This window comes from Providencia rettgeri (assembly GCF_023205015.1).
Taxonomy (GTDB): Bacteria; Pseudomonadota; Gammaproteobacteria; order Enterobacterales; family Enterobacteriaceae; genus Providencia; species Providencia rettgeri_E.
In genome coordinates, this window is sequence record NZ_CP096258.1 from 2018504 (window position 1) to 2076174 (window position 57671).

Sequence of the window (57671 nt, forward strand, 5' to 3'; positions counted from 1 at the left end):
CATCGAACCTGGAAGCGCAATGAGGTTACGATCCGGTTTTTGGTCTGCAATATATTGAACAATAATTGCACCTTCTGTGAGTTGTTCACCATTATCCAGCACTAAAGTGGGTACTTGTCCTTTCGGGTTTATTGCTAAAAAGTCTTCACCTTTCTCTGTTTTTTTCTCTTTTATATTCACTCGTTCAATGCTGAAATCTAAGCCAGTTTCACGCAGAATGATGTGGGGAGAAAGTGAACAAGCACCGGGAGCGTAATATAATTTCATCATAAAACTCCTAAATTGTTGGGTTGGCATTCATATGGCACATAAATACATATCACTTAAGTATATCATTACCTTTTGTTAACGAATTGCCATCAGGTGCGAGTTAAAAAATAAAACCCTAAATCGGACGGAAAGTATCGTTAATATGAATAGCAGTGTACAGCTAGTGTTTAAAACTATAAATGATAAAAATACATAAATCTAAGATAGTTACCTTATGTAGGGTCAGACTATTTTGCTAAACTCTTCGCCTTGTCTTATGAACGACAACAAACCGAATAATAAGCAACAGGTGAGCAAATAAATGACCAGTGTGTGTCAGAAATTGAATTTTTTAGGAAAACTAGACCAAATTTTAATGGCTCATCAGCCAAATAAGAGCCATGGGATTAAACGTTTTCTATTAGAGTTTTGGTTTTTCGGTTTAATTAATGCTCGTTCCTGTTTATTCGCTGGATTTTTCTTTTTAGCGCTATTCTTGGTACCTGCTAAAGGGCTAATTGGCATACCTCGCTATGATGTGTTACTAATTTTTGCGGTTATTTTTCAAGGATTGTTGGTTTGGTCAAAACTAGAAACTTGGGATGAGTTAAAAGCGATTTGTGTTTTTCATTTAGTCGGTTTTATGATGGAGCTGTTTAAAACATCAGCAACGATTGGTTCATGGCAATACCCAGATGAAGCCTACACGAAGCTTTGGGGAGTTCCTTTATTTACTGGCTTTATGTATGCGGCTGTAGGGAGTTATATCATTCAGTCTTGGCGGTTTTTTAAAGTAAGAATTGAACACTACCCACCTTACTGGATGGCAACAGTAGTCGCTCTAGCTATTTATATTAATTTTTTTAGCCACCATTATATTGATGATTATCGCTGGTATTTAGCGGCGTTTATTATGGGGTTGTATGCACGTAGTATGGTTTTTTATACTCCGCTTGATAAAGAACGAAAAATGCCATTATTGCTCGCATTTATGCTAATTGGCTTTTTTATTTGGCTGGCTGAAAATTTTGGGACATTTTTTGGTGTTTGGCAATATCCAAACCAAATTGGTGCTTGGTCAATGGTACATGCAGGTAAGTGGGGGGCATGGTCACTGTTGGTGATTGTTACCTTTACAATTGTTGTACATCTTAAACATATTAAAGCCAATGTGACGATAGCACGTTAATATTGGGGGCAGTTTTCTCGAATATAAATATCAAAACGGGTAAAGCCATCGATAGGTATTTGTATTTTGTCGCGTTTAAAATGATCACTTAGGATATCCATTACGCGGCGAACTTCCAGTTGAGGGTTTTGATCTAAAATAGCGTCGATGACGCCTTCACGTAACATTTGTATGCGTCTATCTGATAACTCATGAGTGATCAATGTCACTGCATTATGTAATCCCATAATTTGTAATGCACTGGCAATTTGTGAATTTCCAGATGTGACATTATAAATCCCTCGAATAGAGGGTTCTTTTCGTAGCACATCGCGTACCATTTCACCCGCCTTAATACTGTTTTCTTCGCTTTCTAAGCAGCGAGTTACGGAGCATTGAGGGAAACGTTCACGTAATACGTTGCGAAAACCAATCTCTCGTTCGCCTTGGCCAATAAACTCATTTAGGCCTAACACAATCACAACGTCACCCCCTTGTGAACCCATGAAGCGCCCCATTAACTCCCCTGCGGTGCGTCCCATTTGGCGGTTATCAGGACCAATATAGGCTATTCGTCCACAATTTGGTATATCTGTTGCTAGCGTTAAAATAGGGATCAAATTGGCAATTTTACGTAAGACATGAACAAGCGCGTCATATTGTGGACTAATAACCACGAGCGCATCATAAGACTTGGGAATTTGCATCACCTGTTCAACGGTTTTAGCCGTATCGTTGACATCTAAATAATGCAAGAAAAAATGTATTCGCCTTTCAGGTAGCTGAGTGCTGGCATCGGTAAAAGCATCGCATAAACCTTTATAAAAAGGGTTTTTAGGCGATTGCATTAGCACCGCAACACGTAAAATCGGCATGTAGCTACGAAACAACGTTCGGTCAATATTGAGTCGATGTGCCCATTCTAATACTTTTGCTTGTTTTTTGGGATTAACGCCACCGCGTTGGTTTAATACACGGTCAACAGTACTTAAACTTACACCAGCTGCCTCCGCGACCTGTTGTAAAGTTGTTTTCCTACTCATCTATCTCTCCTGTTGATGTGAAAACTTCAAAATTTGAAGGAAAACCTTCAATTATCCATTCGATTAACAAAACACCATCAATTAACTTATTAAGCAATCATTGATGGGGAGGAATGGGTGATGAATCACAAACAATTTTACGCGACAGGTCAAGCTCAGCTACAGATAGGGGTAAGCCCATTATCGTGGGTTAATGAGGTTTTACCTGAGTTTGGCATGGGAGTATCTGCAGAACAATGTTTGTCACAAGCGAGGCAGGCAGGTTATCAGGGAGTTGAAATGAGCCGAATTTTTCCGCGTGGACCCGCTCAGTTAACGCAACTATTGCAGAGATATCAACTCAGTTTAATTTCTGGTTGGTTCGATGGCTTTTTGACTGAAAGGAGCGTTGAAGATGAATTGAATGCCGTGGAGGCACACGCAAAGCTGTTACAGGCGTGCGGTTGTCAGGTCATGGTTTATGGTGAGTGTGGCTGGATGGCAGATAATGCTCTCGATATTCCATTTTCTAATAGACGTCTGTTACCTGTTGAACAGCGTAAAAGCTATGCGCAGAAACTCACTTCATTTTCCCAGCAACTGTATCAACGCTATGGCTTATACCTTGCTTATCACCACCATTTAATGATGGTCGCCGAAAGTTTTGATGAGATCCACAGCATTATTAGCCAATGTGGCGAAGAGGTCGGCTTATTGTTAGATACGGGGCATGCTGCCGCTGCCGGTTTTAATTATCAATATCTTATCAATGAGTTTGCTTCTCGGATTTGCCATATCCACTTGAAAGATGTGCGCAAGGAAGTCTTACAGAAAGTACAAACTGACCAACAAGGTTTCAATGATGGTGTGCGTAGAGGCATGTTTACTATCCCGGGAGATGGTTGTATTGACTACCAGCCTTTAGCGACATTTTTACACGGATCCGGTTACCAAGGCTGGATTGTAGTTGAAGCAGAACAAAACCCACAAATGGCACCGCCTTATGAAACGGTAGCGCGTGCTTATCAATACGTGACTCAACACATTTTAACTCGAAATTAAGGAATGATTATGGCGACGAAAACACTCAATGTAGGGTTAATTGGTTCAGGGTTTATGGGGCAAGCACATGCAGATGCATGGCGCCGTGCAGGCTTGTTATATGCAGACTTACCCTTAAAACCTGTACTACATACTTTGGCTGACGCAACAGCATCGATAGCAGAACAAGCCGCAAAACGTTTTGGATTTGCTCATTGGACCGCAGATTGGCGTGAAATGGTGCACCATCCAGAGATTGATATTGTTGACATTACAACGCCAAATAACATGCACTTTGATATGGCTCTAGCTGCTATTCATGCAGGTAAACATGTGTACTGCGAAAAACCACTCACTGTTAGCCTTGAAGAAGCACATATTTTAGTAGAAGAAGCACGTAAGGCAAATGTGAAGACGATCATGGCCTTCAACAATATCAAAACACCAGCCGCGCAATTAGCAAAACAAATGATTGAACGCGGTGAGATTGGTGAGCTGACCCGATTTCGTGGTTGGTTTGACCAAGGTTTTTTCAATGATCCCAATTTGCCTTGGAGCTGGCGTTGTTCACGAGAGTTGGCAGGTTCTGGTTCATTAGGTGATTTAGGCTCTCACGTGGTAAGTGTTGCCCAATATTTGATGGGGCCTGTCGCGAGTGTAATAGGGCAGGAGCAAACATTTATTAGCGAGCGGCCAGAAGCCGGGCAAGGCTCAGGTTATGGTGCCACCGCTAGCAGCCAGTCAGTGAAAAAACAGGTTGAAAATGATGACCAGTTTCAAGCATTAGTCCGTTTTACGAATCAAGCGGCGGGAGTGATTGAATCATCTCGTATCTCTGCGGGTAAAGTATTTGGTATTGCTTGGGAGGTATCTGGAACTGAAGGCACCATTATTATGGATGGTGAACGATTTAATGAGCTAAAAATTGCCCGTTATAGTGACTCTAATCATGATCGTGGTTTCAAAACTATTTATGCAGGTTCACAGGTTGATTCGTTCGCTGGGTTCTTTGGTTTTGACTTTGCGGGGGGGGGATTAGGCTATTTTGACATTAAAGTTATTGAAATTTATGACTTAATTAAAGGATTGGTGAGTAATCAGCCTTGTTTCCCTGATTTTACCTTTGGCTATGAAAATCAAAAAATCATTGATGCGATGATCCACTCATCGAACCGTGGGGGTGTGGTTTCGATTAAATAATCATCATGTTGATAGGATAAGGAGAATGATATGTCTGTATTATCATATAGACATAATGAAAGCGTGGCGTTGATAACCGGTGGGGCATAAGGTGTAGGGTTTTCCATTGCTAAACAGTTAGTTCATGAGGGCTGTCGGCGTATCATTCTCGCTGGTCGCGACGCGCAAAAGGGTGAGAAGGCGGTGGAAGAGTTACATGCTTTGGACTGTGAAACTTTGTTTATCTCAATTGACTTACAGTGTGCTGATGAATGTCTGGCATTAGTCGATATATATGTTAAGTGATGACGCGGGTGTGCTTACGGGAAGTTTAGTGGATTACGATCAAAATATCGCGGGAGCTTATTCTGAATAAGTTTATTACCAGATAAAAAAATAAAGAGGGCAGATTAGTACGCTGTTCCTCTTTATCTTCTGAATAATATAACTAATGCCAGTAACGAATTACAAGTCTTGTCGCCAAGCATCAATCGACAAGGGTTCACCGAAGTGACTTTCAATTAACCGGCGGGTAACGTCGTGAAGAGGAGCGGCTAAAACCTCTGCGGTATTACCACGCTCAACGACTTCGCCTTTATCCATGACAAGCATTTTATCGCTGACGTGCTTCATCATCCCTAAGTGCTGGGTAACATAGATAAATGCAATATCTTGTTTTGCTTGTAAATCTAACATTAAATTGATGATTTGCGAGCGCATAGACATGTCTAACGAAGCCAATGCTTCATCCGCAATAATAATCTCGGGTTGTAGGATAAGTGCTCTTGCCAGTGCAATACGTTGTTTTTGCCCTGATGCTAACATATGCGGATAGTATTCAGCATGGTCGGCAAGTAACCCGACTTGGCGAAGCGTTTGGATAATGCGCCTTTCTCGTTCTATACCCGTTAAGTCAGTGTTTAGTTTTAAAGGGAGTTCAAGTGTTTGACCAATACGTTGCCTTGGGTTTAGGGACGTACTCGGATCTTGGAAAATCATACGAATGCGCTGGCAACGGTAGCTATAATCGCCAAAGTTAAGCCGTTGTCCGCGAATAAAAATATCACCGCTGGTGGGTTCTACAACCCCTGATAACATCCGCGCAAGCGTTGATTTCCCTGAGCCATTGGCACCAATAATGGCTAATGTTTGGCCTGCCTGTAAGTTAAAGCTAACGGGTTTGACGGCTTGCAATTCGTGCCGATGAAATAACCCTTCACGAAAGCGGAAAGTTTTTGTGAGATTACGGACTTCAAGTAAGGTTTCCATTTAGGGTTGCTCCTCGGTGTTTAGCGGATAGTGGCAAGCAACGAGGTGGCCTTTAATATTGCGCAATTGTGGCGCGTTGATGCAAGTGCGTTGTGCGTAAGGGCAACGAGGGCCAAGGCGGCAACCAATGGGTAAATGTTCAAGAGAAGGAATTGCACCAGGTAACGTATTTAGCCGCCCTTTATGGGGAAGAGGGCTTTCAAAATCAGGGATTGAGCGGATTAACGCTTGGGTATAAGGGTGGCGTGGCCGTTGCAGAATATCTTCAGGTGTTGCACTCTCAACCGTTTGGCCACAATAGAGTACGTTGATGCGATCAACAAGTTTTGACATCATTTCCATATCATGGCTAATGAGCAAAATTCCCATGTTATTGTTTTGGTTTAGTTTATCCAATAAACGGAAAATTTGAGCCTGAGTGGTAGACTCCATCGCATTGGTCGGTTCGTCAGCGATCAATAAACGCGGTTGGTTAGCGATCGCAATCGCTATCATGACTTTCTGGCATTCGCCATCGGTGAGCTCATAAGGATAACTGCGCATAATATCTTTATGATCTTTAATACCCACTCGGTGTAATAGCTCTATAGCACGGCGTTTACGCCAATTAAAACGCTGCCACCAGCGGCCTTTATAAGTCCAACCTGGGATTGATTGGATAAGCTGTTTACCGATATCAGCGGCAGGGTCGAGGCAAGATTGGGGTTCTTGAAATATCATCGAGATATTATGACCAATTAACCGGCGACGTTTACGTGGACTGAGTTTCAGTAAGTCAATATCTTGAAATCGAAAGCGGTCGGCTTTTACACGAATGTTATCTTTAGTTACGCCACAAATCGCTTTTGCAATCAGGCTTTTCCCAGAGCCTGATTCGCCAACTAAACCTCGGATTTCCCCTTCAGATAATGTCATGGATACGCGATCAACAGCTTTGACTGGGCCATTTGCCGTCATAAATTCGATAGTTAAATTGCGGATGTCTAGTAGCGGCATTATTCAACTCCCGCGTTGATGGCACGATGTAGCCCATCACCTAAAAGGTTAACGAAAAGCACGCTTATCATGATAGCAACACCGGGTAAGATAACCGTCCAAGGAGCGACGTAGATAAGCTCTAAAGTGTCGCCTAACATGGCCCCCCATTCAGAAGATGGAAGTTGTGCGCCTAAATCAAGAAAACCTAAAGCAGCAATATCTAAAATAGCGATTGAAAGCGCGCGAGTTAGTTCAGTTACCAGAATAGGAGTGATGTTTGGCAGTACGGTATACCATAAAATAAAAATGTTTGAAGCGCCATCAAGGCGTGCGGCAACAATGTACTCTTTATCTAACTCATCATGGACAGCGACGTAAATGGTTCTTACCATCCGTGGAATTAATGCAAGGCAAATGGCGAGCATCGCATTTTGTAGGCTAGCGCCCATAAATGCGACGACAATAATCGCCAGTAATAAGGATGGAATTGAAAGTAGTGTATCGAGTATATGGTTAAAAATTGCAGATTTTAATCCACGAGTCATCCCTGCTAAGCAGCCGAGAACTAACCCTATCAATGTCGCTACCAATGTGACTAGAATAGCCGCACCAAATGTTGATTTAGTGCCAATTAATAGCCGACTCAGAATATCGCGCCCAAGGTCATCTGTCCCAAAAAAGAAAGCAACGTCGCCATAGTGTGACCAAGATGGGGGGGTTAATTGGTAACCTAAAAATTGTTGATCTAGTGCATAAGGTGCTAGGTAATCGCCAACAAAGCATAAAATTAATAAAACTAACACACCAACAAATCCCACCATAGAAACCACATCTGATGAGAAGATATTCCATACCACACGTGTTGGGGATGGCATTTTTTGTTCACGATAAAAATTATCTGAGGACATACCAATCCTTATGTTTTAATGGGTCCATCATGGCGCCTAAAATATCAGACAACACATTTACAGTAATCACTAATGCGCCAATTAGCATCACGCCAGCAGAAATTGCGGAGTAGTCTTCTTGGCGGATTGCTGTAACCAACCAACGGCCCAGCCCTGGCCAGTTAAAAACGAGTTCGGTTACCATCGTCAGTGTCAACATGGTGGAAAACTGTAACCCAAGTTTAGGAATGATTGGGGGGATGGCATTATGAAAAATATGGCGACGAATGATTTTAATTCGTGAGAGCCCTCGAATAGCGGCCGCTTTAATATAATTTTCACTGGCGATTTCTTCGGTGCTATTGCGTACTAACCGAATAACCTCTGTTGTTGGCGCCAGTGCTAATGTAAGAACAGGTAGCACCATGTGTTCAAGTACATTGATAATCATATCGTTACGATAGAGCGAATCAGAAAGCCATGCATCAACCAAGGCAAAGCCAGTGACTGTTTTCAAATTGTATAATAAGTCAATTCGGCCAGATACAGGTAGCCACCCTAGATGTAATGAGAAAAAGAGGGTTAAGACTAGGGCGAGTACAAATACAGGGACAGAAAATCCTAATAAAGCAAAAACACTGATAGCAATATCCGCGGGTTTGTTACGCCAAAAAGCAGCAATGATGCCGAGGGGAATGCCTGTCGTTAAAGCAAAAATAAACGCTAAAATACACAATTCCATTGTTGCAGGGAATGTATCTCTTAACTGTTCACTGATGGGTTCCCCGTTGATACTTGAAACACCGAAATCAAAATGGAGTAAGCCTTCAAAATAAAAAATATAGGCATCGATAAGTGAAGCGCCACTCAATGGGGCATTGGGCGTAAAATAGCTTAAGCTAAAGCTGACTAGCGACAAGAAGAACACCGTGACTAATAAAAGTAAAAAACGACGCAGTGAATAGATAATCATGGTTGCTGCCTCTGTTTTTTCGGAGAAACTTTTTCAGTCTGTTCCATTTCCCGATACACACCCGCAAATGAGGTATTACCAAATGCGCTGATCATTAGCCCTTTTATATCATAGCGGTAGGCTTGTAAACGTAAAGAATAGGCAAGCGGTAAGACGGGTAAATCTTCCCCTAAAATTTGCTGTGCTTGGTGGTAGTAGTCTATACGTGCGGCTAATTGTTGCGTTAAGAGTGCCTTATGTAAGATTTCATCAAAAGCGGGATTACACCAATGGCTTAAATTGGTTTGTGAACCAATTGCCGCACAACTTAGTAGCGGGCGGAAAAAACTGTCTGGGTCATTGCTGTCAGTCGTCCAGCCTGCTAATGTCATATCATGGTTTCGATCCATTAACTGGTTTTCTTGGAAACGACCTTCGACAGAACGGATATTCATGACAATACCCACTTGCGCTAAGTCAGCCTGAATAAGCTCAGCCATTTTTAATGGGCTAGGGTTATATGATTGTGAGGCAATTGGTACCCATAAATCTAATTTTAGATTTTCTAGTCCCATCTCTTTGAGCATTTGTTTGGAAAGTTCGGGGTTATAATCGGTGATCTTTGCTTGGTTGTCATAAGCCCATGATGCTCTGGGTAAAATAGATGCGGCTGTTTCTGCTGTGCCATAGTAAATTGATTGCATAAGACGCTCATTATTAATTGCGTAAGCAATGGCTTGGCGTACTTTTAGTTTATCTAACGGGGGCTTACTCGTATTAAATGCGAGATAAGCAATATTCATTCCCGAGCGCATAGCGATCCGCAAGCGCGGGTCATCACGTAATACTTTAAGCTGACTTGCGGCTGGGTAAGCTAAAACATCACACTCCCCTGTGAGTAATTTCGAAATACGGCCAGTTCCTCCCGCTCCCATATCAACAACCACTTCCTCCATACGAGGTAACCCTTTCCAGTAATTGTCGTTTCTGAGAAGTCTAACAAATTGCCCGGCTTGGTAGTCATCTAGGTGAAATGGCCCCGTACCAACTGGCCGCCAATCGATCAGCTCTTGGCGATTTATACTTGAGAGGTAATCGGCATATTCGGATGAAAGTACAGGTGCATAGTGAGTCGCCAAGTGCCATAAAAAAGACGCATCAGGTGAATTCAAACGGAACTCCACTGTATGGTTATTTATTTTACGTATGCTTTGGACACTGTTGGCAAATTGTAAGCTATCGAAATAAGGATAACGGCCCCCATTAATATAGTGATAAGGGTGGTTTACCTCAAACATGCGGGAAAAGCTAAACACAACATCATCGGCATTCATATTACGCGTCGGTGTAAACCAAGCGGTATTTTGGAATTTAACATCTTTGCGCAGGTATAAACGATAAGTCGCGCCATTATCGAGAACTTCCCATTTCGCAGCCAGTTCTGGAACCAAACGATAGGTAAACGGGTCAACATCTAACAGGCGATCATAAATTTGGGCCCCCAGAGGGTCGACAATCAGCCCGCTACTGACTAGCTGCGGATTGAAAGTGGTCACGATCCCATTTACACAGTAAATAAACCCTTTTTGGCGTATGTCTGCAGGGACTTCGTTAGCCACAATATCGGTAAAGCGCTCTTGGTTATCAAGCGCTTGTGCGGATACCGAAATGATAAATAAAAACCAAAGAGTTAATAGGCGCATACCACTGACATCGTTAACGAGAATTCACCTATTGTAGCGTAAAAATGGGGATACAGGGTATAAGCAAAATTCAGTCTAAAAAAGATTAAAAATCAAGCTAAAAAGGAAGGTGTTAATATAATAATTAACCTAAATTATTATATTAATCATTGAAGTATGTCTTAATGAGAAAAAATCTCATTAAAAAGCTTTACAAATGGCACTGATAACGATTATCATTCGTTTTGTCACTTAAGCCAAGTGCTTATGTAGACAAGGCATGACATTGCTCACATTGCTTCCAGTGTTTTATTTAATAGCCAGCTTGGGTGCTGGCTTTTTTTTATGTGAAATTTTCTATGCAAAATAGTGGGAGCCTGTTTTACTTCATTTCTCGTTATTACTCTAAACCCACATAGTGTAGGTCTTCATCTGTCACTTTACCTTGGAGAGTACACAAGAAACGAACAACGCCTCTTTGCTCATCTTTTTCAATAACCAGCATTTTTTCAGCAGCATTCGGGTCTAAGTTGTAGTCTTGCGTTGCGTATTCGTTAAACACCCATTTGCTTTGCAAATTATGGCGGATCATCGGTGAATAGATGTAAGTATTTCCCACCTTTATAATAGCAATCTTTGATGAAGTATAACGGACAACCTCTTCAAGGCTTTGAGTGGTTTCAAATCCCCAAAAATAGTATTGGCCGCGTAATCCTAAATAAGTGAAGTCATCATATTTGTCAAAATTACTATGGCTAATAAAAAAACGGTTAAAAGTAACAAGACCTGTTGGTGAAAAATTGAGATTAATAGAAACTTGTTCGCTGTCACTTAACTGTCTATTTTTCAGTGTATTAGATACATCTTTTAAAACAGGGTAATCTTTTATTTTTTCGAAAAAAGCCGAGTCACAGTAAGAAAAAGTTCTCATTAATGATTCCGCGCTGACTGCAGGAGATAACCCTAGAAGAAAAAAAGTGATAGCGAGTATATTTATATTCTTCATAATCGGCTCCTCATATAATAAAAATCATATTAATAGAGATATCATATAAATATATTTCGTGCAGTAGTTAAATATGACAAGGTGTAAAAATAGTTTAATAAGATAACATTAGTATTAATTGAATATAGCTTAAGTATGGATATTTAATTAACTAAATGTGCTGAATATCAATGATGTTTATATGTAATGGTCAGTAAAAATTACTATCCACCATTATTTTACTATTTTTAACTCATTGGGTGTGTAAATTGAACTAGTGGTTGTTTATTTTTTTTAATTAAATTAAATCGTTGAAATAAATCAATTTATTTTATTTTTTCTATATTCCTTGTCGGGTTTAATTAGTTAGGGGTAATAAATAACTCTTGAAACTAAAATATGGAATTGGAAATATTTAGTAATAAAAAAGGAGATGTTTAATTTTATTTTTACGTATTAAGTATAATACAGTAGTCCAAACAATAAATTTTTATTTTTTGGACTACCAGTTATTAAATTTCAATATTTATTTGATGTTTTTTTATTAGCCCCCGAAGTTGGTCATAACTTAATGATAACCGTTGTGCGGCTTTACGTTGATTAAAATGGCAATCTTTTAATGCTCTTTCTAATAGCGCTTTTTCAGACTGCTGTTGCCACTGACGTAAATCACAAGGTAATGAAGGCAATGTTGTTTTTTGTTGCTGGGTAGGTTGTGAGGACAGAGTATTTTGTAATTCATGTAACTCTGCGAGTTTTTCGCCAAATGGGTTAAAAATAATATTATCGACAGGTTCCGCACGGTTTCCATGTCGGTATATTGAGCGTTCAATAACATTTTTTAATTCGCGCACGTTACCTGGCCATGGGTAGTGTTGTAGGGCTTGCTGAGCATGCAAGGTAAAACCTGTAAAATGTGAACACCTTAATTCACCACACATTAAAATGGCAAAATGTTCTGCGAGTAATAATATATCGGGCTGCCGTTCACGCAATGGGGGGAGGCGAATAACATCAAAAGCTAGTCTATCTAGGAGGTCAGCTCGAAAACGGCCTTGTTTGGCAAGCTCGGGCAAATTGGCATTTGTGGCACAGATTAGACGCACATCTACGTGTAAAGCTTGGCTTCCACCGACACGTTCAAGTTCGCCATATTCAATGACACGCAGGAGTTTTTCTTGAACTGACATAGGTGCAGTGGCTAGTTCGTCAAGAAAAAGAGAACCCTTGTCAGCCCGTTCAAAGCGCCCTTGATGGCGTTTTTGGGCTCCCGTAAAAGACCCCGCTTCATGTCCAAATAATTCAGAATCCAGCAAATTCTCATTGAGTCCGCTGCAATTGAGAGAGATAAAAGCTTCTTGCCAGCGTGGGGAAAGGTAATGGAGTCTATCTGCGATAAGCTCTTTACCCGTGCCGCGTTCACCGATAACTAGAACAGGTTTATTGAGCTGTGCGAGTTCAGAGGCTTGTTCGAGCACATCGAGAAAATTACTTGAAACGCCAAGAATAGGTTCATTGGATTCTTTCATGGTTATTTTCACCAATAGTTGGTTTAAAATGCCGATGCTTGAACTATAGACTAAAATGATTTCTAGGGAAAGCTTATAATTATTCTCTTTAAAATCATATTGATATAAGTTTATTTAAAAGTTGGCATGCAAATTGCTATTTTTAATATGTGAATAGCAATAGCTAAATACAGCAACATGCGAATTGTTGTTAGACTTACGGAGCGTCAGGTATGGGTTGGAAGCCAAATCAGTCGAGGCGCTACAGAATGATTAAATCCATCAAGGGGATATAAATAATGGGTATTTTTTCACGTTTTGCCGATATCATTAATGCAAACATCGCTTCTTTGTTAGACAAAGCAGAAGATCCGCAAAAAATGATCCGTCTGATGATCCAAGAAATGGAAGACATGTTAGTTGAAATCCGTTCAACATCAGCACGTACTTTAGCAGAAAAGAAAGGTTTAGAACGTCGCATTGAAATGGGCGAAAAACAAGTTGCTGATTGGCAAGAAAAAGCAGAATTAGCGCTGGTGAAAGATAAAGAAGATTTAGCGCGCGCAGCACTGATTGAAAAGCAAAAAGTGAGTGCGATGGTTGATACCTTAAAACACGAGCTGATTATTGTTGATGAAACCTTGACTCGCTTGAAAGGTGAAATCACAGAATTAGAGAACAAACTGCAAGAAACTCGTGCAAAGCAACAATCAATGGTTGTTCGTATGGAAGCTGCACAGTCTAGTCGTAATGTACGTCGCCAACTGGATAGCGGCAAACTAGATGAAGCAATGGCGCGTTTTGAACAGTTTGAACGCCGTATAGACCATATGGAAGGCGAAGCTCAAAGTTATGGTATTGGTAAACAAAAATCACTGGACCAACAGTTTGCAGAGTTAAAAGCAGACGATGAAATAAGCGCGCAATTAGCAGCGCTTAAAGCTAAAATCAATAAAGATCAGTAACAGTTATTTTGATGCACTGGTACGTTAGCCATATCGTATCAGTGCCATAGATAGGTTAACCATATGTATAAGGATATGTGATGGGCTACGTTTTTCTGTCTCTCGTATTAATTATTTTTCTCATTTTTATTCTGCCTATTTGGCTGTGGTTACACTACAGCAAAAAAAATAGTGGGCAGGGGAGTCAGCTAACTGAAAATGAAGTACAACGTTTAATGCAATTAGCAGAGCAAGCATCACAGATGCAGCAACGCATTAAAACGCTTGAAGATATTTTGGATGCAGAACACCCAAATTGGAGGCAAAAATAATGACTCAATTTCGCAACCGCAAACTTTATCGTTTAACGGATAGACGTGTGTTCGGTGGTGTGTGTTCAGGTATTGCTGAATACTTAGAACTTCCGGTTGCTTTGGTTAGAGCATTAGCCGTATTGGCCTTATTTGTAAGCTTTGGAATTACATTGATTTTATATATCGTGATGTGCTTTGTCGTAGAAACGGCGCCAAGTGGCTACCGTTCACAGCAAGATATTGGCCCTGAAGTTAGCAGTTTGATTAACCAAATCGATACACAATTAAAATCGGGTGAAATGAAGCTACGCCAGATTGAAAGATATGTCACATCAGATACTTATACAGTGAACAGTAAATTTCGAAATCTATAACAAATCGTATCGCCATCACATGATAAGGGATTAGGTTTTAAAACCAAATCCCTTTTGTTTTTTATCAAAAAGTGAGTGAATTATGGCAAATAACGTTCTTTATCGAATCAAAAAATTTGTAAAAAAACGTCTTCTGCAAAAAGGCATTCGACTTGCGGCCGTGTTGCTTATCTCTTATAGCCCTGCTGGGATTATAGGCAGAATAATTAAATTATTGGCAAGTAAATGGTTGCTTAATGTACTCATTAAACGGTTAACCTAATACAATTTGTTTTATGCTAAATTATAGAACTCAGTATGACGTAACATGAGTTTAAATTGAAAGGATAAGTCTTGGGAGGAGCATGAAACGACTGCACAGTGAGTTAACTGATTTGATGAATAGAAGTGTTGATCGTCATGTTAGGCTCGCAGTAACAGGGCTTAGCCGCAGTGGAAAAACCGCATTTATTACTTCACTAGTGAATCAATTATTGAATGTGAATGCGGGTGCGCGGCTGCCTTTATTTTCTGCCGCGCGTGATAAGCGGTTGTTAGGGGTGAAACGGATACCTCACCGTGATTTGTCAGTGCCACGCTTCGCGTATGATGATGGGATTGCATCACTCTATGGGGAACCGCCACAATGGCCAACACCAACACGAGGTGTTAGTGAAATACGCCTTAAATTACATTACCGCTCAGAAGACTCTTTTTTGCGTCACTTTGTTGATAATTCATCATTATATTTAGAGATTGTCGATTACCCCGGCGAATGGTTGCTGGATTTACCCATGCTAGATTTAAATTATTTAGCGTGGTCTGAACAAATGAACAGCTTAATCAAGGGGGAACGCGCACATTTAGCCCAATCGTGGCTGGCATTGTGTGAAAAATGTGACCCGTTAGCACCAGTTGATGAAAATTTGCTTGCTGAAATTGCAGCTGCCTACACTCAATATTTAGTGGAATGCAAGGCTCAAGGCCAACATTTTATTCAACCGGGACGTTTCGTTTTACCCGCTGAATTAGCAGGAGCGCCCGCTCTGCAATTTTTCCCATGGCCGAATGTGGCCAAGTATGGCGATAAAAAGCTCGCACAGGCAGGTAAAAACACCAATATTGGCGCATTACAGCAACGTTATCAATATTACTGTGAGCATGTTGTAAAGGGCTTTTATCGTGATTATTTCCAACGTTTCGACCGACAAATTGTGTTAGTTGATTGCTTACAACCGCTAAATAGCGGTGTTGACGCTTTTAATGATATGAGAATGGCATTAAGCCAATTAATGCGTAGCTTTCACTATGGAAAACGCACACTGTTGAGACGTTTATTTTCACCTTGTATTGATAAATTGCTCTTTGCAGCGAGCAAGTCAGACCATGTAACCCCAGACCAACATGCTAATTTAGTGGCTTTATTGCAACAGTTAGTGCAAGAGGCATGGCAGCATGCGGCATTTGAAGGGATCAGCATGGATTGTGTTGGTCTAGCATCAATACAAGCCACCGAAAGTGGTCTTGTGGATTATAAAGGTGAAAAACTCCCTGCGTTAAAAGGGAATCGGCTAAGTGATGGACAACCGTTAATGTTTTATCCAGGGGAAGTACCAAAACGCTTACCAAATGAGCAATTCTGGCAAACTCAAGGTTTTCAATTTGAAGATTTCAGACCAAGGCCAACGCCGATGGATCAACCATTGCCTCATATTCGAATGGACAGTGCGCTTGAATTTTTGTTGGGAGATAAACTGAAATGAATGAACCCTTAAAGCAGCGTTTAGATTTCGCTGAGAGTAGTGAAAATAATGCGAAAGAATCGCTAAAAAAAGCCCAAGTTTTTGATGAAGGAGAACTTGAGAAATTTACTCCAGTGTCTTTGGAAGCCGAACAAGACAGCCAAGAGGGTGATGTTGAAAGCCTGATTAACGAAGCGTTAAAACCAAAACGGAGTTTTTGGCGGAAATTAGTTGGCACGGCCGCGGGGATTTTTGGGGTTAGTGTTGTTGCTCAGCTCGGTGTTTGGATCCATCAATCTTGGGTAACGCAAGATTGGACTGCACTAGGTGTTGCAGCGGCGGGTGGCTTAATCGTTGTGGCAGGGGTTGGGTCGGTTATTGGCGAATGGCGGCGGTTGTATCGTTTAAGAGAACGCGCGGAGGAGCGGGACTTTGCTCGCGAATTATTGCATAGCCATGGTATGGGGCAAGGAAAGGCTTTTTGTGAAAAACTGGCTAAACAATCTGCGTTATCAATGCAGCATCCGGCGATTGTTAATTGGCAAACCACTCTTCATGACTCTCATAATGATAGGGAAGTTGTTGAATTGTATAGTCGAATGGTACAGCCTATCCTTGATGAACAAGCACGTAAAGAAATTAGTCGCTGTTCCGCTGAATCGGCCATTATGATTGCTGTGAGCCCGTTAGCGCTGGTGGATATGGCATTTATTGCTTGGCGAAATATTCGTTTAATTAATCGGATCGCGGCAATCTATGGCATTGAGCTCGGTTATTACAGCCGAATTCGGCTTTTTCGTATGGTGTTGATAAATATTGCCTTTGCTGGGGCATCTGAACTAATTCGTGAAGTGGGGATGGATTGGCTATCCCAAGACATTACCGCAAGGTTATCAACACGAGCAGCACAAGGTATTGGTGCAGGTTTGCTAACTGCGCGTTTAGGTATTAAGGCCATGGAGTTATGTCGACCGCTACCTTGGATTGAAAATAAGCCACGTTTAGCCGATTTTCGCCATCAGTTAATTGGCCAATTGAAGAATGTGATTCCGAGTAAAAAAGAAAAAGTATAGAGAAACCTTGTTGGCAGGGGGAGTTGACAGTTTTAACTCACCCTACAGCATCATTTGTTGATTAATGTTTTTATTCTCATTTCAAGTCACAAAAAATTGAGAAAAGCAGTGATTTTATATGTTGATAACTACAAAGCTTACAGGCTGTCAACAATTTGTGACACAAACACTGTATTCCCTTAATGTTTAAAGCTAAAATACCCTCATTCTCTCGGCTTTTTTGATAAAGGTTTCTATCCATGCGCCTCGAAGTGACCTGCCAAGACCGTATCGGTTTAACGCGTGAATTACTTGATTTGCTAGTCCTACAAAATATTGATTTGAAAGGTATTGAAATATCTCCCCAACGTAGGATTTACCTAAATTTTACTCCTGTGGATTTTCAGGTATTCAGCACATTGATGGCAGAAATCCGGCGTATTAATGGCGTTATCGATGTGCGACGGATTTATTTTATGCCATCAGAAAGAGAGCATAAAGCGGTTTGGGCGTTATTGAACTCATTTCCAGAACCTGTTTTGTCTATTGATAATAAGCTAAATATTGAGTTGGTTAATCCAATGACATTGCAATTATTTGGCTATGATGAGGCAAAAATTCGAGAAAAAACCTTTTCTCAATTAGTGGGTAACCAGGGGCTATCACGGTGGTTTGAACGAGAGTTACCAGAAGCTTATACAGAGAAAGTCGTCATTAAAGGCAAAGACTACCTGATGCAAGTGACGCCTATTATTTTGGCGGATGAAAATAGTAAATTCCATTGTACTGGAGCTGTATTATTATTGAAGTCAGCTGAAATTTTAGATAAGCAACGGCAACAAGTCGTTGAGGTGGATGGTAGTGGCTTTGAACAAATTATTGCAGTTAGTCCTGTTATGGCAAATGTGGTTGAACGCGCTAAACGCGTTGCTATGCTTGATGAACCATTGTTACTTGTCGGTGAAACGGGGACAGGGAAAGACATCCTAGCGAAAGCTTGTCATTTGCATAGTGCTCGAGGAAAAGAACCGTTTTTAGGTTTAAATTGTGCTTCGATGCCGGATGATGTTGTAGAAAGTGAATTATTTGGTTATGCAGCTGGAGCGTACCCAAATGCAGTAGAAGGCAAAAAAGGTTTTTTTGAACAGGCAAATGGCGGTACGGTGTTGCTCGACGAAATTGCTGAAATGTCACCACAAATGCAAATTAAGTTGTTACGTTTTTTAAATGATGGAACATTTAGGCGTGTTGGGGAAGAACGTGAAGTTAAGGTGAATGTCCGTGTAATTTGTGCGACCCAGAAAAATTTACCTGAATTAGTTGCAGAAAAAAAATTTAGAGAAGATCTTTATTATCGTTTAAATGTGCTCACATTAACCATCCCACCATTACGTGAACGCAAAGAAGATATTCTACCGCTAACCAAGACATTTGTAGCCAGTTTTTCCAAAGAGCTTCATATTGCAGAGCCTAAATTGGCGCCCTCACTAATCGAATTTTTAAGCGGTTATTATTGGCCGGGTAATGTAAGACAACTGAGAAATGCCCTTTATCAAGGGTTAACTCAGCTTAATGGCAATATATTGGATGCAGAGAATATCCAATTACCTGATGTAGTAAATCCTCCCGCGCTGGCTTTAGATTCGCTTAATGGTTCGCTAGATGAAATTACTAAACGCTATGAAGCGTCAGTATTAGCGCGTTTGTATCGTGATTATCCGAGTACTCGAAAATTAGCCAAACGCTTGGATATTTCTCATACGGCAATTGCCAATAAATTGAGAGAATATGGCCTTAATACGAAAAAAGAGCAAAACTAAGCTAAATGAACAAAAGCATAATTTGTGTATTAACAATAATAGGGTTGGTTTTTTAGTGGTTTTGACATAGCAATAACAATGCCTGAAGACGAGATGAATAAGTATTGCCAATATGTAGTGAGAACAATGGATGAAGCCTATGAAAATGGAACATTGGCTCAAAATTATTTTAAAGACGTATCTTTTTTATCTTGTGTTTAATATAGCAAAACCCTACTAATACTATTGCTAATTGGTGAATTTTCCTGCTATATAACAAAGACAGCTGCTGTTTTAGGGTACCGTAATCTCATCTGATGGGTTTTAGCCTACAAGGAGTTGCCATGGACCAATTCACGATTAATTTTGTTGTAAATCGTAAGCTACGCGAATACATGAGTCAGAGTCATTATAAAAATGATATGTTTGAGTCTGCTGCTTCTGCAGCCGAACTTTATCTAATGAATAAAGCTGCAGTAAAATACTTAACGAAAAAAAATCGGTTTACGTGGGAGGCATTGGTAAAAAATGGGCATAAGCCACGAGACCTTATTATTGATATTTTGACATCTTGTTGCCCTGTAACCCAGGATCAAGCCTTAAAAGTATTAAGCACGCTTTCTCATACTTTGATCTCTATAATGAGTGATAACAAGTTATTTGCGAATGTTGTTAATGCGAAAAACCACCAGCCGTTGTATTGGGCTCATGTGGATTAAGTATGTGCTGATATTGGAAGATGAAGCGGGAAATTCCCGCTTCATTCTTAATGGTAGTAAACTAAATGATTTAAAAGCTTATTTTAGGCTATTTAATGCGCTATCGTAATCAGGTTCTTCAGTAATTTCAGGAACTAACTGGCTATAAATAACGTTATTGTTTTCATCTAAGACAATAACAGAGCGTGCATTCAGTCCTTTTAATGGGCCACTAGCAATAGCAACACCGTAGTCATTAGCAAATGAATCGCTACGGAAAGAAGATAGCATAACGACATTATCTAAACCTTCTGCACCACAAAAACGTGCTTGTGCGAAAGGTAAATCGGCTGAAATACACAATACTACAGTGTTATCCAAATCATTTACTAGCTGGTTAAATTTACGAACTGAGGCAGCGCAAACACCGGTGTCTACACTTGGAAAAATATTTAAAACTTTACGTTTGCCTTCATAAGTTTCCAGCGTCGCTTCGCTGAGATCTTTGGTGACAAGGGTAAGGGGCTTAGCTTTAGAGCCTGCTTGTAAAAATACACCATCGATTGTGATGTCATTACCTTTTAATTTAACTGTCTGTGACATGAATTTTTCTCCCGTTCATAAAGTGAGCCACTGCTAACCTTAACCTAATCTATCTTCTAATAAAAAAACTTTGCGATTAAAGCTTTTTAATGGGTAGTTATACAGTGCTGAGTTTTACATTTTTACTAATGACCAAATTTTATACAAAAATCTTATCACTTACCTTGAGTTCTACAGCGCGGAGAGCCAGGCAATATTACATTCTTTTTATTAGAGTGTGGTGCATCATCATATAACACCAAGCTTTATCAGTGCTTGCGTTTTTTGTTATGCATGTTTTTAAATCACCTAATGGAGTGTAACAAAAGAAATTCTGTCTGTATTGGTTTCTTGAGCCATTATTTAGCTACCGGAAAAGTGGTAAGGATATACTAGTTTATTATTCTATAATATAAGTGTTAGTTTATGTATATTTAGGCCAAAAAATCAACTAATTACAGGAGAAATGTAGATTTTTAAAATATGAAAGCCTATGATTAATTAAGATAAACTACAGAATAATTCAGTTGTATTGTTGTTTGATTCTCCCTAAGTTAAGGGTGTTTTTATCCTATAACTTCATGTTTTTTATCGCGATATGAGTATTTGGTTCAAATAATAATTTACCTAAATGAAATTTAATCAGTCAATGCAGTCATGTTGTTAATAATAGCATCTTCACGTGAAATCACTTAACTCAGCTTTTAGTTAACTTTATTTATATTAACAAGATAGAAAATACAATGCATAAACGTTCAGTTACACCTTTAACGGTTTTGATTTCTTCAATTTTATTTACTACACCCGCTATGAGTGCAGTGATACCGACGGGCACAGTTTTAGCTGAAAACCAAGAGGTTACACGTCATTTAAAGGATGAACCAGCGTCTTTGGATCCGGTAAAATCCGTGGGGTTAACGGAAGCGCAAGTCATGCGTGACTTATTTGAAGGGCTAGTTAACCAAGATGACCATGGCAAGCCAATTTCAGGGGTAGCCCAAAGTTGGACTACGGAAGATAATCGTATTTGGACATTTACACTGAGACCTGATGCTCGTTGGTCAAACGGTGACCCTGTCACGGCTCAAGACTTTGTGTATAGTTGGCAACGACTTGTTTCACCGGGAACATCATCACCCTTTGCATGGTTTGCGGCATTAGCTGGCATTAACAACGCACAAGAGATTATTGATGGAAAATTACCCGTTGAGCAGTTAGGTGTTGAAGCGGTAGATGCACGCACATTAAAGGTGACTTTAAATAAGCCAGTACCTTATTTCCCATCATTGGCGGCTAATTTTAGTTTATTTCCTGTGCATCAAGGAACGGTTGAAAAATTTGGCAATGACTGGATAAAAGTAGGAAATCTAGTCGGGAATGGCGCCTTTGTTTTATCTGACAGAGTGGTTAATGAGAAAATTGTTTTAGTTCCAAATAAATATTATTGGGACCATAAAAATACCACTATTACCAAAGTAACATTTATCCCAATTAACCAAGAATCTCATGCAACAAATCGTTATTTAGCAGGTGACTTGGATATTACCGAATCATTTCCAAAACAACGCTATCAAAAATTATTGAAAGATATTCCTAATGAAGTGTTTACACCAGACCAATTAGGGACTTATTACTATGCTTTTAATACCCAACGGGCACCAACAAATGATGTCCGTGTCAGAAAAGCGTTATCTATGGCAATTGACCGCCAATTAATCGCGAATAAGGTATTAGGCACAGGGGAAAAACCCGCAAATTATTTTACGCCCGATGTTACCGATGGCTTTAAGCCTGAAAAAGGGCTTTACAATAGCCATTCACAAAAAGAATTAGACCAGCAAGCAAAAGTATTATTGCAACAAGCCGGCTTTGGTCCAAATCAACCATTAGAGTTAACACTATTATACAATAGTTCAGAAAATCATCAGAAAATTGCGATTGCAATTGCTTCTATGTGGAAGAAAAAACTAGGGGCTGAGGTCAAATTAGTTAATCAAGAATGGAAAACCTATATAGATAGCCGTAATACAGGAAATTTTGATGTTATAAGAGCATCATGGATAGGTGATTTTAATGAACCTTCAACATTCCTATCTCTACTCACTTCTCAACATAGTGGCAATATAGCAAAATTTAATAACTCGATATACGATGATATTATCGCATCAGCGAGTATTGAGACAAATGCGCAATTACGCAACCGCTATTATAATCATGCGGAATCAATCATTGCAGAAGAAGCGCCAATTGCCCCAATTTACCAATATACGAATGCACGCTTAATTAAGCCTTGGTTGAAGGGGTATCCGATCAACAACCCTGAAGATGTCGCTTATAGCCACAGTTTTTATATTATTAAACATTAAAATAGGTGTTCAGCCTGTACAAAGTGCGGGCTGTTTTTTCTGAAGGGGATAAAAAAGCTCCTTCCTCTGGAGAATGGGAAGGAGGACCAAAAAGGAATAAACACTACTCTTTTATAATAAAAAAATCATCGAAAACTTTATTGTTCGTTTGTGTCAATTATGTGATTTTCTTTAGCAAATATGGCGATATTTTGTTATTTGTAAGACCACCTCAATTTTATGGTTGTTTATCTTTTTTTTTGTAGTTCAATCTAGTAATGACTAATGTGTCTTTTGAAAAAATTGCAAAATTTTAGCTGTTCGATTACAAATATCATATGTAAAAAAAGGGAGATATTGCATGGGGTTGATTTATGGTTCGTTATTCCAACACTCAAACCCAGTACATGCATTTCAGTTAAATGGAGATGGTGGGTTGCTTCCCATCGACGTGAATGCCAGCGCGAATCAGCAGTCTCCGTTCTGGCTTCATTATGATTATAAGGATCCGCAAAGTTTTAATTGGATCCAGCAATCAGATCTCTTCAATGAACAGGTGAAGTCTGCTTTATCCGGGCATTCAGGACGTTGGAGATTGATCCGTGTTGGTGATGGTATTTTATTAACATTGCAAACATTAAATACCAATGCGGGCCAACGGCCTGAGCAATTAATTGCATTTAGAGTATTTATTAATAACCGGATAATTATTTCTAGTCGTCATCGAAAAGTAAATTCCTTAGATCCTGTTATTGATGACTTAAATCAGGGAGTTGGTGCGCAAAGTACGGGTGATTGGTTAGTTGAGGTTGCTGATTCTATTACAGATGAAATAAGTGATTTTACTGATTCTTTGCATGAGCGTTTAATTGATATGGAAGACTCCATATTAAATGGCGAAATTCCTGATAGAGGGGAATTTGCCTTACTTCGTAAACAAATTATTGTGATCCGCCGTTATATGGCCCCGCAAAGAGATATGTTTTCCCGTTTGACAACGGAAAAATTACTTTGGTTAGATGAAACGGATCGCCGTCGAATTCAAGAAATTTCTGACCGATTAGGGCGTTGTATTGAAGATCTCGATGGTTTTATTGCCCGTACAGCGATTATTTCTGACGAGATAACGAATATGATGACTGAAATGATGAACCGGCGTATTTATACAATGTCATTAATGGCCATGATATTCTTACCAACAACGTTTTTAACGGGGTTATTTGGTGTGAATTTAGGGGGGATCCCCGGTAATGAATTTCGTTTTGCCTTTAGTGTATTTTGTGTTTTATTAGCCGCCTTGATTGGAACTGTATTGTGGTGGCTAAGAAAAAGCCGCTGGCTCTAATATTGACGACTTATTTGCTATAACCGGACCTAGTTTGAGATAAATCAATAAAACTACTGAGGTTTTAGTGCAGTATTAGTCCTGCAGGTGAATGCAACGTTGAGCGATGAACGTTGTGCTCCATAATTGTAGTTTTTCTCATATTGAGTTCTTATACAGAATAATTGACCACTGTAATGCCGATGTAATTTACATCGGCTTTTTTTTGCATCAAATCTGAGAAAAATAACCTCCAATGAAGAGGTTATCAATAAACGTTATTTAACTTCAATAATATCAAGGCGTTCTGCTGTAAATTCGGGCTTATCATCTTCATCTATAAAAGGTTGAAGCGGTAGCTCCTCTTTGTCAAACGCAAGATCTCCGCCATTGATAATGTCATCTCCATGAGAAATGTTTTTGAAGTCAAATAATTCAGTATCACATAAATGAGACGGTACAATATTTTGAGTAGCACGGAACATGGTTTCGATTCGGCCTGGATAACGCTTATCCCAATCACGCAGCATCTCTTTAATAACCTGACGTTGTAGATTTGGTTGAGAGCCACATAGGTTACATGGAATAATCGGGAACTCCTTAGCCTGAGCGAAGCGCTCAATATCTTTTTCTCGGCAGTAAGCGAGCGGGCGAATGACAATATGCTTTCCGTCATCACTCATTAATTTAGGTGGCATACCTTTTAACTTACCGCCATAAAACATATTTAAGAACATAGTCTGTAAGATATCATCACGGTGATGACCAAGTGCAATTTTAGTTGCACCTAATTCAGTTGCTGTACGATATAAAATCCCACGACGTAAACGCGAGCACAATGAGCAGGTTGTTTTCCCTTCTGGAATTTTTTCTTTTACGATCCCATAGGTGTTTTCTTCAACAATTTTGTACTCTACACCAAGGTTATCAAGGTATGCAGGTAAAATATGTTCAGGGAAACCGGGTTGCTTTTGGTCCAAATTAACCGCAACTAATGAAAACTGGATAGGGGCACTTTTTTGCAAACTTTGCAGTATGGAAAGCAGCGTGTAACTATCTTTACCTCCAGACAAGCAAACCATTATCCGGTCACCGTCTTCTATCATGTTAAAGTCAGCGATTGCTTGGCCAACATCACGGCGAATTCTTTTTTGCAACTTGTTTAAGTTGTACTGTTCTTTATTTGTTGTCATTCTATACTGTTCTGTTACTGGGGGTTTATGTTGCTGATAGATAATTGTACATTCGGCTTTTAAATGATTATTCTTCTATGCTTAAAGCCTAATCAGCGAGATTTATAAAAAGAAGCTCATGATAGCAGAACCTAAGGGGAGAGTGATACCAGTTCGTTAAAAGAGGGGAAAATTGGAACTCACCTACCTTTAATAGAGCGACATAAATTGAGCATTTTCTAACCGGTGAGGATATGCCATCAGTAAAAGCTGATTTAAGCTTTATGTGTTCGGTTTTGGTTATAATTTTACTACTATAATTGCTCTAGTTTCCGTGGAAACGGGTCATTATCCTTTTTTATTTGGTTTATCAAGTTGATATGAGACAGAGTTATTTGGTTATTTTTACAATAATTTAGTATTTTGACTGAAATGAACCAGGGACTATTATTGACTCGATTTTGTTTAGGGAGCCTTCTTTGGGCTTTAAGCGTATTCTGATAACATGTTTTGCTGGTAATGCCTATCAATTTCAATCGCTAAATACTTATGCGGTCCTTCGTCAATAATATCGCGCATTTGAAAGTGCTAACTGTAATATAAATTGCCGTACATTGAAAATTAATACCGATTGGTATTCGAATTTTTTATGATGACCACTGAAAATTTTATGGTAGAGTTTTAATCACAGATATCTTGTTGTAGGAAAATTGAACGATATTTTATGCATTTATTCTAGATGCAGAATACTATATTTTTCAATCATGGCTTTCCTTTTTGATAAATTTCTAAAGTATATGTTTTTTTATGTTTAAACAATACAACTATATCAAGTTTTTCTTATTCTTATTTGGAATAAGTCGAATGAATAAGTAATAAGGTTTTTGCTATTGTTTTTTATATTACTATCAGTAGTTGGTAATTTTAGTAACTTATTAAATTGTTAATCACGGTAGGAATTATATTAGTATTATAAATCATAAACTCCTAAAATTTAGATAGAACATATCCTTTCATTTAAATTGGCGATTCTTCAATCCCTAGTGAAAATAAAAGGTTGCTTGAGTGTGTTATTATAGGTTTAGAAGGGTTTAATATTTTAATATCAATGGGATACTGGTGTTTTTTATAAAGAAAATAGCTCTGTCACTTGTTTATAAAAAGAGAAGTAGTAATTTAAATTACAGTTTGTAAGTGCGATGGGATTCACATTTTAAGGATTTTATGTTTAAAAATACATACTAATATTGTTTATTTGGATTATTATGTTTTTGCGCTTAAGTTCGAATCATCAATATAATTATAGATTAAATGCAAATGCTTAAAGTTATCTTTTTAAGCTAGATAATATTTTTAAAATAATATTTAATTTTTTGTTTTTAATTAGTAGGTTAAGGAGATATTAAACCAACCAATCATGATTGAAATCCATTAGGGTGGTGATATTAATGAAATACTTTATATTCTTTTTTAGTCTAACTTTTGTTTTTCTTATAGCATACCTTCTTAGTTTTAGTAAAAAAAATATAAAACATAAACTTCCATCTATATTAATATTGTTGATAATGGAGCTTATTGTGGCATCTATTATGCTAAACACCACAATTGGTCTTGCCACCCTTGATGGTATAGCATCGGGTATTCATTATATAATTAATTATGCTAATAAGGGGATTGATTTTGTTTTTGGCGATATAAGCAGTAAAACCTCTATGGTTTTTGTTGTTGTCGCTCTTCTACCTTTAGTTTTTATCTGTTCTATAATTGGAATATTTAAATATATCGGTGCGTTAGACTTAATTATTAATACTATAGGCTTTCTAATTAACAAAATATCTAAAGTTGGGAAGTTGGAGTCTTTCGCTGCTATTAGTGCTGTGATAGTCGGAATGATGCCTGCATATGTATCAATTAAAGATTACATTCCAAGGCTATCTAAAGCACAGATGTATACTATTGCTGCATGCACTGTCTCAACAGTAGATATTGCATTGCTAGGCGCATATACACAAATGGTTGAGCCACGTTATGTCTTTATAGGTGTTAGTCTCAATTTCTTTAGTACTTTTATTATTGTTTCTATTATTAACCCAAGTGAACCTACTAATATTGCAGTTTGTCCTATGGGGGAGAATAAAAGCGAAAGAGGTTCATTTTTCGAAGTGTTGACAGATCACATGCAGGATGCTTTTAAACTTATTCTTGCAATTGTCCCCATAATTATTGGTTTTGTTGCCTTAATTAGTATGTTGAATGATGTGTTTTTTAATATTTTAGGAATTAGTTTTCAGGGAATTTTGGGTTATATTTTTTCACCCTTAGCTTTCATTTTGGGTAGTTCATGGGATGAAAGTATTTCTTTTGGGACAATTATAGCGACTAAAATTTTATCAAATGAGTTTGTTGCTATGATTGATTATATGAAATTAACTAACTTAACACCACGAACGGATGCAATTATGTCTGTATTTTTAATATCATTTGCAAATTTTGGTTCTATCGGAATGATTATCGGTTGCGTTACAAGTATAAGCCGAGAACATGGAAAAATGATTGCATCAAATAGTTTTAGATTGATTGTTGGTTCAACTTTAGTCAGCTGTTTATCAGCGACGATTGTTGGTATTTTTGTATGAAAATAAATAAAGAGTAATAAAATGCACAAAATAATAATAGACTGTGATCCTGGGGTAGATGATGCCGTAGCTATTTTTTTAGCTCTTGCTTCTCCAGAAATAAAATTAATAGGGGTCACTACAGTTGCAGGAAATGTTGAATTAGAAAAGGTTCATAATAATGCAAAACAATTGCTTACATTAGCAAATAGGCAGGATATCCCCCTAGCAAAAGGTTGTGAACGTCCATTAATGTCAAAAAGTGGGAGTAAAACACATGTTCATGGGACTGATGGTTTAGCCGGAGTGCTCTTGCCATCATCAGATTATCAAAATTATTCTGGTCACGCGGTGGATTTTATTATTGATACGGTAATGTCAAATCCAGGTGAAATAACATTATGTACTATGGCTTCCCTCACTAATATCGCAGTCGCTATCATTAAAGAGCCAAAATTAGTTGATAATGTAAAAGATATTGTCGTTATGGGGGGAGCTGCATTTACACAGGGAAATATAACGCCAGCTGCTGAATTTAATTTTTATGTAGACCCTCATGCCGCTCATATCGTTTTTGATAGTGCGCGACACATTACTATGCTTGGTTTGGATGTAACAAGTAAAGCTGATATAAGGGCGGGTTTGTGCGGTCCTTTGGAAAAAGGTGGTCTCATCGCTCAGACTGTGGCTGAAATGTGCCGAAGATATGCTGAATTTGATCCATTTCTTCATGATCCTTGTGTTATTGCGTATCTCATTAAACCCGAAATTTTTTCAGGTGTTGACGGTTCAATAACTATCGAATATGAGTCGAATAAATTATTTGGTCATAGTTTTGCTTATACATCTACTTTCATTAACCATGCCTCAAAAGCTAGGTACAATGAAGCTAAATGCAAAATTATTACAGACGTTGATACATCGAAATTAATATCTTTAATTACAGAACGTATCATAACTCTCTAAGGTAAATTGTATCAATAATAACCTCGGGTGATTCTTGTTTAAAATACAGAAACTAAATATAGGTAATGACTCAGTGATTAATTAGAGAATTTTTTGGTCAATATCAGGGAGAAATTTTTACAGTTTGTTTAAGTTGCAACATTCTGTTGCTGATAGATAATCGCAAATTCTATTTTTAAATTATTATTGTCATAGAGTTAGAGTTTGGTCAGCGAAATTTATAAAAAGTGAAAAATCTGCTAGTAGTGCTGTCTTCTTTATAGTCTTTATCTTATTGCCTAAGAACCAATAAGTACTTAATATATAAGAAAACTCGGAGGGTATATGCCTGCAGCTGATCCTATTGAATTGGTTTCTTCTTTACTAGCTAATACTATTAAAATGGTGATTACGCCAACAGAATATATTTCCCAAAGTGGCGCTATTGGAGATATTATTTATATAAGTTTGTTATTTTTTAACTAAAAATGATGAAATTATCATCATAAAAAAGTTAGTTTGATACAAATGAAGGAAGTCAGGGCTTCCTTCATGCTAGAAAGTCATTCGTGGACATTAATGAGGTAATTCATCACATAATTTTTGCAAAGTAGTTAAAAATTTACCCACATGAAAACCATCACAAACAGCATGATGTACTTGTACTGATAGGGGAAGCCATATTTTATTACCTTCGCTATAATATTTCCCCATTGTGAATATTGGTGTGTAAATATTCCTACTATCTGCAATGTTTAGATTGAAACTGTCGAATGAGACCCAAGGTAGAGATGACACATAGAATACATTATCGATTTGCTGGGGTTGAGGATATAACTTGAAATTATCTTTATATAATGTTACCTGCTGGTGATAGCTATCCATAAATATCGTCATTTCTGAAGAGTACTCACACCACAACGAAGAAAAAGTTTCAGTTTCTTTATGGAAGATTGTAAAACTGGGATTCACTTTATCCCATAAAATAAGCTCACCATTTTTGTTGGCGAATCTAAATTCTTTATAAGTATTAGCGACTCGTGATAATAAATAAATTATCGTAGGGTAAAACTTATATCCATTTGAATCTATATGCTTTTTAAGGTTAGTAATATCTATTTTACTTGTTAAACTAAACCCACAATTTATGGTTTTCTCGTAAGTGTTGTAATGCTCCTTACGTAACCATGTCTCTATATTAAATTTGGTATAATTCATAATTTTTACTTCTAATAAATTAATATGATTGTTATTAGAAAGGGAACTTCTCTGTTTTTGATTGATTCATAGTGAATTTTTATATCTTTTTGCAGTTATGCCTGCATTTTAGCTAGCCTATTTTTGCTTGTTGAGGTCTCAAGTTTAACGATTTCAATGCAAGGCACAATTTGCGTGATAGTAACGTACACTCATACACTTGGTTGTGCGTTGACGTAAGTATCAAAGAAGGTTTTGATATCTATATTGAGTATTTTAGAGAGTATCATAAGGTGCTCAATAAATATGGGAAGGCTCCCATCTTCATATTTTATATATGATTTTTCAGATATAGATATTAGTTCTGCCATTTTTTTTGTCGTAATTTGTTGTTCTATACGCTTTTTTTTAATGAGTTCACCCAGTACTGCATTACCAACATTATTTTTATTCATAGTAACCTGTTATTAAGCTTGATTTTGACTTTTTTATTATCTTAGATGGAAGATTATATTCAATGGGTAATAATCTGTAAAATTAAGAGGAGGTATATCTAAGATGATAAAGTTGAAATTAAACCTTATAGTATAAGTATAGTAAATTATGATAAAAATAACACGGTTATATTTTATAATCTAGAGGTGAAAGATACTGAATATGAAATTCTATTAAATAGCATAAAATACTATTTTCTACTAGATGATATGTTAATTTTGATACTATTATTTAACATAGGTTATTTTTAGCTATAGTTATTTAAGATAAGATCTATTGTTAATTAAATCTGATTATACAGACAGTACTACCTCTACCACTTTTTGAGCATGAATAGCGGTGGTATCAAAGATTCTTGCTGTAGTATCATCTTGATTAATAAGTAATGTTATTTCAGTACATCCTAAAATGATACCTTCAGCACCATTTTCTATTAGTTTTGCCATTATACGCTGATATTCTTTTTTAGAATTGACATCGATTTTCCCTAAACACAATTCATTATAAATAATATCATGAACTGTCTTTCTATCTTTCTCGTTAGGTATTAATACATCCAAATTAAACTTATCAATTAATCTTTGTTTATAGAAAGGTTGCTCCATAGTAAAAGCGGTACCTAAGAGTCCAATCTTTTTAATACCTGATTGCATAATTCGGTCACCAGTTGCATCTGCGATATGTAATAAAGGAAGACCCGTTTGTGATTCTATGTATGGTGCAACTTTATGCATAGTATTGGTGCAAAGGACAAGAAAATCGGCGCCTGCAAGCTTTAAGCGCTCCCCTGCATCAGCTAAACATTGTGCCGCTAAATCCCATTGCCCGTTAGATTGGTACTGTTCTAATTCTGCGAAATCAACACTATATAAAACAATTTTAGCAGAATGCAAGCCACCTAGCTGTTGTTTTATGCCTTCGTTAATTTGTTGATAGTATAGTAATGTTGATTCCCAACTCATACCGCCTATAAGGCCAACAGTTTTCATTTTTGAGCTCCTGCTATTGTATTGTTTTCTTACTATACTGATTGTTTACAAAGAAAAACAAGAGAAACCAGAAAGTTTTTTCGGAAGATGAAGGGAAGAAAATAGCTGTAATATTAAACACAAATTAACACTACATCTTAAATGGTTTTTATATTTGATATATTGAGGAAAAAAAAGGATAAATATAAAAATTTTACGTTTTAAAGATGGATTTAAATTGATATCTGGTTATCATCATAATGAATATTATCTCCACAAAACTGGACATATATGGTGAGAATGAAAATGAATTTCTTCAAAGTAATCATTGCGATACTGGTTTTTGGTGCTGCATTTTTGTTAGGAGCACTTTATATGAAGCCAACCCAATTAAGTTTAGTTGAGCAGGTGAAAAAGAATGTTTATGATGTTTTAGCGTATCCACAAGCGGCAAAATTTAGGAATATTGAATATCATTTTTCTCGCTACACTGCGGATAATGGTAAGGTAGGTTATGTTTGTGGGGAGGTCTATCGATATAAAAATGAAAAGCCTGACGGGTTTAAGCGCTTTATTGTTAAATCGTATACTAATGACAACGGCCGTATGGATATTTCAATTCCATTTATTGATGGAGGGCATGAAATATTATTGCCAGAACAAGTTAATCAAATTTGGAATGATAAATGCTCGAGTCCTGCTTCACCATTAGAGTAGGAAATAAATTTTCGAATATAGAATATATAAGAAAATACCATGGGCTGCATGGTAACGCAGTGAAACTAATAAGCAAAGCTGGATTATATATTACTGGTTTAGTGTTATACTAAATACGTTACACTTTGTTTTGTTATTTTTATGAAACAAAAAAAAAGCCTTTGTGGTCAACGATGACTATATTTTTTGATATTCATTTTTTAATGAATTTTTAATTTAGTAGTTTAAGGAGTCGATAATGGTTAGTAATAATAGTGCACGTCGTTTGTTAGGTATGCCTTATAAATTAAGTCGTTCTAAGAGGAATATACGTGTATCGTTAGGTTCAAAAGATAATGCGATAGTCGCGGTGCAAAAAAATAAAGCGACAGAAAAGAAAACATATCATTCAGTAACTGTGTTTTACCCAGAATATGTTATTAGTTAATTGAATGGATGTAACCCTCTAGATTCACTAGGGGGTTTAAGTTATTTTATCCGAACTAGAGTTTTCTTATTAAATTACATTAGCTCATTTCTATATACCCTCTTTATGAGTCATTTTATGAGTATTCTATTACAAAAAATAAACAGTAGTCATAAAATAGATTAAGCGATATTATCTGCATTAATTAAAAACTAAAAAAGATGACTGTCGGTGTTGTAGAATGAAATTTTATTGTTGCCTTCTACTTTTATTTTGTTTTTCTCTTTCAGGATGCTCTACTCAGTTTAAGTCTGATGAAGAAACTAATCGTTTGAAATTTAATATTCAACAAGCAAATACTGTTCCTATTGGGGATTCTGTAGAGACGTTGGCTGTTTCGGATATGTTACCAGGCGATATTCTTTTATCATCTGCTACAGGGTTAAATTCATGGGGAATTCGATTATTTAGTATTAGCGGGGTAAGCCACGCATCTATTTACTTAGGGCTGGGGGAAGTCGCAGAATCTGTAGGAAGTGGGGTTAGGATCATTACATTAGACCAAGCAGTGAAGGATTCTAATAACATGGTCGTATTGAGACAAGCCGGTTTAACATCATTACATGCAGAAAAATTACGTGAATTTTCGGTTCAAAATAATGGAAACAAGTATAACTACAAAGGTATTGTGATGATTGCTCCTTGGATGATCACAAAAAGAGTATGCGAACTTCCATTAATTGGTGAAACGATACGTAATTTTTGCTTAAGAACTTTAGCGACAGTTCAATTAGGCGATGATATAGACCAAGCTAATGGTTTCTTTTGTTCACAGTTTGTCTTAGATGCTTATAAATATGCGGGGATCCCATTGTTTGAAGGGAATTCATCATGGATAACACCTGCAGATATATTACATATGCGTACAGGCGATGTACCGACTTTTATGCCAACTCAACGTTTATCGTATGTTGGGCATTTAAAATCATGGAGCTTTAGTAGTGCAATAAGCAGAAAATAAATGGGTAATTTAAACCAAAAAAAAGGCCAACATATAAAGTTGGCCTGCTAAACTGGAAGCAATGTGAGCAATGTCGTTTGTGATAAACTTGAGTGATTTACTCAAGTATTCACAAGGTAAAAGATAACCATTCTCATTTAAGAAATCAACCCCTTTTTTTATGTAGTTACTTCTTTCATTTTCTCATCTTAATTCATTTTTTTGTTATAAAAAACAATGCATTGCAGATTTTGATCTAATAAAAATCACTTTTTTGACAAAAAAAATTTAAAAAAAAACGATTAATGAGATTATTCTTGCTGAGATTAATCATTAATAGGCGTGTTTATGATGCGAAAATTAAAGGTGGGTGTCGTCGGCTTAGGTGCTATTGCACAAAAAGCCATTCTTTTTATCTTGAGTTGTTAAAGCTACCTTTAAAACCAATAGAAGAGGGGAGCCAATAGTTAACTTGCGAACAAGAAGGGCTTGAAGGTGTTAAACATTTTGCACTTTGGCCTATAGAACAAGCAGCCCAATCGTGTTTTAGGCAAAGTGAATGGCCTGAAAAGATACCGATACCGCAAAGTTGGATGGAATTTGAGGTTGCCGACATTGAAAAAATTACGAACAGTTGCCTTAAGGAAGGTTATATCTTATTAGTTAATAATCGAATAGAGCCATGGGGACATACAGTAACAAGGTTATTAAGCCCAGAAGGTATGTTAGTTGGTTTAACGGTGATGCCATGGCTAAGAGAATAGTCGGTTTTTATTTGTAGCTAGAGATCTCATTTATCTTTGTGGATAAGAGACATTTATTAGTAATTGTTTATAATTTTGTTGTAGAACTTCATTTTAACTATTTTAGGAGGGGTTATGTATAAAACGATTCTGGTCCCTATCGATTTAACCGAAGATGAATTAACCAGTAAAGCCGTTCGTCATGCCGTTAATCTAGCAAAACAATCGAGCGCTAAAATTCATCTTATTCATGTTTTACCCATTTCATCAGCAATTATTAATGCGTACGCTTTAGGTTACATGGAAATAAAAGACCGTGCGACAGTGAAAGCGGAAGAAGACATGAAAATGTTAATGGATTCAATTGATTTACCTCATGATGGCGTGAGTTATACGATAACGTTTGGTTCTCCACGAGATGAGGTGATTAATACAGCAAAAGATATTAATGCAGATATTATTGTCATCGGCTCTCGTCGCCCAAATATTACAACTCATCTTTTAGGGTCAACGGCTGCAGGTATAGTGCGTTACGCGGAAACATCCGTGTTGGTTGTACGTTAATAATTAGAGGAGAACCTGCTAATAGGGTAGGTTCTTTTTTTATTTCATTATTGGTATTGCTAATTCTATTAGTTTTATCATTCAAGTTGATTTATCTTACTTATAACAAGGTGAGTTTGAGTCAGTATGGAAAAATTTTCGCAAGAATTACTGCGTATTGAACACTTTGTTCTGAGAGTTTTGCGTTTTTATTTACTCGGGCTGTTGATCTTTTTTCTTGGGTTATTACCCGGTATCATCGGCTTTTATTTTATTGAAGGCCACTCAGTTGTTGAGTCAATGCTTAATGCCTTGTCAATGTTGAGTGGGCAAGCTATTGAGCCCTCTCCGATTACTCGAGGAGGTCGTTTCTTTATCGCTATTTATGGTTTATTTTTACAAAGCGTTTTTATTATCAGTATTGGATTAATTGTAACGCCTTTCATTCATCGAATTTTGCATAAATGGCATTTAGAAGAATAATTTTTTGTTGTAATAGTAAGGGGCTTCACAGCTTTTTTAGTGTAGTAAGACTATACTTTGAAAGATGAAAAGGAAAATATTCACCCGCTACGCCTAATAACTAAGTTGTAAAAATACACAACAATACAACTTGAATAAAAATGTAAACACAATTAATAAGGGGCATCATATGTATCAAACAATTTTGGTTCCCGTGGATATATCTGAAGATGTATTAACAGATAACGCATTAAAACATGCTATTTATCTAGCAAAAATCTCAAATGCGAAAATTCACTTGTTTCACTCAGTGCCGGATGTTTCAAGGTTTTCAATGAGCTACAGTTATCATTATGATTTATTATCTTCATTTGCTAAAAAAGCCCTTGAGCGTTCAGAAGAACAGCTAAAAGAAATCATTGAAAAAATTGATTATCCATCAGATAAAATCTCTTATAAGGTTGAGTTTGGCTCACCAAGAGATAAGGTTTTATCGGAAGCTGAGGCAATTGATGCTGACCTTATTGTTATCGGCTCACGTAACCCAAGTATTTCAACGCATTTATTAGGTTCAAATGCTTCTGGGATTGTATCCTATGCGAAGATCTCGGTACTTGTCGTTCGATAAAATAAAAATAGCCTGCAAGGTAATGCAGGCTATTTTTGTCTATTAAAAGCAAATAAATCTAAGGGGTTTTAACCGCTTCTTTGGCTTGCTCAATGGCCTTAAGTGCTTGGCTACAGGCTTGCTCTTGTGCATCGTCAGGGTAGCTAGCAAGGGCTTTTTTCGCTTCTTCTAATTGTGACTTCATTAATGCAATTTGTTCACCTGCATTGGCTTCATCTTTATATTGTTCTTCGGCTTGTTTAACAAGGTCGTTCATTTCTTTAAAATAAGTGTCACAGGTTACACCTGCATTTGCATTAAATGCAGTGAAAGCCATTAATAGACTAAATGCAATTGGAATCGTTTTTTTCATCGTATTTTCGCTTTCAAAATTCATAATATCGTCAGAATAACACCCCATATTCAAAAACGCACTATTCGAACACGTGAATGTTTTTAACTGATAAGTTTTTTCTACATATTGAGAATATTCCTGTTGGTCACTAACGACAATAGCATAATTTGCAAAACACAAATGATAATCATTCTTGACTGAGTGTAATGTAAAAGTGTACATTTAAGTACACTTTAAATAATGATAAAGAAAGAGATGATTATGATGAATAAAAATATGATAAAAACAGAAAATTGGCCGATCTGTGAGATGAATATATTTCCCTCTACTATGGATGAAACACGTTTGTGGTTAGAAGAGATGGATATGTTATTGGCGAGAAGAAATGAATTTGTCTTGATATACCCGCCAGTGGTTAAAAAAGAAAAACCATCATCAGAAGATATGCAAAGTATGAAATATGTGCGTCGTTGGTTGAAAGACACTAAAGAAGCGATGGAACAACATTGCCGCGCTCTTGTTGTTACCCTGCAACCGGATGGACGAGATAAAGAGGAGATGGAACGCATGGCACCTATGCTATCTGCGTTATATGGCCCCCAAGTTTTAATCGCAGCGGATGGAACAACAGCAAAAGAGCAGGCCCAATCAGTTTTAGCTTAGTTGACTGTGTTTTTACTGATTTTACGGATATAACTGGCGATGATATCAACGGACATAGCAATCTGCTGTTGAATAAACTCATCGCTGGGCTTGAAATCAGCAATACAGAAAGTGGTGATAAAGACATCCGCTTTTAGCATTTCTAGGTAACGTGAAGAAATACTTAATAATGTTTTTTCATCTACCTTAACGTCAGGAAGCAAAGCCAATTTCTGTGTTAATAAGCGATAGCTTTTTACTGGGCCTTGTTCAAAAAACGCGTGCGTTATTTCAGGGAAACGATTGTACTCACCTAAAATTAACCGGTATAACCCAATGGATTCAGGCTTAAGCACATTCAATAAAAATCGAGAGCCATAAAAAGAAAGTATGGACTCAATCGTATCTAGTGGGGGCGTTTTTTCATCAGGCTCCTGAAAAATATCATCAATCATAGATGCAATAACAGCGGCAAATAACCCTTCTTTATCACCAAAGTTTTTATATAACGTTGTTCGAGAGCCCCCAGCTCGTTCAATAATCATATCCAGAGTTGCGCCTTCAAACCCATATTGCAGAAAAATTTCAGTTGCCGCAGAGATCAAAGCCTGTTGACGACGTCGGCCTTTTGGGGTTTTAGCTGTAAGAGGGTTATTCATTAATGGTTAATCCTGCTATTTGTCTTCAAATAAGAAAGTAACATAACAAATTTTACTGAAATAGTTTAAATCACGTCACCTCAATCATAGATTTACCTGAAAGAGATCATCATTTAAGCTGATATTTGTCTTTATGATATTGATAAAGATTACCATGTTTAGGGTAATATCTGAATGGTTGTCACAATGTTGGGGGCAAGATGACAGAGTATGCATTAAATGAACAAAAAATAGATCAAAATGATCCCGTTAATCAGCAACGTGAAATAACTCGGCTCTGTATTGAGTGTGGTTTATTGTTACTGCAACATGGCGCTGAAAGTATGCTTGTCGAACAATTGACGACCCGTGTGGGCATTGCGCTTGGAGCAAGCCAAGTTGATAGTGCTATTTCATCTAATTCATTAGTTTTAACCACTATAATTGATGGCCGTTGCTTAACATCAACGCGACGTATTATTGACCGCGGTATAAATATGCATGTTGTTACTGAAGTTCAGCATGCCGTGATTTTAGTTGAGCACCATTTACTAGACCGAAAACAACTACAAAAGAAATTATCATCGATTAAACCATTACGTTATCCTCGATGGTTAATGGTTTTGATGGTGGCTTTATCTTGCGCTTGTTTCAGCAAATTGAATGGCGGGGGATGGGAGAGTGCGGCTATTACATTTTTAGCCAGTGGTTGTGCAATGTATGTTCGGCAAGTGTTAACCTCCCACCAAATGAACCCGTTAATTAATTTTTGTATTACTGCGTTTGTTGCGACAACCGTTTCCGGATTATTACTAAAAATACCGTATTTGGCGGTCACAGAAACAATTTCGATGGCTGCCAGTGTATTACTTTTAGTTCCAGGCTTTCCATTAATTAATGCAGTCGCGGATATGTTTAAAGGGCATGTCAATACTGGATTAGCGCGCTGGACAATGGCGAGCCTCCTTACTTTGGCTACCTGCATTGGCGTTGTATTAGCAATGACAGTCTGGGGGTTAAAATAATGGGCATAGAATTTTTATTCTCCTTATGTGAGAAAATGTTATTAGCGGCTATACCGGCGGTTGGATTTGCGATGGTATTTAATGTCCCTGTTAGAGCATTGAAATATTGCGCTTTATTAGGTGCGATTGGTTATGGTTTTAGAATGGTATTAATGGCTTTAGGGCTGCAAATTGAATGGGCAAGTTTTCTCGCAGCAATTTTAATCGGTATTATTGGTATTCAGTGGTCACGTTGGTGGTTAGCCCATCCTAAAGTCTTCACTGTCGCTGCAGTGATCCCGATGTTTCCAGGTATTAGTGCCTATATCGCAATGATTTCCGTAGTAAAAATATCGCAATATGGCTATGACCCAGAACTCGTTGAGGTCTTAGTCACAAATTTCTTAAAAGCGTCGTTTATTGTTGGAGCCTTGTCTATTGGTATTTCTTTACCTGGTTTATGGCTATATCGCAAAAGACCGAGCGTATAATTTTTACGGCTATGGTTTATTAGTATTTCTGTTATGTGTGTAAGCCAGACTTTACTTTTACTAATATGAGTTAGCTGCTCTATTAAAGCTGCATAAATTCTGATGTGGGTGTGACACATAAAATTGAGTCATCGCTGATATCATTAATGCTACTATTTGATTAGAATATGTGATGTTTCTTCTTGCACATTAATGTGTTAGAGGAAAAACTAACGTATTTACATTAATTCTTTGCATATATTCTTATTAGTGGTGTTATTTTGAAACAATTTAGCAGGTCCAAGTATTCTCAATTCGTTTTTTCGATTCTATTATTCATATTTTCCGCTTTTTCATTTTCCGCACCAAATTCGTTTACTGAAGCTAAAGTGTTAAGTAAAACACAGGTTTATGCAGACCAAAATCATCAAGGTGAGGGGACGATATACTGTGGATGCGAGTGGGAGTGGGTAGGAAAAAGCGGGGGAAAAGTTGATTTAGCCTCTTGCGGCTACCAAGTGCGTAAACAGCAGAACCGAGCTGAACGTATTGAATGGGAACATATTGTTCCAGCATGGGTATTTGGTCATCAACGTCAATGTTGGCAAAAAGGCGGGCGAAAAAACTGTGTATCTAGTGACCCTGTTTTTGGCCAAATGGAAGCTAATTTGCATAATTTAGCACCTTCTATTGGCGAGGTGAATGGTGATAGAAGCAATTTTAGTTTTGGCCAATTATCTGCTAATACACCGTACCCGTATGGAATGTGCCGTAGTCGAGTTGATTTCAAAGAAAGAGTCTTTGAGCCAAGAGATGAAGCTAAAGGGCAGGTGGCTAGAGTCTATTTCTATATGCATGACCGCTATAACTTGTCTATGTCACGTCAACAGCAACAGCTATTGATGGCATGGGATAGTCAATACCCACCAACCCCTTGGGAAATCATACGTGATAATCGAATCGCTAAAGTGATGGGACATCATAACCCCTTTGTGACAGGGGAAAAAAAGTGGCGTTTAAATCATAAAAATGGTGCGGAAGGCGTCAATATTTCCTCAGTTTCACTTTCAACTCAGCCTCAAACCATAAAAAATAAGCCGATAGTGTCAAATGTGGTTGAAATTAAAGGTAATCGTAATTCTAACAAATACCACTTTTCACATTGCCCTAGTTTCAATACCATCGCCGATAAAAATGCCGTTATTTTCATGGACGAACAAGCGGCTAAAGCTGCAGGCTTTCAGTTAGCGGGGAATTGTAAAACACGCTAATTATCTGATAAACCACAGTTGTTAATTCACTGATTACTGTGGTTTTATTTTTTATTTTTATTCGAGATAACCAAAGAGTTGAATAAATTTTCAGAATTTTGTTAGAAAAATGTTGCCTTATTAAAAAAAATGACGCTATATTTAAAGCAGATGAAAATTGCAATAAAAACATGGGCTCATTAAGGTACAAAAAATATTGCAGTTTGTCATATCACTGTCATATAGATTCATTAGTTTAGAAGTATCGCTGTTACAGGAGAAACTAATGGGAAATACGTGTCTATTCACACGAATTCGAAGCCGGTTATCACTCCATCATGAAATTTCCATGGTGAGATTGGTAACCGGTTTTTTTATTAGCCGACTTATGGCACCAAGTCACAGCCACAATCGATATTTGACCATTAACTTTGAGCTTGAAGGGAGCTCCTCTCTGTTTGGAATAGTCCGTCATTTGAATTGACATCACTGATACCGGGAAGGGTTAATACTATGAGTAGACAGAAAGCTGCTACAAAGGCACGTCGTGAAATGAAACGTTCATCTCGTAAAGATCGTTCAGGTCGTTTTGATATCAATAACGTCGCATCATTTGCTGAATATACAGGCATTGAAGCTATCGGTATGGCAAAAGAACGTCGTGATGAATCCCCTATATTGCCAAGAAATGAAGCTCAAAAACTCTATATTAATTCCATTAAACATAAGCAACTTATTTTTGCGAATGGTGAAGCGGGGTGCGGTAAAACCTATATCAGCACTGCACTGGCGGCTGATGCGTTAATCCATAAAGATATCAATAAAATTATTGTCACAAGGCCCGTTCTTCAAGCGGAGGAAGATCTCGGTTTTTTACCGGGTGATATGTCAGAAAAATTTGCACCTTACTTTCGCCCTGTTTATGACGTATTGGTGAAAAGGCTGGGAGCATCCTTTTTGCAATATTGTTTGCGCCCTGAAATTGCCAAAGTGGAAATTGCACCATTTGCCTATATGCGAGGTCGTACATTTGAAAACGCCGTCGTAATATTAGATGAAGCTCAGAATGTTACCGTCACTCAAATGAAAATGTTTTTAACTCGGCTTGGTGAAAATGTGACAGTGATTGTCAATGGCGACGTAACTCAATGTGATTTACCGGATGGTGTATCCTCAGGGTTGGCTGATGCATTACAACGCTTTAGCAGTGATGAAATGGTATCAATGGTGAATTTTACGATTGAGGATTGTGTGAGGTCACAATTGTGCCATAAAGCATTGCTGGCTTATAACGACTGATTATGACATTCATTAATCCAATGCCCTACGTTCGCTTGCAGGGCATAGGTTAAATCTTTATAGAGACAATTGATTAGTGGTAAAGCATTTCATGTACGATTTGCTCATCGGTGAGGGTGTATGGGTAATAGGTTGGCCAATTTTCTAGTTGGCTTAGTAATTTTTCCTGAGATTCGTTTCCCATATACAGGTGGAAATGCCCTGAAGTCTGAGGCTCAATAATATGGTCACTAAATTGGATAAATTTAGGTGCTTTTGAGTTTGTATCTTTGCATTCAAATAAGTAACGAACGCCTTTTTTCCCTGAAGTATAATGAAGAATTTTGTAACCCGCGTAGTCATATTTACAGCTGCTTACGTTCCCGTTTTGGGTAAATTCAATAACATCATTTTCAATGCCAATACTGTTAACATCGGTGGCATAGCCTTTTTTATAATATTCACGATACTCTTCAACCGTTTTGTCTTTATTTTTCTTGGCCTTACTTTCTAGAACCTCATCAAGTTTTCCATTTAATAGTAATGGATTAACAGATTCCCATACGCCTTGCCAATCGTTCAGAGACCTATCCTTGACGTCAGCATCGTCAAAAATCCCTTTTGAAGCTTGTAGCGCTTTCTCTGATTGTGGATGGGAGTGACTATGTGAACCATGAGCAACAGCGGTATAGCTAGTGAGCGCTAATGCAATATAAAGACTCGTTTTTAAAATTGCCATTTTGTACACAGTGGTTTTCCTATTTTTGTAGTGAATATAAAGATTATAAAAAAACCATTATGTTATAACATAACAAATGGTGATGTGAAAAGTATTTTAGGGAGTTTATTGTTGGGGAAAATAATGGCTAATAACTTGATGAAGGCATGAGAAATCAGGAAATAAGTTCGCTTATTAGCATTTATAGACCAATAAGCGAACTAAATATTTAAATTGAAGTTAATCGTCAGGGTTATCCATTACAGCATGGCGCTCATGATGGTAACCTTCTTCATCATAGCCATATCGCCAATAAGGGATCGCATAGATATCATCACGGCCAAAACCTTTTTCACGACGAATATAACGACGTAAATCACGAATAATTTGGTCTTCACCCGCAATCCAGAAAGCGCAGTCGCTGTTTGGGATCTCCCAAGACTTAAACGTGCTAATTAACTCTGCTGTTTTGCTGATATCACCACAGATCCAAATTACGTCAACGTGTTCAGGTTTTCTCAGCTCACGCACATCTTTTGGGTTATCTAACCGTAGCACGACTTTACCTTGGGCAGTTGCTGGCATTTTTTCTAATAATGCAGCGATAGCGGGTAGCGAGCTTGAATCACCGGCCATGAAATAATGTTGTCTGGCAGGCAATAATGGGTCTGGGCCACCAGGGTTGGTAATACCCATCCAATTTCCGGGTTTTGCATCACGAGCAAATAGGTATGCAGGGCCAGTTGTTCCATCATGCATAGCAAATTCAATATCAATCTCGCTAACCTCTGGGCGGATGGCTCTGACCGTATAGGTACGAACAAATGGGCGAGGTTTGTCTTCTGGCCAGCTACGGCCTTCTTTACTTAGGATAGGGAGTGCGGGCTGGCTGCTTAAATCAGGGGCTAAAAATATTTTCAGGTGCCCACCTTCACAATCAGTTGGGTATGTATTGAGTTTTTCACCGGTGAAAGTAATGCTGCGAATAGATGGGCTGATATCGGTAATGGATTTGACTTGAATGAGCTGTGGTGGAGCCGGGCGGTAGATGTTTTTTTCAACAGGTTGTTCAGTGGCCACGGACGATCTCCTTTATTAATGATAATTTTATTATATGGTAATTATTATCATTATCATGAATAACTTTGTAAGTTGCAACAGCTAGTGAGCGATTGGAAGAGGATATTTATACAGAAAGGTTTTCAACAGTAGGGAGGCAATTTACAGTGATGAGTTGTTGATTTTAATAAAAATGCCGTATGACTTTTAGTCTACGGCATATCGAAAGGTAAATTACTTCACTTTCATTCCAGCGGCGGTCATCATCAATTTGAATACTGACGAAAATGCAAACAATGCAAGTACACTTCCGAACCAGATGATAGCCATCCAACCGAGTTTTTTCCACCAAGGAGAGGTACTCACGTTATCAGTGGTAGCCTTGCTCTGGGGTGATTTTTCCTCTGAATACATAGTAACTCCAATAGGTATAAACCAAAATAACAGGAATAATGAATAACGCACCAACTAACATAAAGCCTAAACTTTCGGGTGGGCCTGCGGCATCACGGAAACTGACAGCGGGTGGGATGAGTGTCGGCCAAATACTGATGCCTAAACCCGTAAACCCAAGGAAAATTAACATTAAAGCTGCTAAGAATGGCACGCTATCGAACCGTTGGCGCTTAGCACTTTTTAGGATCAACCAAGTGCAGCCTAATACCAGTAATGGAACGGGTAAGAAGAAGAACAGGTTTGGTAGTGAGAACCAACGCTCAAAGACTGCGTCATTTAACATTGGAGTCCAGAAACTGATCACCGCAATTACCGCTAACATCAGTAATGTTAATGGCCGTAGGACACGATACATCGTGCTACGTAAGTGTCCCTCCGTTTTCATGATCAGCCAACCACACGCTAATAGCGCATAAGCAACTACGAGGCCAAATCCGCAAAACAGTGGGAAAGGTGCGAACCAATCGAAATAACCACCCATGTAAACACGGTTTTCCACATGGAAACCTTGGATAAAGGCACCCACGACGACACCTTGAACAAAGGTGGCGAAAATCGAGCCCCAAATAAAGGCATGGTCCCAATGACGACGGTGTGATTCATCCGCTCTAAAGCGAAATTCAAAGGCGACCCCGCGGAAAATCAAGGCTAACAACATGAAAGTTAATGGGATTGATAATGCATCAAGAACAATTGCATAAGCGAGAGGGAAAGCACCAAATAGAGCTGCCCCACCTAAAACTAACCAAGTTTCATTGCCATCCCATACAGGGGCAACGCTGTTCATCATGAGATCACGGTCTTGGCTGTCCTTTAGCGCAGGGTAAAGGATCCCAATACCTAAATCGAACCCATCCATAACAATATACATCAACATACTAAATACGATGATGACAAACCAAATGAGAGGTAAATCAATGCCCATGAGCTGCGTCCTCCGCGATACCTTTACGAATTAATTTCATCATGTACATATAGCCAATCCCGAATACACCACCATATACGACAAAAAAGGCGATCAAGCTGATGCTCATGTGCATTTCACCATGTGCACTGACCGCATCAGAGGTTCTTTGTAGCCCGTAAACCACCCATGGTTGACGGCCTATTTCGGTGGTAAACCAACCCGCCAGGATGGCGATCAACCCAGAAGGTGCCATTAAAAACATAAAACGTAAGAATGTTTTCGACTCATAAAGGTTTTTACGATAACGCAGCCATAAACCCCAGACTCCAGCCGCTATCATCAACAAACCGAGCCCAACCATCACACGGAATGACCAAAAGACCATAAACACGTTAGGCCTATCTTCTGGGGCATATTCTTTTAACGCAGGGACTTGTTTGTCGATGCTGTGGGTTAAAATCAGACTTGCTAAATAAGGAATTTCGATAGCGAATTCGGTTTTTTCTTTTTCTTGGTTTGGAATACCAAACAAGATAAGTGGAGTGGCTTCTCCGGGTTTGTTTTCCCAGTGTCCTTCCATTGCGGCGACTTTAACGGGTTGATGTTTAAGTGTATTTAGGCCATGAGCATCCCCAATTAAAGCTTGAGCAGGGGCTAAGAGCAAAATCAACCACAAGGACATGGAAAACATTTTTTTCATGGCGCTGGACTTGTTGCCTTTGAGCAAGTGCCAAGCCGCAGATGCACCAATAAAAAATGCCGCTGCAAGGAATGCTGCGGTGGTCATATGCAATAAACGGTAAGGGAACGATGGGTTGAAAATGACGGCCAACCAATCAACGGGGACAATACGACCATCGATGATTTCGAAACCTTGCGGTGTTTGCATAAAACTGTTAGATGCCAAAATCCAGAAGGTGGAAATGATGGTACCTAATGCAACCATACAGGTGGCAAAAAAGTGTAGTTTTTCACCCACTCGGTTCATGCCAAACAGCATGACACCAAGGAAACCGGCTTCTAAGAAGAACGCGGTAAGCACTTCATAAGTGAGTAGCGGCCCTGTAATACCCCCGGCAAAGTCTGAGAAAAAGCTCCAGTTAGTGCCGAATTGGTATGCCATGACCAAACCAGAAACAACCCCCATTCCGAAGTTAACTGCAAAAACTTTTGACCAAAAATGGAACAGTTTTATATAGTCTTCATCACGAGTTTTAAGCCATAAACCTTGTAGCACCGCAAGGTAACTTGCTAGCCCAATAGTAATGGCGGGAAAAATAATATGAAACGAGACCGTAAACGCAAATTGTATACGGGCAAGTTCCAGCGCAGTTAGTCCAAACATATTGACCCCTGAGTGGATATGTTAATGGCACGCAATATTTAACGTTCTGATGAGAGCAATTGATGCGCTGATCCTTAGCAAAAGGAATTGCTCACAAATGGAGTGCAAAATAACCGCAATCCAACGAAAAATGTTTTGTGCTTATAGTTAAAAAAAAGTCAGGTGAATGTGTGGATAAGTAGAACATGAGACGATAAACTATAATAGTAACAATTATTGGGATATTAACTATAACAGTTGAGGCGGCTATGACGAGATACGAACAATTAGCAGCGCAAATTCGTCAGCAAATTGAAGACAATATCTGGCAAGTGGGCGACAGATTACCTTCATTGAGGGAAAGTGTTAAACAGTCAGGTTTAAGCTTAATGACTGTCGTGCAAGCATACCAGCTGCTTGAAAGCCAAGGATGGGTCGTTGCTCGACCGCAATCAGGGTATTACGTGGCAAACCGCAATAACGCATTTGCTGCCGCAAAAGGAGGAAAAGGACTACATTTGAATGAAAATGTAGAGATTAACGCCTCTATTTTTGGTGTCCTACAGGCTTGTAAGGACCCGAATATTATCCCATTTGGCTCCGCATTTCCAGAGCCAGCTTTGTTGGATGATCCAAAACTCGCGAAATCACTCGCATCTGTTGCTAGGCGTTTATCTAAATTTAATACACCGGCTAACTTGCCGCCCGGTAATGAGCAACTGCGTCGTAACATTGCTCAACGCTATGCAACTCAAGGGATCCATGTCGCGCCCGATGAAATCGTTATTACTGCTGGGGCAATGGAATCTTTGGTTCTGAGTTTACAATCAGTGACTCAGCCAGGGGATTGGGTGGTTATCGAATCACCTGCATTTTATGGTTCACTGCAAGCAATTGAACGGTTAAAACTTAAGGCGATAGCCATTAAAACAGACCCACTATTTGGGATTGACCTTGATGCATTAGAGGATATTGTGAACAAATATCCGATTAAAGCCTGTTGGCTAATGACGCATTATCAAAATCCATTAGGCGGAACGATGCCGCAAACGAATAAAAGGCGTCTGGTAGATATCCTTAATAAACATCAAATTGCTTTAATTGAAGACGACGTCTATGGGGAACTTTATTTTGGTAGCAAACAACCAATACCTGCCAAGGGGCTAGACACCAAAGGTAATTTCTTTCATTGCTCTTCATTTTCGAAATGTTTAGCGCCGGGGTACCGAGTTGGTTGGGTTGCAGCAGGCCAACATGCGACAAAAATTCAACATTTACAAATGATGAGCACCGTTTCTGCCAGCGTTCCCACGCAATTAGCTATTGCGGAATACTTGTCATTAGGGGGATATGACAGCCACCTGCGTAAACTGCGTTTAACGATGGAACAACGTCAGCATCAAATGTTGAGTGCAATAGCAAAATACATGCCTTCATCAGTAAAAGTGAATACACCAAAAGGTGGGTATTTTTTATGGTTGGAATTTGAGCCGCCATTTAATGCTATTCGTTTATATCAGCTCGCATTAAAAGAGGGGATCAGCATCGCGCCTGGGAGTATGTTTTCCACAAGCGACCAGTTTAATCATGCATTTCGCCTTAATGCATCGTTCACATGGAATGAGAGGGTGGAAGAAGCAATGAAAACGTTAGGCCGTTTATGTCACTTTTTAATCAATGAGAGGCGTGATTAGTCACATTATCGTTGCTAATTCATTGCCTAGAAAGATTAACTTTGCGAATCTAAGTATCAAATTAAATGAATTAGCAGCAACAGGTGGGAGGTAATGTGAAAATAAAATGTTTTGATATAAAGGAGTTACCTATCCTGAATTGGTATGATGGTGCGGGGGCAAGCCAAGAAGTATTCTGCTGGCCTGTTGCATCAGACTATTCATTACGCGCAAGTATTGCCACCATTGAGCAAGATAGCCATTTAAAGCGCTATGCAGAAGGTGAAAGGTTGGTGGTGTTATTGAATGATCAGCCGCTTCTTTTAACTGATACAAAAGCGTTTGAGTGCCGACTTGAACGCGTTGGTGATCATGTTCAATTCTCAGCTCAGCAATTTTGTGCAATAAAAGTCTTACAGCCATCGGTTAAGTTAATGAATTTTATTTTTAGAGATGACAGGTGGGTGGCTAAAAGTTATTTCATCACTGAAGATTATAAGTTACCCGCCAACCAAGCGGGATTAGTCTACGTACTCAATGGCGAGTGGGATATTTCAGGTGCAAATTGCCACCTTTTGGCCCAAGGACAAGGTGCATGGTGGCTACCTGATATTGGTGAAGGAGAGATTAAACCACTTAGCACCGATAGCAAGTTGATCTGGATTGAATTATTACCTCGCTAACTGGTTGCTAAACCAATCGCCGCTAATGTTAGCATGCCACCCGCAACACCTTCAGTTATACGGCGTTTTTTATCATTATAAGCACGCTTATTATGCATGGATGCAAATAATGCACCTATCACGCCGTAGATCACGACACACGAAAGTATAAAAGTGGCTGAAAGTATCAAGGATTGAACGGCGACACTTTCTGTCAGTTTAATGAAGTTTGGTAAAATAGCGAAATACACCAGTAACCCTTTAGGGTTAAGGAAGCTAGTTAGAAAGGCTTTACCTATTACCGCTTTTGTTGACACAGTTTGGATTCTTAGCTCACCGGCTTTCATCGCAGATAATATCATACGAACAGCAAGATAAGTGACATAAGTGACGCCAACCCATTTGATGGTGTAGAAAATCAGGGGGGAAGCTGCAACAATCGCCGCTAAACCAAGCGCAGCTAGGATCGCATGTGCGCCATAGCCCAGTATAATACCTAAATTAGCTTTCAAGGCCGCAGAGGTTCCTCCCGATAACCCTTGTGCAGAAATAAACAGAATATCTGGGCCTGGCGTGCATACCAAAGGAATGACGGTTGCGCTGAATAAGAGTAAGGTCTGTAACTCCATTTTAATTCCTCATTGTTGTTCATCATTATTTCACGCAACTGGCCAGTAGCGATAAAAGTATAGCGATAATCCAATGATATTGGGTTTTTTTATTGCTTTAAAATAAACAAAAATTGGTATTTAATATCATTAATTAATATAAAGTTGAGTTTGAATTTCAATGAAGAAAAGTGAACTAAAATTGGATGCTATTGATAGACGTATCTTACAAGCTTTACAAAGAGATGGAAAAATTCAGAATATTGAATTAGCGAAAGAGGTCGGCCTTTCTCCGTCTCCTTGCTTACGTCGCGTGAAATTGCTCGAAGAGGCTGGGGTTATCAAGCGTTATGTGGCCGTGTTGGATGGAAGTAAAATTGGAGCGGGTCTTTCTTTATTTGCACGTATTTGGTTTAAAACACAAGATGCTAAGACCATCAACCAGTTCGTTGAAGACATTAAACTGATGCCTGAAGTCGTAGAATGCCATTTAATGGCAGGGGAATGTGATGCATTGATCCGTATTGTGACACAAGACTTAGCTTCTTATCGCCGTTTTCATGCAGACCATTTGACACAGATTAGCAGTATTCAGAGTATTAAGACGGAGGTGCCAATGGAAACGGTGAAGGTCACTTATGCTTTGCCGCTCTGATGAGAAGAGAGACTCCGTTTTATTTATTAGAAATAATTTTTTTATAAGAGAAAAACAATTAAATAATACAAAAATGAATAGATAATAAATTTTTGAATTTCAATCTTACAAATTGAAATATTATTTCGTTATTTTTAATATTAATGGATTATTTTGACTCTCTTTTTTAGATTGTCACCCAATTTTTTATTTTATTTTTATATAACGCTTTGTTTATTTAATGAGATAATTCTCATCTGTTCACAGCACTGCAGTGTACCCGTTGGGGGGATGCTGGAAAGGTTAGCTAATTAGTTGATATGTAAATAATGAAAGGGAAGTTTTTTTGATCCTGCGCAACATCATTTCACGTTAATTACTTATACTGTTAATAATACAAAATTAAAATAAATAATGTGAATGTTTCTTATTTAAAAAATATTTTCAATTTAATCAATAATAATGTACGCACTTATAAGCCTATTTCTAATTGTCATTGGTACTATCATACCCGTTTATTAGTTGATTATTTGCATCCTGAGCTTAATTGAAAATTCACCGAATAATAGGAACTATTTTCGTATAAATCGAAGGAAAATTTATGATTTATCCTATTACTGATAGAACAATATCTACAGTAAATAATCAAAAATTTAAGCGTTATGCTATCCGCTATTTAGATATTGAACAGCAAACACAGCAAGCAATCATAGAATATGGCCTCAATTTTGAAGCCCCTTTTGAACAGCAACGTGAGATTGACCAACTCAAACGAGATATAAAAAGTAAAGGCGCAATTTTTGCGAACAATGGAAAAAGTATACATTGTAATTGGTTATCAAGTGCTTGTGTGCAATGCCGCACAGGGGAAGGGAGCCACACCACATTTTTATCCTTGAAATGCCATCGTGATTGTTACTTTTGTTTTAACCCAAACCAAGAGAATTATCAGGAATTTCAACAGGAAATGCGTGATGCTGTTGGTGAAGTTGACACAATCGCAGAGCAAGGTTACCCACTCACCCATATCGCACTAACCGGGGGAGAGCCTCTACTTTTTCGCCAAGAAAGTATCGCATTTTTCCAAGCAGTCCAACAAAAATTACCTCAGGCTCATAGCCGGTTATATACAGCCGGTGACCCATTAGACCGTAATACCGCATTAGCTTTAGCGAAAGCAGGTCTACAAGAAATCCGCTTTAGTATCAAAATTGATGATCCTACAGAACGGATCACCAAAGTTTTACACCGTATCGCATTAGCGCGTGAAATTTTTCCCTCAGTCATGGTGGAGATGCCTGTTATCCCCGGAACAGAGCAGCAAATGTATCAGTTGCTTACTCAGCTTGATGATATTGGAATTGATGGTATCAATTTATTAGAGTTTTGTTTCCCGTTAACAAATAGTGAAGCCTATCAATCTCGAGGATTCAAACTTAAAAATCCACCTTATGAGGTGTATTACAACTATTGGTATGCAGGTGGATTAGCTGTTGCACAGAGTGAGTTAGCTTGCCTTCGAGTTCTCAAATTCGCACTAGAAAATCAATTGTCTCTCGGGGTGCATTACTGCTCTTTAGAAAATAAACATACTGGGCAGGTGTACCAAAGCAATGCTTTTTTTGAAAACAATGAACACATAATAGGAAAGCATTATTTTTTCTCTTCTCGGGATTATTTTTTTAAAAGTGCCAAAGTCTTTGGTGATGATTGTGAAAAGGTGGCAGTTTTACTGAAAAACGCTGGTGTTTCTTATCATCAAGAATTGCTACATGGATTTTTGCAGTTTAATCCTGAGGCAATAGGCTTATTAACCCCGCTAGGCAAACTACCTATCGCAGTGACCTCCCACATTATTGAACCCGATGAACAGGGAAATCCTTTAATTAAAGAAATCCGAATTGAGCTTACAACACCCACTGAATTTTTACTGACAGACCTGCAGGGAAATATTTATGACGAATGATGACCAAATTGTAGATTTTCTGTATGCACGTCAATTTGCTTATGACGTACTACGACGTTTGTTTATGGAAGAACCAACGCCTGAGCTATTAAATTATTTGAGAGACTCGGGGTTACTGTTATTTCCCTGTGATGATGCATTGCCCGCGATGAAAAACGCGATAAATGACATGCATAAAGACTTAAATACGAGGCAGTTACAAGCTAACAACGATGATTTCGAAAATTTGCATTGGGACTTTACTCGCTTGTTTATAGGCCCAGAAGCCCCGCCAGCATCGCCATGGGAATCGACTTATGTGTCTCGTGACAAACTGCTATTTCAAGAAAGTACGTTAGCAGTAAAGTCTTTTTATGAACAGTATGACGTTTATTTGCCAGAAGGTGATATGGAAGCCGCTGACCATATTGGCTATGAGTTAGATTTTATGTGGCATTTAAGTCTGCGCATTACTGAGCTTATTGACAGCGAAACAGGCCCTGTTGATTGGCCCAAAGTGAACGCGTTATTACTCGGGTCTGCAACATTCTTGAATACCCATTTATTGGCTTTTATAACGCCATTTTGCCGTTCAATGCATAACCACGCAGAAACAGTATTTTATCGTCAATTAAGTTCATTACTTGAGCTTTTTTTACGTAATGATATTAAAAAAATCAATGAGTTAGTCAATTTATAATAATAAAACAAAATGAAGAGGTAGAAGCAATGTCAGAAAGACAGAAAATAGCCTTAAGTCGCCGTTCATTTATAGCATGGACATCAGCGGCATCAGTGATGGCTACGTTACCGCTGAGTAAGCAATTACATGCGGCAACACCAGAGGAAGAAAAAGCGGTTGTGCAAGCCACTGACGCAGTCACTCAAGGAAAATGGAAGCCCGTGGCCTGTTGGCACAACTGTGGTGGTCGCTGTGTTAATAAAGCATTGGTGGTTGATGGCGTCGTTGTTAGGCAAAAAACCGATGATGTGGTTGCAGACTCCCCTGATTTCCCACAACAACGAGGTTGTTTGCGTGGGCGTTCACAACGTAAACAAGTCTTTGGCGCGGATCGGTTGAAATATCCAATGAAGCGTAAAGGCTGGGCTCCCGGTGGTGGGGATAAAAGCTTACGAGGACGAGACCAATGGGTGCGCATCAGTTGGGATGAAGCATTAGATATTGTGGCATCAGAATCGAAACGTATTAAAGAAAAATATGGTCAAGAATCTATTTGGATCACCGGCGGTAACGGTGTTGAAATCCAAAGCGTTTATGCAAAAGCAGGGGGATTTGTTGGCGATTGGGGAACAACCTCATGGGGCGCATGGTTTGAAACACCAGCTCATTTAGGATTACTTGAAGGGTTTTATACCTTTGGTACCAATGACCGTTTTGATATGCGTAACTCCCAGTTAATTGTGATGTGGGGCGCAAACCCTGCATGGAGTAGCCCAGGCAGCCCAACCTATAATTACTATCAAGCGAAAAAAGCGGGAGCGCGCTTTATTAGTATTGACCCAAGTTATACGACTACAGCGGAATTAATGGATGCAGATTGGTACCCTATCAACCCAGGTACTGACCATGCTTTAGCTCTGGGTATTATGTCTGCGTTATTAGAAATGGACAATCCTGACAACCCATTGATTGATTGGGATTTCCTGCGTCGTTGTACGGTTGGTTTTGATGAAAATAATATGCCAGCAGGTGCAGATCCAAAAGGGAACTTCAAAGATTATTTGTTAGGTACTTATACGGGAGAGCCAAAAACGCCAGAGTGGGCCTCTAATATTTGCGGCTTGTCAGCTAGCGACATTCGCACATTAGCGCGTGAAATCGGTGGTACCAACCGAGTTGCATTGCTTACTGGTTGGGCGCCTGCTCGAATTCATAATGGCGAAGGATGGGTACAAGCATTCTCAACATTAGGCTTTATGACTGGCCATATGGGGAGACCGGGCCGTATGACTGGCGTAAGCTGCCACTATGCTGCGGGGAACAATGGAACTCGTTTAGTCATGGCAGGAGCGAGTGGCTTACCTTCTGTGCCAAACCCAGTGAGTTTGAAAATTAACCATAACGAACTGAATCGTGCGTTGTTAGAGAAAAAATTCCGTCAACGTGGTGTTGGTGATGTGAATGCTAACATTCAAATGATCATTCATCCTTTTAATGCCACGTTACAGACACGAGCCAATATTTCCCAAAGCGTTGAAGCTTATCGTAAAGATATAGAGTTGGTTGTGACTGCGGCCTATGTTCCACATACTTGTGCGAAATATTCGGATATCGTCTTACCCGTAACTACGGAGTGGGAACGTGAAGGAACCATATTAAATCCAAGTAACCGCGAAGTTATTATAGCTGCGGTGAATGTAACACCACCACTTTATGAAGCAAAAAGTGACCAGTGGATCGCCAAAGAAATAGGTAAACGTCTTGGTATTAATGTCGATGAAGTTTTTCCTATTTCAGAAAAGCAACAATTCTTCAATAAACTTAATGGTGCAACAATTATTGGTGAAGATGGTAAGACAACTGAGCCACTAATAACAATTACCCAAGCGGATATTGATGAATGGCAAGTAACAGGTAAGCCGCAGCAAGGCAGGATCACCCTCAATGAATTCCTTACTGTTGGGAAATACCAAGTAGAGCGCTCCTCTGATGATAACTATGGTTATATTGCCTATGAAGATTTTATTCGTGACCCTCAGGCCAATCCACGACCAACACCAAGTGGAAAATTTGAAATTTACTGCCAAACATTAGTCGAAAAAGCGGATGAATGTGGCTGGACGAAATTACCACCAATTCCTGAATATATTCCGTCTGCAAGCGGTTATGAGGCAAGTTTTAGTGATTTCTCGAAGAAGGAAAAAGGGGATTATCCATTCCAAATCTATAATCCACACTACTTACGCCGCTCTCACAGTACGCTTGATAATGTGCCTTGGCTACGTGAACAATGGCCAAGCCCAATTTATATCAATGCCTCCGATGCAAAACGTTTAGGTATTAAGCACGGTGAAACTGTTCTGATCACGAGCCCACAAGGGAAGATTGTACGTCCTGCGTTGGTGACACAGACGATGAAACCTGGTGTTGTGGCGTTACCACACGGTAGTTGGACAAATGTTGATGAAAAAACAGGGATAGATATGGCGGGAGCCGACAATACGCTAACCATTCAAGTCCCGACAGGGCTGGGTACATCAGGGTGGAATACGATGCTATGTAATATCGAAAAATGGCATGGTGACCAGTTAGTTCCAGATGCTGCAATTCCACAGCGTATTATATTTTAGGGGGCAATGAGAAATGGATAAACAAGTCGGATTTTATATTAATGTTGCCACTTGCATTGGTTGTAAAACCTGTGTTGTTGCATGTAAAGACAAAAATGACCTTGAGGTCGGACGCAACTTTCGTCGTGTGTATGATATTGAAGTGGGGGAGTATCCACGTCCTCGGACTTGGCACTTGTCTATTGCCTGTAACCATTGTGATGACCCGCAATGTGTCAGCCATTGCCCTACTACTGCAATGCACAAGCGAGAAGAAGATGGGGTTGTATTAGTCGACCATGATAAATGTGTTGGTTGTCGTTATTGCACATGGGCTTGTCCATACGAGGCGCCTCAGTTCGATGCCAGTATTGGTATGATGACCAAGTGTGACACTTGCATTGACCTACGTGAAAAAGGCGGAAATCCAATGTGTGTTGATTCTTGCCCTATGCGTGCGATTGAGTTTGGCCTTATTAGCGAATTACGTAAAAAGTATGGCACAAATGCGGATATCGCAGGGTTACCTAGTTCAAGTATTACCAAACCGAACCTTGTTGTCGGTACAAAAGGATAAGGAGAATTATCATGCATGAATTTCCATTGGTGATTTTCACCTTATTTATGCAAGCTTCTGTGGGGTGCTTGCTCGTCTCATTAGTCTGCTATTTTCGTGTGCTTGAAGGCGGAAATAACCAACAAAGCGTCCAGTTTATCAAACTGCCTATTTTAGCAAGTTTTGTGTTGGGTTGTGTTGGGTTGCTAGGTTCATTATTTCATATGGGTAACCCGTTACACATGTTTTATACCATGCTGCATGTGTCTACTTCATGGATGAGCCGTGAAGTGTGGGCAACGGCAATTTACATGGGGCTACTATTTTTCAGTGTTGCTCTGTTATTGCTTAAGCAAAAAGCGAATGCGCTGCTACTGTTGCTTAGTGCGTTAGCCGGTATCATCTATATGTATGCAATGTCAGCCTTATATGCTCACACCTTGTTTAACCTATGGAATGGTTTATTTACCTACGCCAGTTTCTTTGGTGCAGTATTATTACTGGGTGGTGTGGTAGCCGCATTATTACTTGTAGGTTCTTTGCGCCGCGATGGTAAAGAAGAGCAATTAAAACGAGTGGTTAAAATTGCATTAGGTATCGGCGTTATTGGGATCTTACTGATGCTATTGGGCGCGTTATCTCTTCTAGGAAACATAGGAGAGCCTGTTTATATGGGAATGACGCCGCGTGAACTCCCAGATGGCTTAGTGAACTTAAGTATTGTTAGGGTCATACTTGTTGCATTAGGTATCGTATTTGCGGGCCGTTTACTGTGCCAAAAAAAGGGACACACTGTAAATGCAACATTCGTCATGTCACTTGCAACGCTCTGTATTTTTGCGGGTGAAGGTGTTGGCCGAGTGGTATTTTTCTCTCTAGGCGGTTAATTCCTTTAGAGACAAAATGATATTCGCCTCTAATTATATAATGTTTACCAATAATGTGAACCGAGGGATCTCCCTCGGTTTTTTAGTTCTCTACACTCTAAATAAATCAATAACCCTTTATATAATAAGGGATTAAGCGAATATAATTTCAAAATAAATAGTAAATTAAGTTGATTATTTGTAATGATTATAATTATCATTATCCCTCTTAATCTCTTTTACTGTTTATTTCTTATGAATTTAAAAACTAGCAAGCTACTCATTTCATTAGCAATTTCAGCGGCATTAGCGCCTTATCATGTATTTGCTGCAGAGAATTCAAAAAATGATCAGATTACAGTTACAGGCAACTGGCTTGAAAATACGGAAGATAGTGAGGTGGTATTTAATCACCCAGGTGCTCGGACAGTAAGAAATCAACAGCAAATCAAAGAATCTGGCAGTGAAACTATTGCCGACGCATTGAAAGGAATACCGGGTGTGCAGGTGCGCGAAAGTAACGGGACAGGCGGGTCCGATGTTTCCTTGAATGTTGGGGTTCGCGGGTTAACATCACGGCTGTCACCACGTTCAACGATTTTACTCGACGGTATGCCTTTAGCGGCTGCACCATATGGTCAACCTCAGTTATCTATGTCTCCATTATCACTAGGAAGTATTGAATCTATTGATGTGATCCGTGGAGGGGCTTCTGTACGTTATGGGCCTCAAAACGTGGGAGGTGTCATTAACTTTGTGACTAAGCCTATCCCTAAAGACTTTTCTGGTGGTGTTTCATTGCAAACTCAAGGGGCTAAAACGGGTGGGTTAAAGACGCTGGTGGATGCGTCTGTAGGGGGCTCAAAAGCCGATGATTCAGCGGGAGCGCTATTGCTGTACTCAGGGTTACATGGACAAGGCTACCGTAAAAGCAATGATAATACAGATATTGATGACCTGATTTTAAAAACACGTTATGCCATAACAGATAACGACGAGTTACTGGCGAATTTTCATTATTATCATGCAATGTCAGGTATGCCTGGGGGGCTAACTCAAGCGCAATATAATGCTGACCCATTCCAATCAACGCGGCCTTATGACCGTTTTGAAGGAAATCGACAAGATATGTCATTGAAATATAAACATGAAGAAGATGATAAACAATTTGAGTTAATGACATGGTTTAGTAAAAGTTATCGGGGTAGTTACATAGAAAGTGACCATAAAGATAAAGCGAATGAAAGACGGCTAGTTTCTTACCCTCGTCACTATACAGCGTATGCAATTGAACCGAGTTATTCACAATTATTCCGTTTTAATGATATTTCACATGAAATAACAGTGGGATACCGTTATTTAAATGAAACCGCAGACGAAAAAGCTTACCGC

Annotated in this window: 59 protein-coding genes (2 of these 59 running past the window's edge); 37 read left to right on the forward strand and 22 right to left on the reverse strand. The window is 38.7% G+C overall.

Translation table 11 applies throughout. The annotated features are described in order from the left end of the window. Nucleotides 1-267, reverse strand: the beginning of a protein-coding gene (gstA, locus tag M0M83_RS09270) for a glutathione transferase GstA (protein ID WP_248468439.1). 339 nt of this gene lie to the left of the window's left edge; 267 of the gene's 606 nt are visible here — the first part of the coding sequence; its start codon is at nucleotides 265-267; the stop codon falls past the left edge of the window. A gap of 304 nt (nucleotides 268-571) precedes the next feature. Between gstA and M0M83_RS09275 the strand changes: the two genes are divergently transcribed. Continuing rightward, nucleotides 572-1438, forward strand: coding sequence for a DUF817 domain-containing protein (locus M0M83_RS09275; RefSeq protein ID WP_125890983.1), 867 nt, complete (start codon nucleotides 572-574; stop codon nucleotides 1436-1438). Here M0M83_RS09275 and M0M83_RS09280 read toward each other — a convergent pair. Further along, complete coding sequence (locus M0M83_RS09280; RefSeq protein WP_248468338.1) at nucleotides 1435-2460, reverse strand: LacI family DNA-binding transcriptional regulator; 1026 nt, start codon at nucleotides 2458-2460, stop codon at nucleotides 1435-1437. The genes M0M83_RS09275 and M0M83_RS09280 overlap by 4 nt on opposite strands. A 120-nt stretch (nucleotides 2461-2580) precedes the next feature. Here M0M83_RS09280 and iolE point away from each other — a divergent pair, with 120 nt between their 5' ends. The 3 genes from iolE to M0M83_RS22010 all read left to right on the forward strand — a co-directional run bounded on the left by iolE (nucleotide 2581) and on the right by M0M83_RS22010 (nucleotide 4965). Beyond that, nucleotides 2581-3501, forward strand: a complete 921-nt coding sequence (gene iolE / locus M0M83_RS09285; RefSeq protein WP_125890985.1) for a myo-inosose-2 dehydratase — start codon at nucleotides 2581-2583, stop codon at nucleotides 3499-3501. Between the two features lie 9 nt (nucleotides 3502-3510). Beyond that, complete coding sequence (locus M0M83_RS09290) at nucleotides 3511-4680, forward strand: Gfo/Idh/MocA family protein (protein ID WP_248468339.1); 1170 nt, start codon at nucleotides 3511-3513, stop codon at nucleotides 4678-4680. Nucleotides 4681-4824: 144 nt separating this feature from the next. Continuing rightward, nucleotides 4825-4965, forward strand: a complete 141-nt coding sequence (locus M0M83_RS22010) for a hypothetical protein (RefSeq protein WP_423811141.1) — start codon at nucleotides 4825-4827, stop codon at nucleotides 4963-4965. A 159-nt stretch (nucleotides 4966-5124) separates the two neighbouring features. Here M0M83_RS22010 and sapF read toward each other — a convergent pair whose 3' ends face one another. The 7 genes from sapF to pspF all read right to left on the reverse strand — a co-directional run bounded on the left by sapF (nucleotide 5125) and on the right by pspF (nucleotide 12941). Then, nucleotides 5125-5928, reverse strand: a complete 804-nt coding sequence (sapF, locus tag M0M83_RS09295; protein WP_004263864.1) for a putrescine export ABC transporter ATP-binding protein SapF — start codon at nucleotides 5926-5928, stop codon at nucleotides 5125-5127. Continuing rightward, nucleotides 5929-6924, reverse strand: a complete 996-nt coding sequence (sapD, locus tag M0M83_RS09300; RefSeq protein WP_125890987.1) for a putrescine export ABC transporter ATP-binding protein SapD — start codon at nucleotides 6922-6924, stop codon at nucleotides 5929-5931. Beyond that, nucleotides 6924-7814, reverse strand: coding sequence for a putrescine export ABC transporter permease SapC (gene sapC / locus M0M83_RS09305; protein WP_213913246.1), 891 nt, complete (start codon nucleotides 7812-7814; stop codon nucleotides 6924-6926). Before sapC ends, sapD begins: the two co-directional genes overlap by 1 nt. Next, complete coding sequence (sapB, locus tag M0M83_RS09310) at nucleotides 7801-8766, reverse strand: putrescine export ABC transporter permease SapB (RefSeq protein WP_213913245.1); 966 nt, start codon at nucleotides 8764-8766, stop codon at nucleotides 7801-7803. The genes sapC and sapB overlap by 14 nt, the downstream gene beginning before the upstream one ends. Next, a complete protein-coding gene (gene sapA / locus M0M83_RS09315; protein WP_125890990.1) occupies nucleotides 8763-10448 on the reverse strand; it encodes an ABC transporter substrate-binding protein SapA in 1686 nt (561 codons plus the stop codon). The genes sapB and sapA overlap by 4 nt, the downstream gene beginning before the upstream one ends. A 379-nt stretch (nucleotides 10449-10827) precedes the next feature. Further along, entirely contained in the window at nucleotides 10828-11433 is a 606-nt protein-coding gene (locus M0M83_RS09320) for a hypothetical protein (protein WP_213913244.1), read from the reverse strand. Nucleotides 11434-11924: 491 nt separating this feature from the next. Further along, complete coding sequence (gene pspF / locus M0M83_RS09325; RefSeq protein WP_248468340.1) at nucleotides 11925-12941, reverse strand: phage shock protein operon transcriptional activator; 1017 nt, start codon at nucleotides 12939-12941, stop codon at nucleotides 11925-11927. 278 nt (nucleotides 12942-13219) lie between these two features. Here pspF and pspA point away from each other — a divergent pair, with 278 nt between their 5' ends. The 7 genes from pspA to M0M83_RS09360 all read left to right on the forward strand — a co-directional run bounded on the left by pspA (nucleotide 13220) and on the right by M0M83_RS09360 (nucleotide 19843). Further along, complete coding sequence (pspA, locus tag M0M83_RS09330; RefSeq protein WP_004263893.1) at nucleotides 13220-13885, forward strand: phage shock protein PspA; 666 nt, start codon at nucleotides 13220-13222, stop codon at nucleotides 13883-13885. Between the two features lie 80 nt (nucleotides 13886-13965). Continuing rightward, on the forward strand, nucleotides 13966-14196 hold the full coding sequence (pspB, locus tag M0M83_RS09335) for an envelope stress response membrane protein PspB (RefSeq protein ID WP_004263897.1): 231 nt from the start codon (nucleotides 13966-13968) through the stop codon (nucleotides 14194-14196). Then, nucleotides 14196-14552, forward strand: a complete 357-nt coding sequence (gene pspC / locus M0M83_RS09340) for an envelope stress response membrane protein PspC (RefSeq protein ID WP_004263899.1) — start codon at nucleotides 14196-14198, stop codon at nucleotides 14550-14552. The genes pspB and pspC overlap by 1 nt, the downstream gene beginning before the upstream one ends. A gap of 344 nt (nucleotides 14553-14896) precedes the next feature. Next, on the forward strand, nucleotides 14897-16294 hold the full coding sequence (locus M0M83_RS09345) for a YcjX family protein (protein WP_213913243.1): 1398 nt from the start codon (nucleotides 14897-14899) through the stop codon (nucleotides 16292-16294). Further along, complete coding sequence (locus M0M83_RS09350; RefSeq protein WP_125890996.1) at nucleotides 16291-17346, forward strand: YcjF family protein; 1056 nt, start codon at nucleotides 16291-16293, stop codon at nucleotides 17344-17346. The genes M0M83_RS09345 and M0M83_RS09350 overlap by 4 nt, the downstream gene beginning before the upstream one ends. 239 nt (nucleotides 17347-17585) lie before the next feature. Continuing rightward, nucleotides 17586-19145, forward strand: coding sequence for a transcriptional regulator TyrR (gene tyrR / locus M0M83_RS09355; RefSeq protein WP_125890997.1), 1560 nt, complete (start codon nucleotides 17586-17588; stop codon nucleotides 19143-19145). A gap of 323 nt (nucleotides 19146-19468) precedes the next feature. Beyond that, nucleotides 19469-19843 carry an ATP-binding protein gene (locus M0M83_RS09360; protein WP_102139676.1) on the forward strand — a complete coding sequence of 125 codons (375 nt, stop codon included), beginning with the start codon at nucleotides 19469-19471 and terminating at the stop codon, nucleotides 19841-19843. A gap of 78 nt (nucleotides 19844-19921) precedes the next feature. On the opposite strand, the gene tpx is transcribed toward M0M83_RS09360, so the two are convergent. Then, the gene (tpx, locus tag M0M83_RS09365) at nucleotides 19922-20425 is read right to left on the reverse strand and encodes a thiol peroxidase (RefSeq protein ID WP_125890998.1); all 504 of its coding nucleotides are present in this window, start codon (nucleotides 20423-20425) and stop codon (nucleotides 19922-19924) included. 722 nt (nucleotides 20426-21147) lie between these two features. On the opposite strand from tpx, the gene M0M83_RS09370 reads away from it, so the two are divergent. Continuing rightward, the gene (locus tag M0M83_RS09370; RefSeq protein ID WP_248468341.1) at nucleotides 21148-22770 is read left to right on the forward strand and encodes a peptide ABC transporter substrate-binding protein; all 1623 of its coding nucleotides are present in this window, start codon (nucleotides 21148-21150) and stop codon (nucleotides 22768-22770) included. Between the two features lie 340 nt (nucleotides 22771-23110). Beyond that, a complete protein-coding gene (gene zntB / locus M0M83_RS09375) occupies nucleotides 23111-24094 on the forward strand; it encodes a zinc transporter ZntB (RefSeq protein WP_102139674.1) in 984 nt (327 codons plus the stop codon). Nucleotides 24095-24351: 257 nt separating this feature from the next. Here the strand turns inward: zntB and ttcA are convergent, their stop codons facing one another. Further along, nucleotides 24352-25266: a tRNA 2-thiocytidine(32) synthetase TtcA gene (gene ttcA / locus M0M83_RS09380; protein ID WP_125891001.1), complete on the reverse strand. Its 915-nt coding sequence runs from the start codon at nucleotides 25264-25266 to the stop codon at nucleotides 24352-24354. 1427 nt (nucleotides 25267-26693) lie between these two features. Between ttcA and M0M83_RS09385 the strand changes: the two genes are divergently transcribed. From M0M83_RS09385 to M0M83_RS09395, 3 genes are all read left to right on the forward strand, one after another. Beyond that, nucleotides 26694-27881, forward strand: a complete 1188-nt coding sequence (locus M0M83_RS09385) for a NupC/NupG family nucleoside CNT transporter (RefSeq protein ID WP_248468342.1) — start codon at nucleotides 26694-26696, stop codon at nucleotides 27879-27881. 21 nt (nucleotides 27882-27902) lie between these two features. Continuing rightward, nucleotides 27903-28826 carry a nucleoside hydrolase gene (locus M0M83_RS09390; RefSeq protein ID WP_125891003.1) on the forward strand — a complete coding sequence of 308 codons (924 nt, stop codon included), beginning with the start codon at nucleotides 27903-27905 and terminating at the stop codon, nucleotides 28824-28826. A 324-nt stretch (nucleotides 28827-29150) separates the two neighbouring features. Beyond that, entirely contained in the window at nucleotides 29151-29291 is a 141-nt protein-coding gene (locus M0M83_RS09395) for a hypothetical protein (protein WP_213913240.1), read from the forward strand. A gap of 90 nt (nucleotides 29292-29381) precedes the next feature. Here M0M83_RS09395 and catA read toward each other — a convergent pair whose 3' ends face one another. From catA to M0M83_RS09410, 3 genes are all read right to left on the reverse strand, one after another. Beyond that, nucleotides 29382-30023: a type A chloramphenicol O-acetyltransferase gene (gene catA / locus M0M83_RS09400; protein ID WP_125891004.1), complete on the reverse strand. Its 642-nt coding sequence runs from the start codon at nucleotides 30021-30023 to the stop codon at nucleotides 29382-29384. Between the two features lie 191 nt (nucleotides 30024-30214). Next, nucleotides 30215-30457, reverse strand: coding sequence for a helix-turn-helix domain-containing protein (locus tag M0M83_RS09405; RefSeq protein ID WP_125891005.1), 243 nt, complete (start codon nucleotides 30455-30457; stop codon nucleotides 30215-30217). 333 nt (nucleotides 30458-30790) lie between these two features. Then, nucleotides 30791-31486 carry an aspartate/glutamate racemase family protein gene (locus tag M0M83_RS09410; protein ID WP_125891006.1) on the reverse strand — a complete coding sequence of 232 codons (696 nt, stop codon included), beginning with the start codon at nucleotides 31484-31486 and terminating at the stop codon, nucleotides 30791-30793. Between the two features lie 354 nt (nucleotides 31487-31840). Between M0M83_RS09410 and M0M83_RS09415 the strand changes: the two genes are divergently transcribed. The 7 genes from M0M83_RS09415 to M0M83_RS09445 all read left to right on the forward strand — a co-directional run bounded on the left by M0M83_RS09415 (nucleotide 31841) and on the right by M0M83_RS09445 (nucleotide 35964). After that, nucleotides 31841-32182, forward strand: coding sequence for a hypothetical protein (locus M0M83_RS09415; RefSeq protein WP_248468343.1), 342 nt, complete (start codon nucleotides 31841-31843; stop codon nucleotides 32180-32182). Between the two features lie 238 nt (nucleotides 32183-32420). Beyond that, nucleotides 32421-32609 (forward strand): stationary-phase-induced ribosome-associated protein, encoded by a 189-nt coding sequence (sra, locus tag M0M83_RS09420; protein ID WP_125891007.1) that lies wholly within the window; start codon nucleotides 32421-32423, stop codon nucleotides 32607-32609. A gap of 220 nt (nucleotides 32610-32829) precedes the next feature. Then, complete coding sequence (locus M0M83_RS09425) at nucleotides 32830-33609, forward strand: YaeF family permuted papain-like enzyme (RefSeq protein ID WP_213912825.1); 780 nt, start codon at nucleotides 32830-32832, stop codon at nucleotides 33607-33609. Between the two features lie 572 nt (nucleotides 33610-34181). Further along, on the forward strand, nucleotides 34182-34352 hold the full coding sequence (locus M0M83_RS09430; protein ID WP_248468344.1) for a hypothetical protein: 171 nt from the start codon (nucleotides 34182-34184) through the stop codon (nucleotides 34350-34352). A gap of 114 nt (nucleotides 34353-34466) precedes the next feature. Beyond that, entirely contained in the window at nucleotides 34467-34895 is a 429-nt protein-coding gene (locus M0M83_RS09435; protein WP_248468345.1) for a universal stress protein, read from the forward strand. A gap of 126 nt (nucleotides 34896-35021) precedes the next feature. Next, nucleotides 35022-35357, forward strand: coding sequence for a hypothetical protein (locus M0M83_RS09440; protein WP_125891009.1), 336 nt, complete (start codon nucleotides 35022-35024; stop codon nucleotides 35355-35357). 169 nt (nucleotides 35358-35526) lie between these two features. Further along, complete coding sequence (locus tag M0M83_RS09445; protein ID WP_102139662.1) at nucleotides 35527-35964, forward strand: universal stress protein; 438 nt, start codon at nucleotides 35527-35529, stop codon at nucleotides 35962-35964. A 58-nt stretch (nucleotides 35965-36022) separates the two neighbouring features. On the opposite strand, the gene M0M83_RS09450 is transcribed toward M0M83_RS09445, so the two are convergent. Beyond that, nucleotides 36023-36316, reverse strand: a complete 294-nt coding sequence (locus tag M0M83_RS09450) for a DUF5339 family protein (protein WP_248468346.1) — start codon at nucleotides 36314-36316, stop codon at nucleotides 36023-36025. 258 nt (nucleotides 36317-36574) lie between these two features. Here M0M83_RS09450 and M0M83_RS09455 point away from each other — a divergent pair, with 258 nt between their 5' ends. Beyond that, nucleotides 36575-36961 carry a hypothetical protein gene (locus M0M83_RS09455; RefSeq protein ID WP_248468347.1) on the forward strand — a complete coding sequence of 129 codons (387 nt, stop codon included), beginning with the start codon at nucleotides 36575-36577 and terminating at the stop codon, nucleotides 36959-36961. Here M0M83_RS09455 and M0M83_RS09460 read toward each other — a convergent pair. Beyond that, nucleotides 36958-37599, reverse strand: a complete 642-nt coding sequence (locus M0M83_RS09460) for a TetR/AcrR family transcriptional regulator (RefSeq protein WP_125891011.1) — start codon at nucleotides 37597-37599, stop codon at nucleotides 36958-36960. The two genes, M0M83_RS09455 and M0M83_RS09460, sit on opposite strands and share 4 nt — an antisense overlap. A 200-nt stretch (nucleotides 37600-37799) precedes the next feature. On the opposite strand from M0M83_RS09460, the gene M0M83_RS09465 reads away from it, so the two are divergent. From M0M83_RS09465 to phoH, 4 genes are all read left to right on the forward strand, one after another. Further along, the gene (locus M0M83_RS09465) at nucleotides 37800-38603 is read left to right on the forward strand and encodes a threonine/serine ThrE exporter family protein (protein ID WP_248468348.1); all 804 of its coding nucleotides are present in this window, start codon (nucleotides 37800-37802) and stop codon (nucleotides 38601-38603) included. After that, nucleotides 38603-39073: a threonine/serine exporter gene (locus tag M0M83_RS09470; protein WP_125891013.1), complete on the forward strand. Its 471-nt coding sequence runs from the start codon at nucleotides 38603-38605 to the stop codon at nucleotides 39071-39073. The genes M0M83_RS09465 and M0M83_RS09470 overlap by 1 nt, the downstream gene beginning before the upstream one ends. Nucleotides 39074-39378: 305 nt before the next feature. Further along, complete coding sequence (locus M0M83_RS09475) at nucleotides 39379-40323, forward strand: endonuclease (RefSeq protein WP_248468440.1); 945 nt, start codon at nucleotides 39379-39381, stop codon at nucleotides 40321-40323. A gap of 492 nt (nucleotides 40324-40815) precedes the next feature. Next, the gene (phoH, locus tag M0M83_RS09480) at nucleotides 40816-41601 is read left to right on the forward strand and encodes a phosphate starvation-inducible protein PhoH (RefSeq protein ID WP_125891015.1); all 786 of its coding nucleotides are present in this window, start codon (nucleotides 40816-40818) and stop codon (nucleotides 41599-41601) included. 73 nt (nucleotides 41602-41674) lie between these two features. Here phoH and zinT read toward each other — a convergent pair whose 3' ends face one another. The 5 genes from zinT to M0M83_RS09505 all read right to left on the reverse strand — a co-directional run bounded on the left by zinT (nucleotide 41675) and on the right by M0M83_RS09505 (nucleotide 46065). Further along, nucleotides 41675-42319, reverse strand: a complete 645-nt coding sequence (zinT, locus tag M0M83_RS09485) for a metal-binding protein ZinT (RefSeq protein WP_213912850.1) — start codon at nucleotides 42317-42319, stop codon at nucleotides 41675-41677. 219 nt (nucleotides 42320-42538) lie between these two features. Then, nucleotides 42539-43378 (reverse strand): siderophore-interacting protein, encoded by an 840-nt coding sequence (locus M0M83_RS09490; protein WP_248468349.1) that lies wholly within the window; start codon nucleotides 43376-43378, stop codon nucleotides 42539-42541. A 213-nt stretch (nucleotides 43379-43591) separates the two neighbouring features. After that, nucleotides 43592-43723, reverse strand: coding sequence for a DUF2474 domain-containing protein (locus tag M0M83_RS09495; protein ID WP_248468350.1), 132 nt, complete (start codon nucleotides 43721-43723; stop codon nucleotides 43592-43594). Nucleotides 43724-43727: 4 nt separating this feature from the next. Further along, on the reverse strand, nucleotides 43728-44738 hold the full coding sequence (cydB, locus tag M0M83_RS09500) for a cytochrome d ubiquinol oxidase subunit II (RefSeq protein ID WP_213912820.1): 1011 nt from the start codon (nucleotides 44736-44738) through the stop codon (nucleotides 43728-43730). Continuing rightward, nucleotides 44728-46065, reverse strand: a complete 1338-nt coding sequence (locus tag M0M83_RS09505) for a cytochrome ubiquinol oxidase subunit I (protein WP_248468351.1) — start codon at nucleotides 46063-46065, stop codon at nucleotides 44728-44730. Before M0M83_RS09505 ends, cydB begins: the two co-directional genes overlap by 11 nt. 248 nt (nucleotides 46066-46313) lie before the next feature. Between M0M83_RS09505 and M0M83_RS09510 the strand changes: the two genes are divergently transcribed. Both M0M83_RS09510 and M0M83_RS09515 read left to right on the forward strand, forming a co-directional pair. Next, nucleotides 46314-47738 (forward strand): PLP-dependent aminotransferase family protein, encoded by a 1425-nt coding sequence (locus tag M0M83_RS09510; protein ID WP_125891020.1) that lies wholly within the window; start codon nucleotides 46314-46316, stop codon nucleotides 47736-47738. Nucleotides 47739-47833: 95 nt separating this feature from the next. After that, a complete protein-coding gene (locus M0M83_RS09515) occupies nucleotides 47834-48400 on the forward strand; it encodes a HutD/Ves family protein (protein WP_213912818.1) in 567 nt (188 codons plus the stop codon). On the opposite strand, the gene M0M83_RS09520 is transcribed toward M0M83_RS09515, so the two are convergent. Further along, nucleotides 48397-49008 carry a LysE family translocator gene (locus M0M83_RS09520; protein ID WP_248468352.1) on the reverse strand — a complete coding sequence of 204 codons (612 nt, stop codon included), beginning with the start codon at nucleotides 49006-49008 and terminating at the stop codon, nucleotides 48397-48399. The genes M0M83_RS09515 and M0M83_RS09520 overlap by 4 nt on opposite strands. A gap of 160 nt (nucleotides 49009-49168) precedes the next feature. Here M0M83_RS09520 and M0M83_RS09525 point away from each other — a divergent pair, with 160 nt between their 5' ends. From M0M83_RS09525 to M0M83_RS09555, 7 genes are all read left to right on the forward strand, one after another. After that, complete coding sequence (locus tag M0M83_RS09525) at nucleotides 49169-49642, forward strand: Lrp/AsnC family transcriptional regulator (RefSeq protein ID WP_125891023.1); 474 nt, start codon at nucleotides 49169-49171, stop codon at nucleotides 49640-49642. 580 nt (nucleotides 49643-50222) lie between these two features. Beyond that, nucleotides 50223-51587 (forward strand): radical SAM protein, encoded by a 1365-nt coding sequence (locus tag M0M83_RS09530; RefSeq protein ID WP_213912815.1) that lies wholly within the window; start codon nucleotides 50223-50225, stop codon nucleotides 51585-51587. Beyond that, on the forward strand, nucleotides 51577-52266 hold the full coding sequence (locus tag M0M83_RS09535; RefSeq protein WP_125891025.1) for a TorD/DmsD family molecular chaperone: 690 nt from the start codon (nucleotides 51577-51579) through the stop codon (nucleotides 52264-52266). Before M0M83_RS09530 ends, M0M83_RS09535 begins: the two co-directional genes overlap by 11 nt. Nucleotides 52267-52295: 29 nt before the next feature. Then, nucleotides 52296-54878 carry a molybdopterin-dependent oxidoreductase gene (locus tag M0M83_RS09540; RefSeq protein WP_125891026.1) on the forward strand — a complete coding sequence of 861 codons (2583 nt, stop codon included), beginning with the start codon at nucleotides 52296-52298 and terminating at the stop codon, nucleotides 54876-54878. A 13-nt stretch (nucleotides 54879-54891) separates the two neighbouring features. After that, on the forward strand, nucleotides 54892-55434 hold the full coding sequence (locus M0M83_RS09545) for a DMSO/selenate family reductase complex B subunit (protein ID WP_125891027.1): 543 nt from the start codon (nucleotides 54892-54894) through the stop codon (nucleotides 55432-55434). Between the two features lie 11 nt (nucleotides 55435-55445). Next, nucleotides 55446-56300, forward strand: coding sequence for a dimethyl sulfoxide reductase anchor subunit family protein (locus M0M83_RS09550; protein ID WP_248468353.1), 855 nt, complete (start codon nucleotides 55446-55448; stop codon nucleotides 56298-56300). Between the two features lie 234 nt (nucleotides 56301-56534). After that, nucleotides 56535-57671 carry the 5' portion of a TonB-dependent receptor family protein gene (locus M0M83_RS09555; protein WP_248468354.1) on the forward strand. 987 nt of this gene lie beyond the right edge of the window, so the window shows 1137 of its 2124 coding nt (coding positions 1-1137); it begins with the start codon at nucleotides 56535-56537; its stop codon lies off the right edge, out of view.

Coding starts and splice junctions, on each gene's coding strand:
- M0M83_RS09275 (WP_125890983.1), top strand. CDS start 572: ATGACCAGTGTGTGTCAGAAATTGAATTTTTTAGGAAAACTAGACCAA.
- M0M83_RS09280 (WP_248468338.1), bottom strand. CDS start 2,460: ATGAGTAGGAAAACAACTTTACAACAGGTCGCGGAGGCAGCTGGTGTA.
- iolE (WP_125890985.1), top strand. CDS start 2,581: ATGAATCACAAACAATTTTACGCGACAGGTCAAGCTCAGCTACAGATA.
- M0M83_RS09290 (WP_248468339.1), top strand. CDS start 3,511: ATGGCGACGAAAACACTCAATGTAGGGTTAATTGGTTCAGGGTTTATG.
- sapF (WP_004263864.1), bottom strand. CDS start 5,928: ATGGAAACCTTACTTGAAGTCCGTAATCTCACAAAAACTTTCCGCTTT.
- sapD (WP_125890987.1), bottom strand. CDS start 6,924: ATGCCGCTACTAGACATCCGCAATTTAACTATCGAATTTATGACGGCA.
- sapC (WP_213913246.1), bottom strand. CDS start 7,814: ATGTCCTCAGATAATTTTTATCGTGAACAAAAAATGCCATCCCCAACA.
- sapB (WP_213913245.1), bottom strand. CDS start 8,766: ATGATTATCTATTCACTGCGTCGTTTTTTACTTTTATTAGTCACGGTG.
- sapA (WP_125890990.1), bottom strand. CDS start 10,448: ATGCGCCTATTAACTCTTTGGTTTTTATTTATCATTTCGGTATCCGCA.
- M0M83_RS09320 (WP_213913244.1), bottom strand. CDS start 11,433: ATGAAGAATATAAATATACTCGCTATCACTTTTTTTCTTCTAGGGTTA.
- pspF (WP_248468340.1), bottom strand. CDS start 12,941: ATGAAAGAATCCAATGAACCTATTCTTGGCGTTTCAAGTAATTTTCTC.
- pspA (WP_004263893.1), top strand. CDS start 13,220: ATGGGTATTTTTTCACGTTTTGCCGATATCATTAATGCAAACATCGCT.
- pspB (WP_004263897.1), top strand. CDS start 13,966: ATGGGCTACGTTTTTCTGTCTCTCGTATTAATTATTTTTCTCATTTTT.
- pspC (WP_004263899.1), top strand. CDS start 14,196: ATGACTCAATTTCGCAACCGCAAACTTTATCGTTTAACGGATAGACGT.
- M0M83_RS09345 (WP_213913243.1), top strand. CDS start 14,897: ATGAAACGACTGCACAGTGAGTTAACTGATTTGATGAATAGAAGTGTT.
- M0M83_RS09350 (WP_125890996.1), top strand. CDS start 16,291: ATGAATGAACCCTTAAAGCAGCGTTTAGATTTCGCTGAGAGTAGTGAA.
- tyrR (WP_125890997.1), top strand. CDS start 17,586: ATGCGCCTCGAAGTGACCTGCCAAGACCGTATCGGTTTAACGCGTGAA.
- M0M83_RS09360 (WP_102139676.1), top strand. CDS start 19,469: ATGGACCAATTCACGATTAATTTTGTTGTAAATCGTAAGCTACGCGAA.
- tpx (WP_125890998.1), bottom strand. CDS start 20,425: ATGTCACAGACAGTTAAATTAAAAGGTAATGACATCACAATCGATGGT.
- M0M83_RS09370 (WP_248468341.1), top strand. CDS start 21,148: ATGCATAAACGTTCAGTTACACCTTTAACGGTTTTGATTTCTTCAATT.
- zntB (WP_102139674.1), top strand. CDS start 23,111: ATGGGGTTGATTTATGGTTCGTTATTCCAACACTCAAACCCAGTACAT.
- ttcA (WP_125891001.1), bottom strand. CDS start 25,266: ATGACAACAAATAAAGAACAGTACAACTTAAACAAGTTGCAAAAAAGA.
- M0M83_RS09385 (WP_248468342.1), top strand. CDS start 26,694: ATGAAATACTTTATATTCTTTTTTAGTCTAACTTTTGTTTTTCTTATA.
- M0M83_RS09390 (WP_125891003.1), top strand. CDS start 27,903: ATGCACAAAATAATAATAGACTGTGATCCTGGGGTAGATGATGCCGTA.
- M0M83_RS09395 (WP_213913240.1), top strand. CDS start 29,151: ATGCCTGCAGCTGATCCTATTGAATTGGTTTCTTCTTTACTAGCTAAT.
- catA (WP_125891004.1), bottom strand. CDS start 30,023: ATGAATTATACCAAATTTAATATAGAGACATGGTTACGTAAGGAGCAT.
- M0M83_RS09405 (WP_125891005.1), bottom strand. CDS start 30,457: ATGAATAAAAATAATGTTGGTAATGCAGTACTGGGTGAACTCATTAAA.
- M0M83_RS09410 (WP_125891006.1), bottom strand. CDS start 31,486: ATGAAAACTGTTGGCCTTATAGGCGGTATGAGTTGGGAATCAACATTA.
- M0M83_RS09415 (WP_248468343.1), top strand. CDS start 31,841: ATGAAGCCAACCCAATTAAGTTTAGTTGAGCAGGTGAAAAAGAATGTT.
- sra (WP_125891007.1), top strand. CDS start 32,421: ATGGTTAGTAATAATAGTGCACGTCGTTTGTTAGGTATGCCTTATAAA.
- M0M83_RS09425 (WP_213912825.1), top strand. CDS start 32,830: ATGAAATTTTATTGTTGCCTTCTACTTTTATTTTGTTTTTCTCTTTCA.
- M0M83_RS09430 (WP_248468344.1), top strand. CDS start 34,182: ATGGAATTTGAGGTTGCCGACATTGAAAAAATTACGAACAGTTGCCTT.
- M0M83_RS09435 (WP_248468345.1), top strand. CDS start 34,467: ATGTATAAAACGATTCTGGTCCCTATCGATTTAACCGAAGATGAATTA.
- M0M83_RS09440 (WP_125891009.1), top strand. CDS start 35,022: ATGGAAAAATTTTCGCAAGAATTACTGCGTATTGAACACTTTGTTCTG.
- M0M83_RS09445 (WP_102139662.1), top strand. CDS start 35,527: ATGTATCAAACAATTTTGGTTCCCGTGGATATATCTGAAGATGTATTA.
- M0M83_RS09450 (WP_248468346.1), bottom strand. CDS start 36,316: ATGAAAAAAACGATTCCAATTGCATTTAGTCTATTAATGGCTTTCACT.
- M0M83_RS09455 (WP_248468347.1), top strand. CDS start 36,575: ATGATAAAAACAGAAAATTGGCCGATCTGTGAGATGAATATATTTCCC.
- M0M83_RS09460 (WP_125891011.1), bottom strand. CDS start 37,599: ATGAATAACCCTCTTACAGCTAAAACCCCAAAAGGCCGACGTCGTCAA.
- M0M83_RS09465 (WP_248468348.1), top strand. CDS start 37,800: ATGACAGAGTATGCATTAAATGAACAAAAAATAGATCAAAATGATCCC.
- M0M83_RS09470 (WP_125891013.1), top strand. CDS start 38,603: ATGGGCATAGAATTTTTATTCTCCTTATGTGAGAAAATGTTATTAGCG.
- phoH (WP_125891015.1), top strand. CDS start 40,816: ATGAGTAGACAGAAAGCTGCTACAAAGGCACGTCGTGAAATGAAACGT.
- zinT (WP_213912850.1), bottom strand. CDS start 42,319: ATGGCAATTTTAAAAACGAGTCTTTATATTGCATTAGCGCTCACTAGC.
- cydB (WP_213912820.1), bottom strand. CDS start 44,738: ATGGGCATTGATTTACCTCTCATTTGGTTTGTCATCATCGTATTTAGT.
- M0M83_RS09505 (WP_248468351.1), bottom strand. CDS start 46,065: ATGTTTGGACTAACTGCGCTGGAACTTGCCCGTATACAATTTGCGTTT.
- M0M83_RS09510 (WP_125891020.1), top strand. CDS start 46,314: ATGACGAGATACGAACAATTAGCAGCGCAAATTCGTCAGCAAATTGAA.
- M0M83_RS09520 (WP_248468352.1), bottom strand. CDS start 49,008: ATGGAGTTACAGACCTTACTCTTATTCAGCGCAACCGTCATTCCTTTG.
- M0M83_RS09525 (WP_125891023.1), top strand. CDS start 49,169: ATGAAGAAAAGTGAACTAAAATTGGATGCTATTGATAGACGTATCTTA.
- M0M83_RS09530 (WP_213912815.1), top strand. CDS start 50,223: ATGATTTATCCTATTACTGATAGAACAATATCTACAGTAAATAATCAA.
- M0M83_RS09535 (WP_125891025.1), top strand. CDS start 51,577: ATGACGAATGATGACCAAATTGTAGATTTTCTGTATGCACGTCAATTT.
- M0M83_RS09540 (WP_125891026.1), top strand. CDS start 52,296: ATGTCAGAAAGACAGAAAATAGCCTTAAGTCGCCGTTCATTTATAGCA.
- M0M83_RS09545 (WP_125891027.1), top strand. CDS start 54,892: ATGGATAAACAAGTCGGATTTTATATTAATGTTGCCACTTGCATTGGT.
- M0M83_RS09550 (WP_248468353.1), top strand. CDS start 55,446: ATGCATGAATTTCCATTGGTGATTTTCACCTTATTTATGCAAGCTTCT.